Source organism: Burkholderia sp. 4NA327C6 (assembly GCF_005502655.1).
In the GTDB taxonomy this organism is placed as follows: domain Bacteria; phylum Pseudomonadota; class Gammaproteobacteria; order Burkholderiales; family Burkholderiaceae; genus Burkholderia; species Burkholderia contaminans.
Window position 1 is genome coordinate 113,377 of the sequence record NZ_SCNZ01000013.1, and the last position, 55,987, is coordinate 169,363.

The 55,987-nt window shown below is 66.1% G+C and carries 54 protein-coding genes and 1 tRNA gene (2 of these 55 running past the window's edge); 24 read left to right on the plus strand and 31 right to left on the minus strand.

All coding sequences use genetic code 11. The features are described from left to right. The 10 genes from FFS49_RS15750 to FFS49_RS15795 form a co-directional block, all read left to right on the plus strand. A protein-coding gene (locus tag FFS49_RS15750) for a hypothetical protein (protein ID WP_039353186.1) crosses the window boundary here: on the plus strand, nucleotides 1-174 show its final stretch. It extends 471 nt beyond the left edge of the window; only the last 174 of its 645 coding nucleotides appear in the window; the start codon falls outside the window, past its left edge; the stop codon is at nucleotides 172-174. 7 nt (nucleotides 175-181) lie between these two features. Further along, the gene (locus FFS49_RS15755) at nucleotides 182-733 is read left to right on the plus strand and encodes a TlpA disulfide reductase family protein (RefSeq protein ID WP_039353036.1); all 552 of its coding nucleotides are present in this window, start codon (nucleotides 182-184) and stop codon (nucleotides 731-733) included. 194 nt (nucleotides 734-927) lie between these two features. Next, the gene (aroQ, locus tag FFS49_RS15760; protein ID WP_039353039.1) at nucleotides 928-1,380 is read left to right on the plus strand and encodes a type II 3-dehydroquinate dehydratase; all 453 of its coding nucleotides are present in this window, start codon (nucleotides 928-930) and stop codon (nucleotides 1,378-1,380) included. 66 nt (nucleotides 1,381-1,446) lie between these two features. Further along, complete coding sequence (accB, locus tag FFS49_RS15765; RefSeq protein WP_105815950.1) at nucleotides 1,447-1,920, plus strand: acetyl-CoA carboxylase biotin carboxyl carrier protein; 474 nt, start codon at nucleotides 1,447-1,449, stop codon at nucleotides 1,918-1,920. 84 nt (nucleotides 1,921-2,004) lie between these two features. After that, nucleotides 2,005-3,372 carry an acetyl-CoA carboxylase biotin carboxylase subunit gene (gene accC / locus FFS49_RS15770; protein ID WP_021161890.1) on the plus strand — a complete coding sequence of 456 codons (1,368 nt, stop codon included), beginning with the start codon at nucleotides 2,005-2,007 and terminating at the stop codon, nucleotides 3,370-3,372. 2 nt (nucleotides 3,373-3,374) lie between these two features. Further along, nucleotides 3,375-4,277 (plus strand): 50S ribosomal protein L11 methyltransferase, encoded by a 903-nt coding sequence (gene prmA, locus FFS49_RS15775; protein WP_039353046.1) that lies wholly within the window; start codon nucleotides 3,375-3,377, stop codon nucleotides 4,275-4,277. A gap of 45 nt (nucleotides 4,278-4,322) precedes the next feature. Next, the gene (locus FFS49_RS15780) at nucleotides 4,323-5,669 is read left to right on the plus strand and encodes a zinc-ribbon and DUF3426 domain-containing protein (RefSeq protein WP_105815949.1); all 1,347 of its coding nucleotides are present in this window, start codon (nucleotides 4,323-4,325) and stop codon (nucleotides 5,667-5,669) included. Between the two features lie 73 nt (nucleotides 5,670-5,742). Continuing rightward, a complete protein-coding gene (gene tpx / locus FFS49_RS15785) occupies nucleotides 5,743-6,246 on the plus strand; it encodes a thiol peroxidase (RefSeq protein WP_011350875.1) in 504 nt (167 codons plus the stop codon). Nucleotides 6,247-6,331: 85 nt separating this feature from the next. Continuing rightward, on the plus strand, nucleotides 6,332-7,270 hold the full coding sequence (locus tag FFS49_RS15790; protein WP_071333900.1) for a carbohydrate kinase family protein: 939 nt from the start codon (nucleotides 6,332-6,334) through the stop codon (nucleotides 7,268-7,270). Between the two features lie 19 nt (nucleotides 7,271-7,289). Then, nucleotides 7,290-7,763 (plus strand): glycine zipper 2TM domain-containing protein, encoded by a 474-nt coding sequence (locus FFS49_RS15795; RefSeq protein WP_021161893.1) that lies wholly within the window; start codon nucleotides 7,290-7,292, stop codon nucleotides 7,761-7,763. 244 nt (nucleotides 7,764-8,007) lie between these two features. Here FFS49_RS15795 and FFS49_RS15800 read toward each other — a convergent pair whose 3' ends face one another. From FFS49_RS15800 to ccsA, 7 genes are all read right to left on the minus strand, one after another. Next, nucleotides 8,008-8,709, minus strand: coding sequence for a histone H1-like DNA-binding protein (locus FFS49_RS15800; protein ID WP_089439185.1), 702 nt, complete (start codon nucleotides 8,707-8,709; stop codon nucleotides 8,008-8,010). A 28-nt stretch (nucleotides 8,710-8,737) separates the two neighbouring features. Then, complete coding sequence (locus FFS49_RS15805; protein WP_076841698.1) at nucleotides 8,738-9,064, minus strand: hypothetical protein; 327 nt, start codon at nucleotides 9,062-9,064, stop codon at nucleotides 8,738-8,740. Between the two features lie 82 nt (nucleotides 9,065-9,146). Further along, the gene (locus FFS49_RS15810; protein ID WP_039353057.1) at nucleotides 9,147-10,358 is read right to left on the minus strand and encodes a ribonucleotide-diphosphate reductase subunit beta; all 1,212 of its coding nucleotides are present in this window, start codon (nucleotides 10,356-10,358) and stop codon (nucleotides 9,147-9,149) included. 365 nt (nucleotides 10,359-10,723) lie between these two features. After that, entirely contained in the window at nucleotides 10,724-13,717 is a 2,994-nt protein-coding gene (locus FFS49_RS15820; protein ID WP_039353060.1) for a ribonucleoside-diphosphate reductase subunit alpha, read from the minus strand. A gap of 451 nt (nucleotides 13,718-14,168) precedes the next feature. Next, nucleotides 14,169-14,759 (minus strand): 1,6-anhydro-N-acetylmuramyl-L-alanine amidase AmpD, encoded by a 591-nt coding sequence (gene ampD / locus FFS49_RS15825; RefSeq protein ID WP_137909742.1) that lies wholly within the window; start codon nucleotides 14,757-14,759, stop codon nucleotides 14,169-14,171. Further along, nucleotides 14,756-15,073, minus strand: coding sequence for a PP0621 family protein (locus tag FFS49_RS15830; RefSeq protein ID WP_039353065.1), 318 nt, complete (start codon nucleotides 15,071-15,073; stop codon nucleotides 14,756-14,758). Before FFS49_RS15830 ends, ampD begins: the two co-directional genes overlap by 4 nt. Before the next feature lie 13 nt (nucleotides 15,074-15,086). After that, complete coding sequence (gene ccsA / locus FFS49_RS15835; protein WP_011350867.1) at nucleotides 15,087-15,980, minus strand: cytochrome c biogenesis protein CcsA; 894 nt, start codon at nucleotides 15,978-15,980, stop codon at nucleotides 15,087-15,089. Between the two features lie 89 nt (nucleotides 15,981-16,069). On the opposite strand from ccsA, the gene ffh reads away from it, so the two are divergent. Then, the gene (gene ffh / locus FFS49_RS15840; RefSeq protein ID WP_021159890.1) at nucleotides 16,070-17,437 is read left to right on the plus strand and encodes a signal recognition particle protein; all 1,368 of its coding nucleotides are present in this window, start codon (nucleotides 16,070-16,072) and stop codon (nucleotides 17,435-17,437) included. Nucleotides 17,438-17,531: 94 nt separating this feature from the next. Beyond that, nucleotides 17,532-18,083, plus strand: a complete 552-nt coding sequence (locus tag FFS49_RS15845; RefSeq protein WP_039353080.1) for a hypoxanthine-guanine phosphoribosyltransferase — start codon at nucleotides 17,532-17,534, stop codon at nucleotides 18,081-18,083. Nucleotides 18,084-18,176: 93 nt separating this feature from the next. On the opposite strand, the gene FFS49_RS15850 is transcribed toward FFS49_RS15845, so the two are convergent. Continuing rightward, on the minus strand, nucleotides 18,177-18,779 hold the full coding sequence (locus FFS49_RS15850; RefSeq protein WP_011350864.1) for a MarC family protein: 603 nt from the start codon (nucleotides 18,777-18,779) through the stop codon (nucleotides 18,177-18,179). A 21-nt stretch (nucleotides 18,780-18,800) separates the two neighbouring features. Then, on the minus strand, nucleotides 18,801-20,537 hold the full coding sequence (locus tag FFS49_RS15855; RefSeq protein ID WP_039353083.1) for a proline--tRNA ligase: 1,737 nt from the start codon (nucleotides 20,535-20,537) through the stop codon (nucleotides 18,801-18,803). A gap of 218 nt (nucleotides 20,538-20,755) precedes the next feature. Between FFS49_RS15855 and FFS49_RS15865 the strand changes: the two genes are divergently transcribed. Both FFS49_RS15865 and FFS49_RS15870 read left to right on the plus strand, forming a co-directional pair. Then, nucleotides 20,756-21,403, plus strand: a complete 648-nt coding sequence (locus FFS49_RS15865; RefSeq protein WP_039353086.1) for an RNA pyrophosphohydrolase — start codon at nucleotides 20,756-20,758, stop codon at nucleotides 21,401-21,403. Between the two features lie 13 nt (nucleotides 21,404-21,416). Beyond that, nucleotides 21,417-22,025 (plus strand): CNP1-like family protein, encoded by a 609-nt coding sequence (locus FFS49_RS15870; protein ID WP_039353089.1) that lies wholly within the window; start codon nucleotides 21,417-21,419, stop codon nucleotides 22,023-22,025. Nucleotides 22,026-22,120: 95 nt separating this feature from the next. On the opposite strand, the gene proB is transcribed toward FFS49_RS15870, so the two are convergent. From proB to rplU, 4 genes are all read right to left on the minus strand, one after another. Further along, entirely contained in the window at nucleotides 22,121-23,239 is a 1,119-nt protein-coding gene (gene proB, locus FFS49_RS15875) for a glutamate 5-kinase (protein WP_039353092.1), read from the minus strand. A 90-nt stretch (nucleotides 23,240-23,329) separates the two neighbouring features. Next, entirely contained in the window at nucleotides 23,330-24,442 is a 1,113-nt protein-coding gene (obgE, locus tag FFS49_RS15880) for a GTPase ObgE (RefSeq protein WP_039353096.1), read from the minus strand. A gap of 188 nt (nucleotides 24,443-24,630) precedes the next feature. Beyond that, nucleotides 24,631-24,894, minus strand: a complete 264-nt coding sequence (rpmA, locus tag FFS49_RS15885; RefSeq protein WP_006476999.1) for a 50S ribosomal protein L27 — start codon at nucleotides 24,892-24,894, stop codon at nucleotides 24,631-24,633. Between the two features lie 24 nt (nucleotides 24,895-24,918). Then, complete coding sequence (gene rplU, locus FFS49_RS15890) at nucleotides 24,919-25,230, minus strand: 50S ribosomal protein L21 (RefSeq protein WP_006025184.1); 312 nt, start codon at nucleotides 25,228-25,230, stop codon at nucleotides 24,919-24,921. Nucleotides 25,231-25,440: 210 nt separating this feature from the next. On the opposite strand from rplU, the gene FFS49_RS15895 reads away from it, so the two are divergent. The 9 genes from FFS49_RS15895 to FFS49_RS15935 all read left to right on the plus strand — a co-directional run bounded on the left by FFS49_RS15895 (nucleotide 25,441) and on the right by FFS49_RS15935 (nucleotide 33,319). Further along, nucleotides 25,441-26,436 carry a polyprenyl synthetase family protein gene (locus tag FFS49_RS15895; protein ID WP_011544516.1) on the plus strand — a complete coding sequence of 332 codons (996 nt, stop codon included), beginning with the start codon at nucleotides 25,441-25,443 and terminating at the stop codon, nucleotides 26,434-26,436. Between the two features lie 149 nt (nucleotides 26,437-26,585). Beyond that, nucleotides 26,586-26,662, plus strand: a tRNA-Pro gene (locus FFS49_RS15900). A gap of 141 nt (nucleotides 26,663-26,803) precedes the next feature. Continuing rightward, nucleotides 26,804-28,096: an HlyC/CorC family transporter gene (locus FFS49_RS15905; RefSeq protein ID WP_171026768.1), complete on the plus strand. Its 1,293-nt coding sequence runs from the start codon at nucleotides 26,804-26,806 to the stop codon at nucleotides 28,094-28,096. A gap of 83 nt (nucleotides 28,097-28,179) precedes the next feature. Beyond that, a complete protein-coding gene (locus FFS49_RS15910; protein ID WP_105818771.1) occupies nucleotides 28,180-29,454 on the plus strand; it encodes an ATPase, T2SS/T4P/T4SS family in 1,275 nt (424 codons plus the stop codon). Beyond that, a complete protein-coding gene (locus FFS49_RS15915; protein WP_105818772.1) occupies nucleotides 29,451-30,662 on the plus strand; it encodes a type II secretion system F family protein in 1,212 nt (403 codons plus the stop codon). The genes FFS49_RS15910 and FFS49_RS15915 overlap by 4 nt, the downstream gene beginning before the upstream one ends. Before the next feature lie 44 nt (nucleotides 30,663-30,706). After that, nucleotides 30,707-31,618 carry an A24 family peptidase gene (locus FFS49_RS15920; RefSeq protein WP_039353111.1) on the plus strand — a complete coding sequence of 304 codons (912 nt, stop codon included), beginning with the start codon at nucleotides 30,707-30,709 and terminating at the stop codon, nucleotides 31,616-31,618. A 1-nt stretch (nucleotide 31,619) separates the two neighbouring features. Next, nucleotides 31,620-32,228: a dephospho-CoA kinase gene (gene coaE / locus FFS49_RS15925; RefSeq protein WP_039353116.1), complete on the plus strand. Its 609-nt coding sequence runs from the start codon at nucleotides 31,620-31,622 to the stop codon at nucleotides 32,226-32,228. A 109-nt stretch (nucleotides 32,229-32,337) separates the two neighbouring features. Then, nucleotides 32,338-33,093: a cell division protein ZapD gene (gene zapD / locus FFS49_RS15930; protein ID WP_039353119.1), complete on the plus strand. Its 756-nt coding sequence runs from the start codon at nucleotides 32,338-32,340 to the stop codon at nucleotides 33,091-33,093. A 25-nt stretch (nucleotides 33,094-33,118) separates the two neighbouring features. After that, nucleotides 33,119-33,319 (plus strand): DNA gyrase inhibitor YacG, encoded by a 201-nt coding sequence (locus tag FFS49_RS15935; protein WP_039353122.1) that lies wholly within the window; start codon nucleotides 33,119-33,121, stop codon nucleotides 33,317-33,319. A 60-nt stretch (nucleotides 33,320-33,379) separates the two neighbouring features. On the opposite strand, the gene FFS49_RS15940 is transcribed toward FFS49_RS15935, so the two are convergent. From FFS49_RS15940 to secA, 4 genes are all read right to left on the minus strand, one after another. After that, nucleotides 33,380-33,823, minus strand: a complete 444-nt coding sequence (locus tag FFS49_RS15940; protein ID WP_105818773.1) for an NUDIX domain-containing protein — start codon at nucleotides 33,821-33,823, stop codon at nucleotides 33,380-33,382. Beyond that, nucleotides 33,820-34,689 (minus strand): ATP-binding protein, encoded by an 870-nt coding sequence (locus FFS49_RS15945; protein WP_039353128.1) that lies wholly within the window; start codon nucleotides 34,687-34,689, stop codon nucleotides 33,820-33,822. Before FFS49_RS15945 ends, FFS49_RS15940 begins: the two co-directional genes overlap by 4 nt. Nucleotides 34,690-34,708: 19 nt before the next feature. Then, nucleotides 34,709-35,950 carry a bifunctional glutamate N-acetyltransferase/amino-acid acetyltransferase ArgJ gene (gene argJ / locus FFS49_RS15950; RefSeq protein ID WP_039353131.1) on the minus strand — a complete coding sequence of 414 codons (1,242 nt, stop codon included), beginning with the start codon at nucleotides 35,948-35,950 and terminating at the stop codon, nucleotides 34,709-34,711. 144 nt (nucleotides 35,951-36,094) lie between these two features. Further along, nucleotides 36,095-38,893, minus strand: a complete 2,799-nt coding sequence (gene secA / locus FFS49_RS15955; RefSeq protein WP_105818774.1) for a preprotein translocase subunit SecA — start codon at nucleotides 38,891-38,893, stop codon at nucleotides 36,095-36,097. A gap of 256 nt (nucleotides 38,894-39,149) precedes the next feature. Here secA and FFS49_RS15960 point away from each other — a divergent pair, with 256 nt between their 5' ends. Then, nucleotides 39,150-39,626 carry a DUF721 domain-containing protein gene (locus FFS49_RS15960; RefSeq protein WP_039353137.1) on the plus strand — a complete coding sequence of 159 codons (477 nt, stop codon included), beginning with the start codon at nucleotides 39,150-39,152 and terminating at the stop codon, nucleotides 39,624-39,626. 91 nt (nucleotides 39,627-39,717) lie between these two features. On the opposite strand, the gene lpxC is transcribed toward FFS49_RS15960, so the two are convergent. The 14 genes from lpxC to FFS49_RS16035 all read right to left on the minus strand — a co-directional run. Next, a complete protein-coding gene (gene lpxC, locus FFS49_RS15965) occupies nucleotides 39,718-40,635 on the minus strand; it encodes a UDP-3-O-acyl-N-acetylglucosamine deacetylase (RefSeq protein WP_011350845.1) in 918 nt (305 codons plus the stop codon). Nucleotides 40,636-40,875: 240 nt separating this feature from the next. Then, nucleotides 40,876-41,382 (minus strand): peroxiredoxin, encoded by a 507-nt coding sequence (locus FFS49_RS15970; protein WP_039353143.1) that lies wholly within the window; start codon nucleotides 41,380-41,382, stop codon nucleotides 40,876-40,878. 188 nt (nucleotides 41,383-41,570) lie between these two features. Then, on the minus strand, nucleotides 41,571-42,767 hold the full coding sequence (ftsZ, locus tag FFS49_RS15975; RefSeq protein WP_011350843.1) for a cell division protein FtsZ: 1,197 nt from the start codon (nucleotides 42,765-42,767) through the stop codon (nucleotides 41,571-41,573). 193 nt (nucleotides 42,768-42,960) lie between these two features. Beyond that, on the minus strand, nucleotides 42,961-44,193 hold the full coding sequence (gene ftsA / locus FFS49_RS15985; protein WP_006487138.1) for a cell division protein FtsA: 1,233 nt from the start codon (nucleotides 44,191-44,193) through the stop codon (nucleotides 42,961-42,963). A gap of 26 nt (nucleotides 44,194-44,219) precedes the next feature. Then, nucleotides 44,220-44,972, minus strand: coding sequence for a cell division protein FtsQ/DivIB (locus tag FFS49_RS15990; protein ID WP_011350842.1), 753 nt, complete (start codon nucleotides 44,970-44,972; stop codon nucleotides 44,220-44,222). A 19-nt stretch (nucleotides 44,973-44,991) separates the two neighbouring features. Beyond that, entirely contained in the window at nucleotides 44,992-45,933 is a 942-nt protein-coding gene (locus FFS49_RS15995) for a D-alanine--D-alanine ligase (RefSeq protein WP_039353151.1), read from the minus strand. 1 nt (nucleotide 45,934) lies between these two features. After that, complete coding sequence (murC, locus tag FFS49_RS16000) at nucleotides 45,935-47,332, minus strand: UDP-N-acetylmuramate--L-alanine ligase (RefSeq protein ID WP_105818776.1); 1,398 nt, start codon at nucleotides 47,330-47,332, stop codon at nucleotides 45,935-45,937. Beyond that, a complete protein-coding gene (gene murG, locus FFS49_RS16005; RefSeq protein ID WP_039353154.1) occupies nucleotides 47,329-48,432 on the minus strand; it encodes an undecaprenyldiphospho-muramoylpentapeptide beta-N-acetylglucosaminyltransferase in 1,104 nt (367 codons plus the stop codon). The genes murC and murG overlap by 4 nt, the downstream gene beginning before the upstream one ends. A gap of 121 nt (nucleotides 48,433-48,553) precedes the next feature. Next, nucleotides 48,554-49,837, minus strand: coding sequence for a putative lipid II flippase FtsW (gene ftsW / locus FFS49_RS16010; RefSeq protein ID WP_039353156.1), 1,284 nt, complete (start codon nucleotides 49,835-49,837; stop codon nucleotides 48,554-48,556). Then, entirely contained in the window at nucleotides 49,834-51,348 is a 1,515-nt protein-coding gene (gene murD, locus FFS49_RS16015) for a UDP-N-acetylmuramoyl-L-alanine--D-glutamate ligase (RefSeq protein ID WP_039353188.1), read from the minus strand. Before murD ends, ftsW begins: the two co-directional genes overlap by 4 nt. A gap of 28 nt (nucleotides 51,349-51,376) precedes the next feature. Continuing rightward, entirely contained in the window at nucleotides 51,377-52,546 is a 1,170-nt protein-coding gene (gene mraY / locus FFS49_RS16020; protein WP_006477019.1) for a phospho-N-acetylmuramoyl-pentapeptide-transferase, read from the minus strand. A 16-nt stretch (nucleotides 52,547-52,562) separates the two neighbouring features. After that, nucleotides 52,563-53,969: a UDP-N-acetylmuramoyl-tripeptide--D-alanyl-D-alanine ligase gene (murF, locus tag FFS49_RS16025; RefSeq protein ID WP_105818777.1), complete on the minus strand. Its 1,407-nt coding sequence runs from the start codon at nucleotides 53,967-53,969 to the stop codon at nucleotides 52,563-52,565. Then, the gene (locus tag FFS49_RS16030; RefSeq protein ID WP_105818778.1) at nucleotides 53,966-55,504 is read right to left on the minus strand and encodes a UDP-N-acetylmuramoyl-L-alanyl-D-glutamate--2,6-diaminopimelate ligase; all 1,539 of its coding nucleotides are present in this window, start codon (nucleotides 55,502-55,504) and stop codon (nucleotides 53,966-53,968) included. The genes murF and FFS49_RS16030 overlap by 4 nt, the downstream gene beginning before the upstream one ends. Further along, nucleotides 55,501-55,987, minus strand: partial view of a penicillin-binding protein 2 gene (locus FFS49_RS16035; protein WP_105818779.1) — the end only. It continues 1,361 nt past the right edge of the window; the window shows 487 of its 1,848 coding nt (coding positions 1,362-1,848); its start codon lies off the right edge, out of view; it ends in the stop codon at nucleotides 55,501-55,503. The genes FFS49_RS16030 and FFS49_RS16035 overlap by 4 nt, the downstream gene beginning before the upstream one ends.

A 55,987-nucleotide genomic window follows, 5' to 3' on the forward strand; every position in this document is an offset into this window, starting at 1 on the left:
CTGTGGCGCCCGCGGCGCGACGTCGATGCAATCGGCATCCACCTCGCGCTCTATGCGAGCGACGACCTGCGTGGCGCGGTCAAGGCCGACGCGCGCGGCCGGGTCGCCCGTGCGGATGCCGCCGCGCTGCGCGCGCTCGTCGAAGCAGGCAAGACCCCTTCCGAACCGGAATGATTCAACGATGATGATGAAACGCATGTTGGCGCTCGCGGTGGTCGCGGCCGCCGCCGTTGCCGGCGGGCTCGCCGCCGGCCATTGGTTCCGCGGCACCGCGGATGACGGTGTCGCCGTCGCCGCACCCGCCGCGCACGGCACCCCGGTCGAACAGTTGTGGGCCGCATCGCTGACGGGCACCGACGGCAAGCCGGCCACGCTGTCCGCCTTCAAGGGCCAGAAGGTCGTCGTCAATTTCTGGGCGTCGTGGTGCGGCCCGTGCGTCGAGGAGATGCCGGAGCTCGTCGCGCTGTCGCACCAGTACAAACAGAAGGGCATCCGTTTCATCGGGATCGGCGTCGATTCCGAGCAGAATGTGAAGAACTTTCTGCAGAAGGTGAAGGTCGATTACCCGGTATTCGTCAGCGGATATGCCGGCGCCGATCTGGCCCGTAATTTCGGAAATACTGCCGGCGCGTTGCCGTTTACGGTCGTCATCGACGAAACCGGCAAGATTCGCGAGACAAAATTGGGACAAATCCAGCCGGCCGAGCTGAAAAAGACGCTCGACGCGCTGTAACCTGCCCGAACGGCGGCCCGCACGTTGGCGGCGACTTGCCCGTCGATCGCCGCAATTTCGCGTGAATTCGCCGATACTTTGAATGCGCGCCGGTAATTCTTGCAGGTCGCGCGCGCTCGGCCGCTCGGCAAAACTAGACAAATTTCTCTAAATAGCGCTAAAGTTCGCGCAATTCCGCAGAAATAGAAGCGACCATGACACGATTGCTGGTGTTGCACGGCCCCAACCTGAACCTTCTCGGCACCCGGGAACCGGAGGTGTACGGCCGCGTCACGCTCGCACAGATCGATCAGGCGCTTGCCGCGCGCGCCCGGGAAGCCGGCGCCGAACTGTCGTCGTTCCAGAGCAACCATGAGGGCGCGCTGGTCGACCGCATCCAGGCCGCGCGGGAGGAACAGACCGATTTCATCCTGATCAATCCGGCCGCGTACACGCACACGAGCGTCGCGATCCGGGACGCGATCGCCGGCGTTGGCATCCCGTTCGTCGAGGTTCACTTGTCGAACGTGCATCGCCGCGAAGCGTTCAGGCACCACTCCTACTTTTCCGACCAGGCCGAAGGCGTGATCTGCGGGCTCGGCTGGAAAGGTTATCTGTACGCGCTCGAGCACGCGCTGGACAAGCTGCAAGGCACGTCGCGCGGCTGATTTCGCGATCTAGATTCAGCGCCGGCCCCTAACCGGCGCTTTCACGTATTGAAAGGGGAATTCCCGATGGATCTTCGTAAGCTGAAAACTCTGATCGACCTCGTTTCCGAATCCGGCATCTCCGAGCTGGAAGTGACGGAAGGCGAAGGCAAGGTGCGCATCGTCAAGAACGCACCGCCGGTCTACGTGCAGCCGACGGCTGGGTATGCCCCGCAAGTCAGCGCGCCCGCTCCGTCGGCCGCGCTGCCGACCGAAGGCGCTGTCGCGCCGGCCGCAGGCGCCGCAGCCGCTCCGGCTGTCCCGCAGGGCCACGTCGTGACGTCGCCGATGGTCGGCACGTTCTATCGTGCTCCGTCGCCGGGCGCGGACCCGTTCGTCCAGGTCGGCGACACGGTCAAGGAAGGCCAGACGATCTGCATCATCGAAGCGATGAAGCTGCTCAACGAGATCGAGTCGGACAAGGCCGGCGTGATCAAGGAAATCCTCGTCGAGAACGGCCAGGCCGTCGAATACGGCCAGCCGCTTTTCGTGATCGGCTAAGTCCGCCGCGCGGCCTGCGGGCCGCGCGCCGCCGATGCCCGCCAGGCGCCGTTCGCGCGCCCCTCGAAGAGACGAATACTCGCTATGTTTGAAAAAATCCTCATTGCCAACCGCGGTGAAATCGCGCTGCGCATCCAGCGTGCGTGCCGTGAGCTCGGCGTCAAGACGGTGGTCGTCTACTCGGAAGCCGACAAGGAAGCCAAGTACGTGCGCCTCGCGGACGAAGCCGTCTGTATCGGCCCGGCCCCGTCGAACCTGAGCTACCTGAACATGCCGGCGCTGATCAGTGCCGCGGAAGTCACCGATGCCGAGGCGATCCACCCCGGCTACGGCTTCCTGTCGGAGAACGCCGATTTCGCGGAACGTGTCGAGCAGTCGGGCTTCACGTTCATCGGGCCGCGCCCGGAAACGATCCGCATGATGGGTGACAAGGTCACCGCGAAGCAGACGATGATCAAGACCGGCGTGCCGTGCGTGCCGGGCTCGGAAGGCGCGCTGCCGGACGATCCGAAGGAGATCGTCAAGATTGCGCGCGCGATCGGCTATCCGGTCATCATCAAGGCGGCAGGCGGCGGTGGCGGGCGCGGGATGCGCGTCGTGCACACCGAGGCCGCGCTCGTCAACGCGGTCAACATGACCCGCGAGGAAGCCGGCCGTGCGTTCGGCAACCCGCAGGTGTACATGGAGAAGTTCCTCGAGAACCCGCGCCACATCGAAATCCAGGTGCTGTCCGACGCGTACAAGAACGCGATCTGGCTCGGCGAACGCGATTGCTCGATGCAGCGCCGCCACCAGAAGGTGATCGAGGAAGCGCCGGCACCCGGCATTCCGCGCCGCCTGATCGACCGCATCGGCGACCGCTGCGCGGACGCCTGCAAGAAGATGGGCTACCTCGGGGCGGGCACGTTCGAATTCCTGTACGAAAACGGCGAGTTCTACTTCATCGAGATGAACACGCGCGTGCAGGTCGAGCACCCGGTATCGGAGCTGATCACGGGGGTCGACATCGTGCAGGAACAGATCCGCATCGCGGCCGGCGAGAAGCTCACGCTGCGCCAGCGCGACATCCAGTTCCGCGGACATGCGATCGAATGCCGGATCAACGCGGAGGATCCGTTCAAGTTCACGCCGTCGCCGGGCCGGATCACGTCGTGGCATACGCCGGGCGGCCCCGGCGTGCGCGTCGATTCGCATGCCTACAATGGCTATTTCGTGCCGCCGAACTATGATTCGATGATCGGCAAGCTGATCACCTACGGCGCGACCCGCGAGCAGGCGATCAGCCGGATGCGCATCGCGCTGTCGGAAATGGTCGTCGAAGGCATCCAGACCAACATCCCGCTGCACCGCGAGCTGATGATCGATTCGAAGTTCGTCGAAGGCGGCACCAGCATCCACTACCTCGAAAACCGGCTCGCCCAGAAGCAGCAGGTCGCACCGGAAGAAGCGTAAGCATGAGCTATCGCGAACTCGTCGTCGAACTGGCCCGTGAGCATGCGGAGGCGCTGTCCGACGCGCTGCTCGAACTCGGCGCGCTGTCGGTGTCGGTCGAAGATGCCGACGCCGACACGCCCGACGAACAGCCGCTCTTCGGCGAGCCGGGCCTCGTGCCCGACCGCACCGCGTGGCAGCACTCGCGCGTGGTCGCGCTGCTCGCGGCCGACCATGAGCCGGCCGTGCTGCTCGCGGCCGCCGCGAACGAGATCGGCGTCGCCGAGACGCCGGCGTTCACCGTCCGCGAAGTCGAGGAACAGGACTGGGTGCGACTCACGCAATCGCAGTTCGAGCCGATCCCGATCGGCGAGCGGATCTGGGTCGTGCCGTCGTGGCACGATGCACCCGATCCCGACGCGCTCATCCTCGAACTCGATCCGGGCCTCGCATTCGGCACCGGCAGCCACCCGACCACGCGCCTGTGCATGGAATGGCTCGAGCAGTCGGTAAAGCCGGGCCAGTCGGTGCTCGACTACGGCTGTGGCTCCGGCATTCTCGCGATCCTCGCGAAGAAATGCGGGGCGAACCCCGTCATCGGCATCGACATCGATCCGCAAGCGGTCGAATCGGCGCGGCAGAACAGCGAACGCAACCATGCGGAAGTCACGTATGGGCTGCCCGACGCATGCCCGGACGGCGAATTCGACATCGTCGTCGCGAACATCCTGTCGAATCCGCTGAAGCTGATGGCGTCGATGCTCGCGTCGAAGGTCAAGCCGGGCGGGCGCATCGCGCTGTCGGGCGTGCTCGCGCGCCAGGCGGACGAAGTGGCGGCCGTCTACGCACGCTACGTCGACATCTCGGTCTGGCGTGAGCACGAAGGTTGGGTATGCCTCGCCGGAACCCGACGCGAAAGCCATTAGAATAGCGCTGTCCTTCACTCTGGCCAGCAGGCCGCCCGGCTCGACATGCTTCTTGCGACGCGCTGCCCTCATTGCGAAACCGTCTTCCGGCTGCAGCAGGAACAGCTCTCGCTGCATCAAGGGCTCGTGCGCTGCGGGCATTGCCACGAAGTCTTCAACGCATCCGAGTCGCTCGTTCCCGAGCACGCGCAGCAGCCCGAGCTGGCCCTGACCGAACCGGCTGCCGCGCCGGATGGCGGTGATGCGCCTCTTCCGGCCCCGCCTCGGCTGTTCGCTGCCGAAGCGCCGGCCGGGTCACCGTCCGACACCGATTACAAGCCGGAAGGCTGGGACATGTGGGCGCCATGGCTCGATGCCGGCGTCGACCCGTCGCTGCAGCACAGCGTGCGGACCGTGCGCACCGAGCCGCTGATCCCGCTCGCCCTTCCGTCGACCGAAGCCGGCGTCGTTCACCTGTCGGGTACTCCCGCACCGTTCGCGCCCTCCCCCGCCGAGCTGGACGCCTCCGCTGCCGTCGAACAACCGGCCGAATCGCTGCATACGCAAACGCAGGCGCCGCAGGATACCGAACCATCGGCCGCGCCCGTCGAACGCGACCCGCGTGAGCCCCGCTTCGTCGCCCATCTTCCGTCGGACGCAGAAACCGCTCGCGACGCCGCCGAACCCGTCGGCACCGCACACTTCGCCGTGCCGGACGACGAACGCGCGCCGCGCGAACCGCGCTTTGCGTTCGCGCCTGCGCCAGCCGTCACCGAGGCCGGATCCGAGCCCAACACCGCTGACACCGCCCGGCACGACGAGACGCCCGCCGCAACGCCCCACGCGCCGGCCGCCCCCTTCCCCGCCGCGCTGACCGACGACGATCGTCCGCATTTCGCCGTCACGCGCGAGACGCGCGCGCCGCAGCGACGCGGCATGCTCGGCGGCTTTTTCGGCGGCCTCGTCGCGGCCGTGCTCGCCGTGCTGCTCGTCGGGCAACTCGCATGGTGGCAACGCGAAACGCTGATGATCTACTGGCCCGTCACGCAGGGGTGGCTCCGGCAGGCCTGCGCGCCGCTCGGCTGCAAGGTCGCGCCGCCGCGCGCGATCGACGGCCTGAGGCTCGACGCGACCGACCTGCGCCAGCTCGACGGGCCACGCGAGCTCGAGCTGAAGGTGCCGCTGACGAACCGCTACCGTGTCGCGCTCGCGTACCCGTCGCTCGAGTTGACGCTGCTCGACGACACCAACCACGTGACCGTGCGCCGCGTACTCGCGCCGCGCGACTACGTGCGCCCGGGCACGCCGATCGACGCCGGGCTGCCGCCCGGCACGACGCAGACGATGGTCGTCCGTGTCGACACGAACGGCACGCCCGCCTCGAATTTCCGCGTCCAGATTTTCTATCCGTGACGCGCCGCGGCGCGCGTCTGCGCGCCCGTCTCAACCCGCGCGCCCGAGCGGCGCGCTATTTCGGAGCACGAACATGAGCAAAGTTACGCTGGGTGGCAACCCGATCGATCTCGCCGGCACGTTCCCGGCCGTCGGCGCACAAGGCGCCGATTTCAAGCTGGTCGGCAAGGACCTCGCCGACCTGTCGCTCGCCAGCTTCGCCGGCAAGCGCAAGGTGCTGAACATCGTCCCGAGCCTCGACACGCCGACCTGCGCGACGTCGACCCGCAAGTTCAACGAAGCCGCTTCGTCGCTCGACAACACGGTCGTCGTCGTCGTGTCCGCCGACCTGCCGTTCGCTGCTACGCGCTTCTGCACGACCGAAGGCCTCGAGAACGTCGTGACGGCTTCGACGTTCCGCACCGGCCGCGCGTTCGCGAACGCGTACGGCGTCGACGTGACGAGCGGCCCGCTGAACGGCCTGACCGCACGTGCGGTCGTCGTGCTCGACGCGCAGGACAAGGTGATCCACGCGGAACTCGTCGGCGAAATCAAGGACGAGCCGAACTACGATGCAGCGCTTGCCGCACTGAAGTAAGCTTTCTTTCGCTTTCCCCTGCCGCGCCGCGCCTTTCGCGCGGCGTTGTCGCGCAGGGTCCCTCATTTCTACAGGAACGCACACCTTGGCTACGTTGATTTGCGGCTCGATCGCCTACGATTCCATCATGACTTTCGAGGGGCGGTTCCGCGAGCACATCCTGCCCGACCAGGTGCACCTCATCAACCTGAGCTTCCTGGTGCCGACGATGCGCCGCGAATTCGGCGGCTGCGCGGGCAACATCGCGTACGCGCTGCACCTGCTCGGCGGCGATGCGCGCATCATGGGGACGATAGGCGCGCTCGACGCGCAGCCGTATCTCGACCGGCTCGAGCAGCTCGGCCTGCGCCGCGATCACGTTCGCGTGCTGCCCGAGACTTATACGGCGCAGGCGATGATCACGACCGATCTCGACAACAACCAGATCACGGCGTTCCACCCGGGCGCGATGATGCAGTCGCACCTGAACCACGCGGGCGACGCGCCGGGCATCAAGCTCGCGATCGTCGGCCCCGACGGCTTCGACGGGATGGTGCAGCACGTGGAAGAACTCGCCAGGGCCGGGGTGCCGTTCGTGTTCGATCCGGGCCAGGGCCTGCCGCTGTTCGACGGTGCGACGCTGCGCCGCAGCATTGAACTTGCGACCTTCGTAGCGGTCAACGACTACGAGGCCAAGCTGGTGAGCGACAAGACGGGATGGTCCGAAGATGAAATCGCCAGCCGGGTCGACGCCCTCGTCATTACGCGCGGCGAGCACGGCGCGACCATCCGCCACAAGCAGGGCACGGAGCAGATTCCTGTCGTGCCGGCCGAGCGGATCTCCGATCCGACCGGCTGCGGCGATGCCTTCCGGGGTGGCTTGCTGTACGGCATCGAGCATGGCCTCGACTGGGCAACCACGGGCCGCCTCGCGAGCCTGATGGGCTCGATCAAGATCGCCCACCAGGGGCCCCAGACTTACGCACTGACGCGCGCCGAAATCGACGCGCGCTTCGAGACTGCATTCGGTTACAGTCTCAAATGAATTTTGTGGGAGAGCAAAGATGTTGACGAAAAAGACCCTCACGCTCGCGGCCATGCTGACGGCCTCGCTGACGCTCACCGGCTGCTTCACCGCACCCGGTTCGGCGGATGTCTATAGCGTCGGCCAGGCGCAGCGCGAACAGACGGTTCGCATGGGAACGGTCGAAAGCGTCCGCGCGGTACGCATCCAGTCCGACGGCGGCGGCAGCGCGATCGGCACGCTCGGCGGCGGCGCACTCGGCGCAGTGGCAGGCAGCGCAATCGGCGGCGGCAAGGGGTCGATCCTGACCGCGATCGCCGGCGGCCTCGTCGGCGCGGTCGCGGGCAACGCGGTCGGCGAAAACCTCAGCACGGCGAACGGTGTCGAAATCACCGTGCGCCTCGACAACGGCGATCTGCGCTCGATCACGCAGGCGGCAAGCGGCGAAGCGTTCCGCGCCGGCGAACGCGTGCGACTGCTGTCGAGCGGCGGCGTCACGCGCGTCACGCACTAACAGGTACCTCAGCACGCGGCGCAAGCCGCGGTCGAACGCATGTGCGAAGCTGCACATGCGTTTTTTTTTCGTCCGTAATCGCCGCAGCCTCCATACGGGCGCCAGGTATGCCGGCACCCGGCACATCGGCGAGGACGGACGAAAAAAAATCCCGCCACCTGAGCCAGATGGCGGGACTGATTGAGTAGCGCTACTCAACCCACGGACACCACGTGAGTGTCCGGGTGGTGCAGGTCAGCCTCGATTACGGACGGCTGCCGGTCGGGAACGGCCATGCTGCTGCCGGGTTGAGCGCGGTCTTCACGCCCGATGCCGGCGCAACCGATGCGGTCGACGCGGTCGTTGCCGGCGCAGCCTTCTTCACGACGGCCTTCTTCGGAGCAGCAGCCTTCTTCGGAGCGGCGGCCTTCTTCGCCGGAGCCGGAGCGGCAGCCGGAGCAGCAGCGGCAGCCTTCTTCGCGGGAGCAGCGGCCTTCTTCGCAGGGGCAGCCTTCTTCGCAGCAGGCGCAGCCTTCTTCGCGGCAGCCTTCTTCGCAGGCGCAGCCTTCTTCGCAGCAGCCTTCTTAGCCGGCGCGGCCTTCTTCGCAGCAGCCTTCTTAGCCGGTGCGGCCTTCTTCGCAGCAACCTTCTTCACTGCGACTTTCTTGGCTGCAACCTTCTTCGCTGCGGCCTTCTTGGCCGGCGCTGCCTTCTTCGCGGCAACCTTCTTCACTGCGACCTTCTTGGCAGCAACCTTCTTCGTTGCGACCTTCTTCGCAGCAACCTTCTTCACTGCTGCCTTCTTGGCCGGCGCTGCCTTCTTCGCGGCAACCTTCTTCACCGCGACCTTCTTCGCAGCAACCTTCTTCACTGCAGCGGCCTTCTTCGCCGGAGCAGCAGCCTTCTTCGCAGCGACCTTCTTCACTGCGGCCTTCTTTGCAGCCGGTTTCTTCTTGGCAAGTGCCATGTTGTTCTCCTTCAGGTTCAGATGAGAGTCAGTTCAAACTACACCCTTCGTCAAAACCCGCTTCCCGCGGACGCTGTTCAGGACGTGCGCTTCGAAGCGGGCTATTCATCGGCGTACGCGGATACCACGCGCTTACGCTAATGAATACGGTATGGCGCGCGTGGCCACCCGGCCTCGCGCGCCAAATCAAGTCGGTAGCCGGCGCACCTCGCGCCGCTACCCCTAATCGCTTGATCAAGCGGACCGCCACACGGCCGTCCGCTTTTTCCGGAGGGAAGTTTGCCCATCCCACTGAAGGGTTCGCAAAGTGCCTGTCGTGTCGTCGTGCCGTTAAGGCACCGGGCATGCTTTGCATCAGGCGTTCTTGCTCCTAAACCTTGAGCCGGGGCCGAGAGGCCGCCGGCTGTTCCATCATGTGACGGGTTCGCTGCTGCGGGTTATTCCCAGGACAGCGCACCACCCGTCTGATACTCGATCACACGCGTCTCGAAGAAGTTGCGTTCCTTCTTCAGGTCGATCATCTCGCTCATCCACGGGAACGGGTTTTCCTCGTTCGGGTACAGCGGATCGAGGCCGATCTGCTGGCAACGACGGTTGCTGATGAAGCGCAGATAGCTCTTGAACATCGACGCGTTCAGACCCAGCACGCCGCGCGGCATCGTGTCCTCGGCGTAGCGGTATTCGAGTTCGACAGCCTGCTTGAACAGCTCGCGGATCTCGGCGCGGAATTCGGCGGTCCAGAGATGCGGATTCTCGAGCTTGATCTGGTTGATCAGGTCGATGCCGAAGTTGCAGTGCATCGACTCGTCGCGCAGGATGTACTGATATTGCTCTGCAGCACCCGTCATCTTGTTCTGGCGGCCGAGTGCGAGGATCTGCGTAAACCCGACGTAGAAGAACAGGCCTTCCATGATGCAGGCGAACACGATCAGCGACTTCAGCAGCTTCTGATCCGCTTCGAGCGTGCCGGTCTTGAAGGCCGGATCCGTCAGCGTGTGGATGAACGGAATCAGGAATTCGTCCTTCGCGCGGATCGACGTGACCTCGTGGTACGCGTTGAAGATCTCGCCTTCGTCGAGACCGAGCGATTCGACAATGTATTGGTACGCGTGCGTGTGGATCGCCTCTTCGAACGCCTGGCGCAGCAGGAACTGCCGGCACTCGGGCGCCGTGATGTGGCGGTACGTGCCGAGCACGATGTTGTTCGCCGCGAGCGAATCGGCCGTCACGAAGAAGCCGAGGTTGCGCTTCACGATGCGGCGCTCGTCCTCGGTCAGACCGTTCGGGTCCTTCCACAGGGCGATGTCGCGGGACATGTTGATTTCCTGCGGCATCCAGTGGTTCGCGCAACCGGCCAGATACTTTTCCCACGCCCACTTGTACTTGAACGGCACCAGCTGATTGACGTCAGTCTGGCCGTTGATGATGCGCTTGTCGGCGACATTGACCCGCGCTTCCGAACCGCCGGCGGGAACAGCCGATGCTTGCGGGGGCACCGCAAGATCGCCTTCGAAAATGTCGCGGACCTGATGGGCGGCAGGCGTTGCAGCCTGCAGTCCGACAGCCGTTCCTGCGGAGGTGCGCATCGCGTTTTGCTGCGCTCCGCTCGCGGGAGTTACGGCAGTCTTCTCTTCATCCCAGTTGAGCATAAATTCTCACCATCAATTTAGAACGGTTTGTACCATCTTTTCCTGAGCGATAAAAGGGTTCGCTCACGAAAAATCCTTTTTTCGATTCGCGTTGCGACCTCGATACAACACTTTGAGCAACGCATCGTCGTTCATGCAGCGCGCGACGTGTGTCGCGCGTGTATCGCGAGGTGCGCTCGACGCATCGAACGCTGATCGAAACGCGACGTCGTCGGGGATGTTTCGACCGCTTGTCACTGCCTGCAACGCAGGTGCCGCGTTACAGATTCCTTATCATTTTTTTAGTTGAGAGCGGCGCACACTTCAACCTCGATCGGTCGTCGTGTGCGCCGCGCTGACCTGCTTCTCAGGTCAGGCGCACCGCGTTACTGGCACGCTTCGCATTCGTCGAAGCCAGGATCGCCCGGACGCATCGTGCACACCGGACCATCTGCCTCGACCGGTGCGAGTGCCGGTGCCGCGTTGACCGCGCCCGACGACGCATCGCCGCCTGCCGCACCGAAGCCGCCAGCCGCGCCTTGCGCGCCGCCGCTGCTCGAACCGCCGCTCGTCGGCACGGCGTTCAGCGCGCCGTGTGCGACCGTCGACTTCTCGACGTGCGTCGCCGCCATCGTGCGGAGGTAGTAGGTCGTCTTCAGGCCACGCAGCCATGCGAGCTTGTAGACCTCGTCGAGCTTCTTGCCCGACGCGCCGCCCATGTAGATGTTCAGCGACTGCGCCTGGTCGATCCACTTCTGGCGACGCGATGCCGCTTCGACCAGCCACGTCGGGTCGACTTCGAACGCGGTCGCGTAGATCGCGCGGAGGTCGGCCGGGATGCGGTCGATGCGCGACAGCATGCCGTCGAAGTACTTCAGGTCGGCGACCATCACTTCGTCCCACAGGCCGCGTTCCTTCAGGTCGCGCACCAGGTACTCGTTCACCACCGTGAATTCGCCCGACAGGTTCGACTTCACGTACAGGTTCTGGAAGGTCGGCTCGATACAGGCCGACACGCCGATGATGTTCGAGATCGTCGCCGTCGGCGCGATCGCGACGCAGTTCGAGTTGCGCATGCCGTGCGAGGCGATCCGCGAACGCAGCGACGTCCAGTCGAGCGATTCGGAGGTGTCGACCTCGACGTAGCCGCCGCGTGCTTCCGTCAGCAGCTTCAGCGTGTCCTGCGGGAGGATGCCGCGATCCCACAGCGAGCCGCGGTAGCTCGAGTAGCGGCCGCGCTCTTCGGCCAGCTCGGTCGACGCGTAGTACGCGTAGTAGCAGACCGCTTCCATCGAACGATCGGCGAACTCGACCGCCGCTTCCGACGCGTACGGCGTGCGCAGCAGGTGCAGGCAGTCCTGGAAGCCCATGATGCCCAGGCCGACCGGACGGTGCTTCAGGTTCGAGTTACGCGCCTTCGGCACCGCGTAGTAGTTGATGTCGATCACGTTGTCGAGCATGCGCATCGCGACGCTGATCGTGCGCTTCAGCTTGTCGTGGTCGAGCGCGTAGCTGCCGTCGGCCTGCTTCACCAGGTGGGCGACGAGGTTCACCGAGCCGAGGTTGCACACCGCGATTTCGGTGTCGCTCGTGTTCAGCGTGATTTCCGTGCACAGGTTCGACGAGTGGACGACGCCGACGTGCTGCTGCGGCGAGCGCACGTTGCACGGATCCTTGAACGTGATCCACGGGTGGCCCGTCTCGAACAGCATGCCGAGCATCTTGCGCCAGAGTTGCTGCGCCGGGATCTTCTTGAACAGCTTGATCTCGCCGCGCGCGACCTTGTCTTCGTAAGCCGTGTAAGCCGCCTCGAATTCCGCGCCGAACTTGTCGTGCAGGTCCGGGCAGGTCGACGGCGAGAACAGCGTCCAGTCGGCGCCTTCCATCACGCGCTTCATGAACAGGTCGGGAATCCAGTTCGCCGTGTTCATGTCGTGCGTACGGCGGCGATCGTCGCCCGTGTTCTTGCGCAGCTCCAGGAACTCCTCGATGTCGAGGTGCCACGATTCGAGGTACGCGCAGACCGCGCCCTTGCGCTTGCCGCCCTGGTTGACCGCGACGGCCGTGTCGTTGACGACCTTCAGGAACGGGACCACGCCTTGCGACTTGCCGTTCGTGCCCTTGATATGCGAGCCGAGTGCACGCACGCGCGTCCAGTCGTTGCCCAGGCCGCCGGCGAACTTCGACAGCAGCGCGTTTTCCTTCAGCGCTTCATAGATGCCGTCGAGATCGTCCGCGACGGTCGTCAGGTAGCACGACGACAGCTGCGAGCGGTGCGTGCCCGAGTTGAACAGCGTCGGCGTCGAGCTCATGAAGTCGAAGCTGGACAGCACGTTGTAGAACTCGATCGCACGCGTTTCGCGGTCGATCTCGTTCAGCGACAGGCCCATCGCGACGCGCATGAAGAATGCCTGCGGCATTTCGATGCGGGTGCCCTCGACGTGCAGGAAGTAGCGGTCGTACAGCGTCTGCAGGCCGAGGTAGCCGAACTGCAGGTCGCGGTTCGCGTCGAGCGCTTCGCCGAGGCGCTTCAGGTCGAACTGCAGCAGCTTGTCGTCGAGCAGGCCGGCGTCGACGCCGCGCTTCAGGAACTGCGGGAAGTATTCCGCGTAACGGGTCGACATCTCGGCCTGGACCACTTCCTCGCCGAGAATCTCGCGACGGATCGTGTGCAGCAGGATGCGCGACGTGACCTGGCTGTATGCCGGATCCTTTTCGATCATCGTGCGCGCAGCCAGGATCGCCGAGTCGTAGACCTGGCTCATCGGCACGCCGTCGTACAGGTTCTTCACCGTTTCGGCGACGATCGGGTCAGGGTTAACCGCAGCGCCGAGGCCGTCGCATGCCGACACGATCAGCGCGCGCAGCGCGTTCAGGTCGAGCGGACGCGTGACACCGTTGTCGACGACGTTGATGCCGGTGCTCGCCTCGCCGCCGGCTGCCGCTGCTTCCTCGCCCGCATGCTGGCGCTCGAGGTGACGCTTCTCGCGATACAGCACGTACGCACGCGCGACGTTGTGCTCGCCGCCGCGCATCAGCGCGAGTTCGACCTGATCCTGGATGTCTTCGATATGGAACGTACCGCCGTTCGGGCGGCTGCGCACGAGCGCGCGCACAACGTTGTGCGTCAGTTGCTCGACCTGCTCGCGGACGCGCGCCGATGCCGCGCCCTGCCCGCCATTGACGGCCAGGAAAGCCTTGGTCACCGCAATCGCGATCTTCGAAGGTTCGAACGAGACGACGCTGCCGTTGCGGCGGATCACCTTGTAGTCGGCGAACGTGGCCTGCGGCGCGAGCGCCTTCGCGCCCTGTTCGGTCCCGCCGAGCGGACGGCTCGAGGCGCTCTCGTACTGGGACGTCGCGTTGTCGGTGGTTTGCATGTGCAAAGCTCCTGGTGTTGGATGGTGCGGAGAGAACCGCGGATTAAAACGAACGCTGCGCAACGCGGTGCGCGAGCGGTAAGAGGCGAGCGATGCGCCGGGGAAGCCGGTTCGGTCGATGCGCGACAACCGATCCGGTCGTGTGCTTCGTCATGTGTACCCTGCCCCGTCGATGTTCGCTGCGCTGATTGCGACGCCCGGACCGCCCGGCCTGACGCGCCGCCCTGAGAACCCTGTCCGCCGGCGTTGCCCGCCGGCCGGTGCCGCTCGGGTTTCCCCTGCGACACACACTATATCTAGTGCGGAACTGCTCAACTGGCACCAAGTATAGTGGACATTCGGAGGACGTCCAAACGGATAATTTGCGATGGAGGTCTTGACATCGCTCACGCGCAGACACGGCAAGGCATTGGTCGGAGAAAAAACTTTCTCCGGTCAAAAAACCCCGCGATCAGTGCTGACGGAAAGGAAAGTATTCGGCGGAAAAACCGGCATCGCTCGCGAAGCGTTGCCAATCGAAATGCGGGCCCGGGTCGGTCTTGCGGCCCGGCGCGACGTCCGAGTGCCCCGCGAATGCGTCGACCGGGTAGCGAGCGGCGAGCGCGCGGGAGAGCGCCGCGAGCGTCGCATACTGCGCGTCGTCGAACGGCACGTCGTCCGCGCCTTCGAGCTCGATGCCGATCGAGAAATCATTGCAGCGCGCCCGGCCGAAGAACTCGGACGAGCCCGCATGCCACGCGCGCTCGTCGCACGACACGAACTGCACGAGTTCGCCGTTGCGGCGGATCAGGAAGTGCGCGGACACGCGCACGTCGCGCAGGTGGCTCTGGTAAAAGGGGTGCGCATCGCAGTCGAGACGATTCAGGAACAGCGCCTCGATCGCGTCACCGCCGAATTCGCCGGGCGGCAGGCTGATGTTGTGGACGACCACGAGCGTCGGCACCGCACCTGCGGGCCGCACCTCGAAGTTCGGCGACGGCGCATGGCGCGCTTCGCGCACCCAGCCGTCCGAGTCAACTGACAGCAACCGCGCGTCGCTCATCGTGCGTCTTGACCGCTCGTACGCGCGGCGTGGCGCTGCGCGTGCTCGGCACTGCAGAAGTATTCGCCGCCCGCGGCGACGGCGTCGCCCTTCGGCGCATGCACGCCGCATTCGGCACAGCGCACCATCGGCTCGGGCAACGCCCGCGCGTCGCCGTTCGGGCGCCCCGAACCCGCGCCGCCGGCGCCGGGCGTACCGTCGTAACCGGCGCCGCGGCCGGTGCGCGCCTGCGCGTGCTCCTGGGCCTGGCGCAGCTTGCGCGCGATCCACGAACCCGCGAAGAAGAGAAGAATCAGGAGAAGAATCTGTCGCATCGGAAACCTGCGTTCAAACCACGGAACGGTGCAGCAGCACCTCGAAAACGAACCGGCTGCCGACATACGCGAGCAGCAGCGCGGCGAACGACACGAGCACCCAGCGCGCGGCACCACGGCCACGCCAGCCCGACGTCTTGCGGGCGACCAGCAGGCCGCCGAACATCAGCCACGACAGGATCGCGAATACCGTCTTGTGGTCGAGCCGCAGCGCGCGCGCGTCGACCTGCTCGCTGAACAGGATGCCCGAGGCGAGCGTCAGCGTGAGCAGCACGAAGCCGGCGCCGATCAGGCGGAACAGCAGCTTCTCGAGCGTGAGCAGTGGCGGCAGCGTCTCGAGCCAGCTCGCGATCCAGCCCGTCGAGCCGTCGCGCCCGCCGCTCCTCAGCGACTGCAGGCGCCGCTCGACCATCAGCATCAGGATCGCGTGCAGCGCCGCGATCGCGAACAGGCCGTATGCGATGTTTGCGATCAGGAAATGCAGCTTGAACAGCGGCGCTGCGGCATAAGGAAGCACCCGCACGCCGCCGAACACGAGCGGCAGCAGCGACGCGCCGCACGCGAGCGGCAATACCAGCAGGCGCAGGCTGTCGAGCGGGAAGAAGAAGCTCTCGATCCAGTAGATGCCGGCGCCGAGCCAGAACATCGCGGACAGCGCAAACGCGAAGCCGAACACCATCGCATCGTTCGGAAAGATCGTCGTGTGGAGCAGCACGCCATGCGCGACCAGCGCGGCGAACAGCAGCGCGCGGCCGGCCCCGCTCATCCCGGACGCGGCCGACGCGGGAACCGGCACGGCCGGCACGCTCGCGACGAGCGGCGTCGCGCCCTGGCGGTGCGTGCGCCAGCCTGCGACGGCGAGGCCGCCGTACAGGAATGCGGTGAGGGCATACAGTACAATATCCATGTTCGAAGTTTACACTAGGCCCCCTTCCCGCGACGGCTCCCTTTGTTCGGTTCCGCCGCGCCTTCGGGCCCCACTGTCCATCGCTCCCCATGCTCGACAATCTCACTCAACGGATGGCGCGCGTCGTCAAGACGCTGCGCGGCGAGGCCCGGCTTACCGAGGCGAACACGCAGGAGATGCTCCGAGAGGTGCGTCTCGCCCTGCTGGAGGCCGACGTTTCGCTGCCGGTCGTCCGCGAATTCATCGCCAAGGTCAAGGAAAAGGCGCTCGGCGAAGAAGTGATCAGCAGCCTGTCGCCGGGTCAGGCGCTGGTCGGCGTGGTCCAGAAGGAACTGACCGCCGTGATCGGCGGCGACTACGAAGGCAAGGCCGCCGAGCTGAACCTCGCGGTCACGCCGCCCGCCGTGATCCTGATGGCCGGCCTGCAGGGCGCGGGCAAGACCACGACCGCCGGCAAGCTCGCGAAGCTGCTGCGCGAGAAGTACAAGAAAAAGGTGCTGACCGTGTCGTGCGACGTGTATCGCCCGGCCGCGATCATGCAGCTGAAAACGGTGAGCGAACAGGTCGGCGCCGACTTCTTCCCGTCCACGCCGGATCAGAAACCCGTCGACATCGCGGTCGCGGCCGTCGACTGGGCGAAGCGCCACTACCATGACGTGCTGATCGTCGATACGGCCGGCCGCCTCGGCATCGACGAGGCGATGATGCAGGAAATCGCCGCGCTGCACGGCACGCTGAAGCCGGCCGAAACGCTGTTCGTCGTCGACGCGATGCTCGGCCAGGACGCGGTCAACACCGCGAAGGCGTTCAACGACACGCTGCCGCTCACCGGCGTCGTGCTGACCAAGCTCGACGGCGATTCGCGCGGCGGCGCCGCGCTGTCGGTGCGTCACGTCACGGGCAAGCCGATCAAGTTCGTCGGCGTGGCCGAGAAGCTCGACGGCCTCGAGGTGTTCCACCCCGACCGGATGGCGAACCGGATCCTCGGCATGGGCGACATCCTCGCGCTCGTCGAGGAGGCGCAGCGCGGTGTCGACGTGCAGGCCGCGCAGAAGCTCGCCGACAAGGTCAAGAAAGGCGGCGACTTCGACCTGAACGATTTCCGCGCGCAGATCTCGCAGATGAAGAACATGGGCGGCCTGTCGTCGCTGATGGACAAACTCCCTGCGCAGTTCCAGCAGGCGGCGGCCGGCGCCGACATGGGCCAGGCCGAGAAGTCGATCCGCCGGATGGAAGGCATCATCAGCTCGATGACGCCGGCCGAGCGCGCGAAACCCGAGATCATCAAGGCGACGCGCAAGCGCCGCATTGCAGCCGGCGCGGGCGTGCCGGTGCAGGAAGTCAACCGGATGCTGAACCAGTACGATCAGATGCGTACGATGATGAAGAAGCTGAAGGGCGGCAACATGCAGAAGATGATGCGCGGCCTGAAGGGCATGATGCCCGGCATGCGCTGATTCCGCCCATCGGCCGGCGCGCGGGTTTTTGCTGTAGCGCGCGCCCGCCGTTCTGCTTCATTCTTATTTGTATACCGACTGCCCGCCAGAACACATGAACCGCGAAGAAGCCCTCCACATTTTCAACCACTCCGAAGAGATCGTCTCGGCGGACGCCGTCAACGCGTCGATCTCCAAGATGGCCGACGCGATCCGCGCCGAGATCGGCGACGCGTTCCCGCTCGTTCTCTCGGTGATGGGCGGCGCCGCGGTGTTTACCGGGATGCTGCTGCCGCATCTCGATTTCCCGCTGGAATTCGATTACATCCACCTGACCCGCTACCGCAACACGACGCAGGGCAGCCCGGAAATGCACTGGCGCGTCGCGCCGCGCGAATCGGTGAAGGACCGGATCGTGCTCGTGCTCGACGACATCCTCGACGAAGGCGAGACGATGGCCGCGATCCGCGACCGCATCCTCGACATGGGCGCCAAGCGCTTCATGTCGGCCGTGCTGTGCGAGAAGACGCTCGCGAAGGCCAAGCCGCTGCACCCCGACTTCTGCGGCTTCTCGGTGCCGGACCGCTACGTGTTCGGCTGCGGGATGGACGCGAAAGGCTACTGGCGCAACCTGCCGACGATCCGCGCGCTGACCGCGAACGTCTGAGCGCCCCGCTCCGCACTATATAAATAGACAGCGGCGCTCCGGTTTCCCGGAGCGCCGCTTTTTTTGGCAGCTTGCGTGTGCGCCGCCTGCGCCCTACAGCTGGTGCACGAACGCGCGGACGCCGCCCAGCATCATCTCGACCGAAATCGCGACGAGCACGAGGCCCATCAGCCGCTCGAATGCCGCGACGGTCCGCTCGCCGATCCATTGCTGGATCCGCTCGGCCAGCACCAGCGTCACCGCGCAGACGATCATCGTGACCGTCAGCGCGCCGACCCACTCGAGCATCTTGCCAGGCCCCTGCGACGTCAGCAGCATCACCGTCGCGAGCGCGGACGGCCCGGCGAGCGCCGGAATCGCGAGCGGCACGATGAACGGCTCGCCGCCTGCGCGCGGATCGTTGCCGAGCGCGCCGTCCGGATGCGGGAAGATCATCCGCAGCGCGATCAGGAACAGCACGATGCCGCCGCCGAGCCGCAGCGACAGGTCGGTGAGGCTCATCATCCGCAGGAAGCGGTCGCCGACCAGCATGAAGAACAGCAGGATCACGAACGCGATCCCCACTTCGCGCAGGATCAGCTTCACGCGCCGCTCGCGCGGCACATCCCGCATCGCCGAAATGAACAGCGGGATGTTGCCGAGCGGATCGGTGATCAGCACCAGGAGCACGGTGGCCGACAGGAAGGTGTATTCCACCGCGTTCCCCGGTCGGTGCGCTTAGCGCGCGAGCGCGGCGCGGATCTTCTCCGCGACCGTCGCCGCAGCCGCATCCGCCGGCAGCAGCGTCGCTTCGGCGTCGCGGCGGCCCTGATACTCGATCTTGCCTTCCTTCAGGCCGCGCTCGCCGATCACGAGGCGATGCGGCACGCCGATCAGTTCCCAGTCGGCGAACATCACGCCCGGGCGCTCGCCGCGATCGTCGAGGATCACGTCGATGCCGGCTGCGACGAGTTCCGCGTACAGCTTGTCGGCGGTCTCGCGCACCATGTCGCTGCGGTCATAGCCCATCGGGCACAGCACGACTTCGAACGGCGCGATCGACTCGGGCCAGATGATGCCGCGGTCGTCGAAGTTCTGTTCGATCGCCGCGCCGAGAATGCGCGTGACGCCGACGCCGTAGCAGCCCATCAGCATCGGCTGCGGCTTGCCCGACTCGTCGAGGAACGTCGCACCCATCGCTTCCGAATACTTGGTGCCGAGCTGGAACACGTGGCCGACCTCGATACCGCGGCAGATGTCGATCACGCCCTTGCCGTCCGGCGACGGGTCGCCCTTCTTCACGTTGCGCACGTCGGCGACGTCCGGCTCCGGCAGGTCGCGGCCCCAGTTCACGCCCGCGATGTGATAGTCGACCTCGTTCGCACCGACGACGAAGTCGCTCATGTTCGCGACCGTGCGGTCCGCGATCACCTTCACCGGCTTCTTCGTGCCGACCGGGCCGAGATAGCCCGGCGGCGTGCCGAACCACTCGACGATTTCCTGCTCGGTCGCGAAGCGGTGGTTCTTCAGGCCCGGCAGCTTCGACACCTTGATCTCGTTCAGGTCGTGATCGCCGCGCAGCATCACGAGCCAGATGGTCGGCTCGGCGCCTTCGTTGTCGGTCGCGAGCACGATCGACTTGATCGTGCGCTCGAGCGGGATGGCCAGCAGCTCGGCGACGGCTTCGCACTTCGCCTTGCCGGGCGTCGCGACCTTCGCCATCGCTTCGGCCGGCGCCGCGCGCTTAGGCGTCAGCGGCAGCGCTTCGGCCGCCTCGATGTTCGCCGCGAATTCGGACGTCGGGCAGTATGCGATCGCGTCTTCACCGGTGTCCGCGATCACGTGGAATTCGTGCGAGAAGTTGCCGCCGATCGAGCCGCTGTCGGCCGCGACCGCACGGAACTCGAGGCCGAGGCGCGTGAAGATGCGCACGTACGCGTCGTACATCTTGCGATACGACTCGTTCAGGCCGGCCGCATCCTTGTCGAACGAGTATGCGTCCTTCATGATGAATTCGCGGCCGCGCATCACGCCGAAGCGCGGACGGATCTCGTCGCGGAACTTCGTCTGGATCTGGTAGAAGTTCACCGGCATCTGCCGGTAGCTCTTGATCTGGTTGCGCGCGATGTCGGTAATGACTTCCTCGTGCGTCGGCCCGATCACGAAGTCGTTGTCCTTGCGGTCCTTGAAGCGCAGCAGCTCGGGGCCGTACTGCTCCCAGCGGCCCGATTCCTGCCACAGTTCGGCGGGTTGCACGGCCGGCATCAGCAGCTCGATGGCGCCCGCCCGGTTCATTTCCTCGCGCACGATCGCCTCGACCTTGCGAATCGAACGCAGGCCGACCGGCAGGTAGTTATAGATGCCGCCGGCGACGCGACGGATCATGCCGGCGCGCACCATCAGCTTGTGGCTGACGATCTCTGCGTCGGCCGGTGCTTCTTTCAGGGTGCCGATAAAGAAACGGGAAGCTTTCATGCGGACGGTTCCAAAAACGGCGCCCCCAGGCGGGGCGCCCGAAAAAGTTTCAAGGTGAAAAAGCTGCGCGCGACGGACAACGATGGCGCAGATGACGTAGCAGACTAATCAGGGACAATTCAGCCGGTGTGCCCCGCGCGGATTCGCTCCGTCACGGTGCGCAGCGCCCGTTATCTGTTTATAATCAAAGCAATTTTAAAGGATTCGAAGGTGGTTGTATGCTGGATCGTGAAGGCTTTCGCCCGAACGTCGGCATCATCCTCTTGAACGCGCGCAACGAGGTGTTTTGGGGCAAGCGGCTCCGCGAGCATTCCTGGCAGTTTCCTCAAGGTGGGATCAAGTACGGCGAGACCCCCATGCAGGCGATGTACCGGGAACTGCACGAGGAAACAGGCCTGCATCCGGAACACGTCAAGATAATCGGCCGCACACGCGACTGGTTGCGTTATGAGGTGCCTGACAAGTTCATTAAACGCGAAGTACGCGGTCATTACCGCGGCCAGAAGCAGATCTGGTTCCTGCTGCGGATGGTTGGACGCGATTGCGACATTTGCTTGCGCGCGACCGACCACCCGGAGTTCGATGCGTGGCGCTGGAACGAGTACTGGGTGCCGCTCGATGCGGTGATCGAGTTCAAGCGGGATGTCTATCAGTTGGCGCTGACGGAACTGTCGCGCTTCCTGCGCCGCCCGGCGCAGCGAGCCGAGAAGCCGCGTGGGCCGCGTCTGTCGCGCTATCCGCGCGTCATTGGCGTAGAGGCCCAGCAGACGCTGACGATTGTCGACACATCGGTAGTCTGTTCGGAGATCGAAGTGGAAGCGGGCACGCTCGACGAGATGCCGCCCCACGTGATCGTCGGCAAATGACGAATCGAACTGCATGACCGGGCGCGACCTTGGTGTCGCGCCCTTTTTTTACGAGGAATGCATATTGAAAGCGATTGCTCTCGCGCTCGCATCGATTGCCGCGGTCGCCACGCTGGCAGGTTGCGCCAATTCGAAGACACCCACCAACAAGGATGACAGCGAGTTCGTGTATCTGCTGGACCGCCAGGGCACGTGGAAGGAAAACACGGTCGACTCGCTGCCGCCGCTGCCGCAGACGGGCGACCTCCTGCCGTTCAACGTATCGCAGAACACGCCGCTCAAGTTCTTCGTCGACGCGAAGTCGCTCGCGGTCGGCACCGATGGCGTCGTGCGCTACGCGGTCGTCATCACGAGCCCGGCCGGCGCGCGCAACGTGAACTACGAAGGCATCCGCTGCGACACCTACGAATGGCGCCAGTATGCCGGCCTGAATTCGGAACACGACGGCTGGGACCGCACCGTCGAGAACGACTGGCGGCGCATCGAGAACGGCGAGCTGAATGCCTACCATTCGGCGCTCTATCAGGACTACTTCTGCGCGAACAAGATGCCGCAGGGCTCGACCGCGCAGATCCTGGAGAACATCCGGTTTCACCGCACCGCGATGAGCCAGTTGCGCTGACGGGGCGCGGCACCCGCCGCGCCCCGTTCGTCGCATGAAAAAGCCCGCATCACGCGCGGGCTTTTTCGTTTGACGGCCGGAACCGGCTCGAATGGTCACACCAGCACCAGGTTGTCGCGATGGATCAATTCCGGCTCCAGCATGTAACCGAGCACGGATTCGATCTCACCACTCGGCTTGCGGTGAATCAGCTTCGTCTCCGCACTGCTGTAGTTCGTGAGCCCGCGCGCCACTTCGCGCCCGTCGGGGCCGACACATGCGATGACTTCGCCGCGCGCGAACGCGCCCTGCACGTCGATCACGCCGATCGGCAGCAGGCTCTTGCCGCCGGCCGTCAGCTTCTCGACCGCGCCCGCATCGATCACGACATGGCCGCGCACCTGAAGATGGTCGGCCATCCACTGCTTGCGCGCCGCCATCCGCGCGGTACGTGCGATCAGTTGCGTGCCGATCGCCTCACCGGCCGCCAGACGCACGAGCACGTCGGCCTCCCGGCCGCTCGCGATCACGGTGTTCGCGCCGCTGTGCGCGGCGCGCTTCGCCGCGAGGATCTTCGTCAACATCCCGCCACGGCCGAGGCTCGAGCCCGCGCCGCCGGCCATCGCCTCGAGTTCCGGCGCGCCTGCATTGGCTTCCGCAACGAGCGTCGCGTTCGGGTCCTTGCGCGGATCGGCCGTGAACAGCCCCGACTGGTCGGTCAGGATGATCAGGGCATCGCCTTCGATCAGGTTTGCAACGAGCGCGCCGAGCGTGTCGTTGTCGCCGAACTTGATTTCGTCGGTGACGACCGTGTCGTTCTCGTTGATGATCGGCACGACGCCAAGTCGCAACAGCGTCAGCATCGTCGAACGCGCATTCAGGTAACGCTCGCGGTCCGCCAGGTCGGCATGCGTCAGCAGGATCTGCGCGGTGCGGATGTCGTGCTCGGTGAAGCGGCTTTCATAGACCTGCGCGAGCCCCATCTGGCCGACTGCGGCTGCAGCCTGCAACTCGTCGATTTCCCGCGGTCGCTTGCTCCAGCCGAGCCGCTGCATCCCTTCGGCAATCGCGCCCGAACTGACGAGCACGACTTCCTTGCCCTGGGCGCGCAGTGCGGCGATCTGAGCCGCCCAACGGCCGATTGCCGCATGATCGAGCCCCTTGCCGTCGTTGGTCACGAGGCTGGAGCCCACCTTCACCACCAATCGCTTCGAATCCGCGATGATCGAACGCATCCTGCACTGTCTCCTGTATCTGCTGCCTTTCCGACCGGGCGCGATTGAACGCCGGCGCCGGGCGGCATGCCCGGCGCGTTCCGGAATCGCTCAGGCGTCGTCGCCCGGCGCTGCGTCGCCCTTGGCAGGCGGCGCATCGCGGAACCGCACGTCTGCCGCGAGATCTTCCGCCTCCGCGGCGCGATGCGCGTCCGAATGCTCGGAGAGGTAGTCGTAGATCGCGTAGCACAGCGCTTCACAACCCTGGCCCGTCAGTGCCGAGATCTCGAACACGGGGCCGTCCCACTCGAAGCGCTCGAGGAAATCCTCGACCCGTGCCTTGCGTTCGTCCTCCGGCACCATGTCGAGCTTGTTGAGCACGAGCCAGCGCGGCTTCTCGTAGAGCGCCTCGTCGTACTTGCGCAGCTCGCCGACGATCGCCGTCGCTTCCGCCACCGGATCGACGCTTTCGTCGAACGGCGCGAGATCGACCAGATGCAGCAGCACGCCGGTGCGCTGCAGGTGACGCAGGAACTGATGGCCGAGGCCCGCGCCTTCGGCGGCGCCCTCGATCAGCCCCGGGATGTCGGCGATCACGAAGCTCTTGCTCGGACCGACGCGCACCACGCCGAGATTCGGCGCAAGCGTCGTGAACGGGTAGTCGGCAATCTTCGGCCGCGCGTTCGACACCGACGAGATGAACGTCGACTTGCCTGCGTTCGGCATGCCGAGCAGGCCGACGTCGGCGAGCACCTTCAGCTCGAGCTTCAGCATGCGGCGCTCGCCGGGCTTGCCGTCCGTCTTCTGGCGCGGCGCACGGTTCGTGCTCGACTTGAAATGCAGGTTGCCGAGCCCGCCGGCGCCGCCCTGGGCAAGCATCACCTGCTGGTCGTGCTCGGTCAGGTCGGCGATCAGCTCGCCGGTATCCATGTCGCTGATGATCGTGCCGACCGGCATGCGCAGCGTGACGTCGTCACCGCCCTTGCCGTAGCAATCCGATCCGCGCCCGTTTTCGCCGTTGCGCGCCAGGTGCTTCTTCGCGTAACGGTAGTCGATCAGCGTGTTGATGTTGCGGTCGGCAATCGCGTATACGCTACCGCCCCGGCCGCCGTCGCCGCCGTCCGGCCCGCCGAACGGGACGAATTTCTCGCGGCGCATCGACGCACTGCCATCGCCTCCGTCGCCGGCGATGACTTCGATTCGTGCTTCGTCAATGAACTTCATTCGTCACTCCGCCCAGTATTTCCGCTATTGTGCCGCGCGCCGGCGCGCTTGAACAATCTGCCGTTCGGCCGATCGTACGCCGGTTGCGCGATGGCCGCCCGAACGCACACGCGCCCGGCGGCCAAATAAAAAAAGGCCCCGCGAAGACTGCGGGGCCTTTCGGCTACGAAGCCCGTGGGTGCCTGAACTTAGGCAGCCGCCGGGACAACGATGACCAGATGCTTCTTGTCCGCGCCCTTCGTCGCGAACTTGACGTGACCGTCGACCAGCGCGAACAAGGTGTGATCCTTGCCCATGCCGACGTTCTCGCCTGCGTGCATGCGCGTACCGCGCTGACGCACGATGATGCCGCCGGCATTGATTGCCTGGCCGCCGTACACTTTCACGCCGAGACGTTTCGACTCGGAGTCGCGGCCGTTCCGGGAAGAGCCGCCTGCCTTTTTGTGTGCCATCTGATTGCTCCTTTACCGAGGCGCTTACGCGTTGATCGCGTCGATGCGCAGCTCAGTGTAGTTCTGGCGGTGGCCGCCGTGCTTTTGGTAGTGCTTCCGGCGACGCATCTTGAAGATGGTGACCTTGGCATGACGACCGTGCGACACAACGGTGGCCTTGACGGAAGCCCCACTGACCAGCGGCGTACCGAACTTAATCGATTCGCCTTCGCCCACTGCGAGAACCTGGTCGAGCGTGATTTCAGCGTCAATGTCAGCCGGTATCTGTTCTACTTTGAGTTTTTCGCCAACGGCAACCTTGTACTGCTTGCCGCCGGTTTTTATGACCGCGTACATTGAGAACCTCACTCTGGATCCAATTTTCCCGCACACCACGCGCGGAAAACACGTGATTATACATGGGCTTAGCACCCAAGTCAAAGCCGATCGACGATTGCCGCGCGCGGGCCTCTGCCGGACGGCCAAAATCGCGCCGCTGGTACGTCTGACAGACCGGCATATCGCGGATTCGACTTATAATCCGCCGCATCACCCAATTCCATCATCATGTCGTCGTCCACCGCCTCCCCCACCCTCAGCGCCGCCCACCTGCTCGCTCCGATCACCAGCGACATGGAGCAGGTGAATCGCGTTATCCGGCAAAGCCTCGCGTCCGATGTGCTGCTGATCAACCAGATCGCCGAGTACATCATCGGCGCGGGCGGCAAGCGGCTGCGTCCGGCATTGCTGCTGCTCGTCGCCGGCGCGCTCGGCGAGACGTCGCACCAGCGGCACGTGCTGGCCGCCGTCGTCGAGTTCATCCACACGGCCACGCTGCTGCATGACGACGTCGTCGACGAATCCGAGCTGCGCCGCGGCCGCCAGACCGCCAATGCGCTGTTCGGCAACGCGGCGAGCGTGCTGGTAGGCGACTACCTCTACTCGCGCTCGTTCGAGATGATGGTCGGCGTCGGCAAGATGCGCGTGATGGAGATCCTGTCCGAAGCGACGACGATCATTTCGGAAGGCGAGGTGCTGCAGCTCCTCAACATGCACGACGCGGACGTCGACGAAACGCGCTACATGCAGGTGATCCGCTACAAGACGGCCAAGCTGTTCGAGGCGTCGGCACGCCTGGGCGCGGTGCTCGCGGGCGCCGATGCGCCGACCGAGGCCGCCGCCGCCGAATACGGCCGCCGGATCGGCACCGCGTTCCAGATCATGGACGACTGGCTCGACTATGCGGGCACGGCCGAGGCAATGGGCAAGAATGCCGGCGACGACCTGCGCGAAGGCAAGCCGACGCTGCCGCTCATCTATCTGATCGAACGCGGCACGCCCGAACAGTCGGCGCTCGCACGCGAGGCGATCGAACAGGGCGGCACCGATCGCTTCGACACGATTTTCGAAGCGATCACGCGTTCGGGTGCGCTCGATCACACGCTCGAATGCGCACGCCAGGAAGCGCAGGCGGCAGCCGCTGCGATTGCCGCGTTCCCCGATTCGATCTACAAGGAAAGCCTGCTCGGGTTGTGCTCATACTCGACGTCGCGGCAGTCGTAAACACGCCGCGAACGCGAAGCGATACCTTGTCTCGAAAATTTTCTTCATCAAAGTATTCCCTTTTAGAAAAAACATCGTTATAGTTACGTTCTTGCTTGTGACGACGCAGCGATTCTTAACGAAGACGGCGAAGTCCGAAGAGCAAAAATCGGGGTGTAGCTTAGCCTGGTAGAGCGCTACGTTCGGGACGTAGAGGCCGGAGGTTCGAATCCTCTCACCCCGACCAGATTTGAAAAAACCGTGCACTTCGTGCACGGTTTTTTTTTTGCCCGGCCGCCGCGGGCCCCTTGTGTCTCGCACGACACATCGCGGTCGCCGGCCTCTGCTATATTCCTTCCATCCCAGTCCTTCACTGCCCTTCCAACGCGTGGACCAAATTCCCTTATGGGCGCAAATCGGCGCCGTCTTCCTGCTTCTCCTCTGTTCCAGCTTCTTTTCGATTTCCGAGACCGCGATGATGGCGCTCAACCGCCATCGGCTGAAGCATCTCGCCAGCCAGGGCGCACTCGGCGCGAAGACCACGCAAGGGCTGCTCACGCGCACTGACCTGCTGCTCAGCGTGATCCTGATCGGCAACAACCTGTTCAACACGATCATCCCGGTCCTGACCACGTCGCTCGCGCTGCATACGTTCGGCCGCAACAACGTCGCGCTGTCGATCGCGACCGGCATCGTCGCTTTCCTGATCATCGTGTTCGCCGAAATCGCGCCGAAAATCGTCGGCGCGACGTTCCCCGAACGCATCGCGCTGCCCGCAAGCCTCGTGATCGCGCCGCTGATGCGCGTGTTCAAGCCCGTCGTCTGGTTCGTCAACGCACTCGCGAACGGCGTGCTGTGGGTGCTGCGCATCAACACGAAGAAGGGTCGCGACCAGCGAATGTCGGCTGACGAGCTGCGCGCCATCGTGCTCGAGTCGAGCAGTTTCATGCCGACCAAGCACCGCAGCATCCTGCTCAACCTGTTCGACCTGGAGAACATCACGGTCGACGACGTGATGGTGCCGCGCCGACAGATCGAGTCGCTCAACTTCTACGCGCCGCTCGACGACGTCCTGCACCAGCTCGAGACCTGCTATCACAACCGGCTCGTCGTCTACGAAGGCGACATCGACAAGGTGCTCGGCGTGCTGCACGTCCGCAAGACGCTGACCGCGCTGCACAACCAGGAGTTCGACCGCGAGACGCTGCGCACGCTGCTCGCCGAACCGTACTACGTGCCGTCCGGCACGCCGGTGGTGCAGCAGCTCCAGTTTTTCCAGGAAACGCGGCAGCGGACCGCGCTCGTCGTCAACGAGTACGGCGAGCTCGAAGGGCTCGTCACGCCCGAAGACATCATCGAGGAGCTGATCGGCGAATTCACGACGTCGATGCCGCGCAGCGAACGCGCGGGCGGCTGGGACGAGAACGGCGAATGCATCGTCTCGGCAAGCATGCCGCTGCGCGAACTGAATCGCTGGCTGCACCTGAAGCTGCCTACCGACGGGCCGAAGACGCTGAACGGCCTGGTGCTCGAAATCCTCGAGGAAATTCCGGAAGACGACGTGTGCCTGAAAATCGGCGACGTGATGCTCGAGGTGATGCGCAGCGACGATCAGGCCGTGCGCACCGTCAAGCTCTTCAAGCCGCGCGGCTCGCGCACCGCGCGCGCCACCAGGCGCTAGCCGAACGGCCGACTGCCGGCGCCGCCCGCGACGCGCGACCATCTGCTGGTCACGGTCAACAGGCGGCCAGCGTGCCGGCTCACATGCATTTCCCTCCTCCCGGGGCGCCGCTGCGCATGCAGCCGCCCGCCCACTCCGATGCGTCGCCCGCCGCCGCACCACGCGCGCTCGACGCGGCTCAGCTCGACGATGCGCCGGCCGTGCGGCTGCTGACGGATACGCTTCACGCGGCTCGCGTACGCGACGCATCCGACATCCACGTCGAACCATTCGAAGCCGGCTGGCGCATCCGCCTGCGCATCGACGGCGTGCTGCACGAACATGCGCGGCCGCCCCTTCATCTGCGCGACGCGCTCGTCACACGGATCAAGGTGCTTGCGCGCATGGACATCGCCGAGCGGCGGCTCCCGCAGGACGGCAGGCTTCGCATCGTGATCGACGGCGGTACGCGCGGCGACTACCGCGTCAGCTCGCTACCGACGTTGTTCGGTGAAAAGCTGGTGCTGCGGCGGCTGGAAACCATGCCACCGGACCTCACGCTCGCCCGCCTCGGCTTCGACGCGCAGCAGGCAGCCGCGATGGAGGCCGCGATACGCGCGCCGCATGGCCTCGTACTCGTCACGGGTCCGACCGGCAGCGGCAAGACGCTGTCGCTCTACTGCGCGCTGCAAATGCTCGATCGCGACGCGCACAACGTCTGCACGGTCGAGGATCCCGCCGAAATCCAGCTCGACGGCATCAGCCAGGTCGGTGTCGCCGAAAAGTCCGGGCTCACGTTCGCGACCGCACTGCGTGCGCTCCTGCGGCAGGATCCGGACATCATCATGGTCGGCGAGATTCGCGATGCGGAGACGGCCGACGTCGCGATCAAGGCCGCGCAGACCGGCCACCTCGTGCTGTCGACGCTGCACACGAACGACGCACCGGCCGCCGTCGCGCGGCTGCTCGACATCGGTGTCGCGCCGTACAACCTCGCGGCCGCACTGCACCTCGTCACCGCGCAACGCCTCGTCCGGCGGCTGTGCACCGCCTGCCGCGTGCATTCGGACGCTCCTGTGCCCGTCCTGCGCGAGGCCGGCTGCGACCCGGCTGCCCTCGCAACCGGATGGCGGCCGTTCGTCGCGCGAGGTTGTCCGGCCTGTCACGGCATCGGCTATCGCGGCCGTATCGGCCTGCACCAGACGATGCCGGTATCGTCCGGGCTGGCGGAACGCATCGTCGCACGGGCGAGTGTTGGCGAACTCGCGCAATGCGTGGCGGCCGAGGGCGTGCGCAATCTGCGCGACGCGGCGCTCGCACGCGTCCGTGACGGCACGACGAGCATCGCGGAAGCCCTCGCCGCGACACCTGCCGCATGAGCATGCGCACGCCGCCGCGCGAAACCCGCTTCGCGTGGCGCGGCCGCCGTCGCGACAGCACGTTGCGCCGCGGAACCGTTATCGCATTCGACGCCGCGAGCGCACGTGCCGCGCTCGCACGCGACGGCATCGCCGTACTGTCGCTCGACGTCCGCGGGCCGGCCCGGCCGCCAACGGCCAGCGCGCGAGACGTCACGCGCTTCACGCGCCAGCTCGCGAGCCTGCTGCAGGCCGGGTTGCCGCTCGCGCCGTCGCTCGAGATGCTCGCGCGCACGCGGCCACACGATGGCCTGCCGCGCATCGCAGCGGGTCTCGCCCGCGAAATCGTCGGCGGCCGGCGCTTCGCCGATGCGCTCGCACGCTATCCATCCCAGTTCGGCACGCTGTATCGCCAGCTGATCGAGGTCGGCGAAGCGTCAGGCTCGCTCGGCATCGTGCTGACGCGGGTCGCGGAACACCGCGAGCGCACCGACGCGCAGTGGCGCAAGCTGCGGGCCGCACTCGCGTACCCGGCAGCCGTCATCCTGTTCGGGCTCGCGATCTCGGCCGCGTTGATGGTGTGGGTGGTACCGACGTTCCGGCAGATCTTCGACGGATTCGGCGCCGCACTACCTGCGCCAACCCGCGCGCTGCTCGCACTGTCCTCCGCGCTGTCGGCGTGGGGCGGCGGGCTCGCTGCCGGTACGGCGGCAGTCGGGCTGGCAGCGCATCACGCGCTGCGGCGGTCGGCACCGCTGCGCCATGCTGTCGCGCGGCGCCTGTTACATGCGCCGCTCGCGGGTCACGCGCTCAGCCGGTACGCGGCCGCACGCTGGTGCCGCTCGCTTGCGACGCTGCTCGGCGCCGGCGTGCCGCTCGCCGACGCCTTTGCCACGCTCGAGCGCACCGCCGGCCATCCGGTGTTCGAGCATGCCACTGCGCACATCGCGGCCCGCGTGCTGCGCGGCGCACGCCTCGCGGACGCGATGCAGTCGGCCGGCTGCTTTCCGGACGACGTCGTGCAGCCGATCGCCGTCGCCGAGGAAACCGGTACGCTCGACACGATGCTTGCCGACATCGCCGCGCTGTGCGAACGCCAGCTCGACGCGCGTCTCGATGCCCTCGCCGCGCTCGGCGAACCGTTGATCGTGATCGTACTGGGCGCACTCGTCGGCGGCCTCGTGATCGCGATGTACTTGCCCATCCTTCAGCTCGGCAACGTGGTGTAGCATCGCAACCGATTCTGTCGCCTTTTAGTCCGAACCTTGAGCTCATGACGCCAGCGCCCCTGTACTCCGTTACCGATTCGCCCGAGAGCGCGCTGCTCGCGCTGGCAATGCTGCCGCCCGCGCTGCAGTATGCGTTCGCGGTCGTCGTCGGCCTTTGCATCGGCAGCTTCCTGAACGTGGTCGTCCACCGGCTGCCCGTGATGATGCAGCGTGCGTGGCAGGCCGAGATCGATGAAGCGACCGGCAACACGAGCGCCCCGCCCGACGACGGCTACCCGCCGCGCTACGATTTGTGGCGCCCGCGCAGCGCCTGCCCGCATTGCGGCCACGTGCTGAGCGCATGGGAAAACATCCCGCTCGTCAGCTTTCTGATGCTGCGCGGGCGCTGCCGGCGCTGCGGCCACGCGATCGGCATCGTATATCCGCTCGTCGAGCTCGCGTGCGCGCTGCTCGCCGCCGGCTCACTCGCGGCATTCGGCCCGACCGTCGCCGCGCTTGCCGCGTTCGCCCTGTGCGCCGCGCTGCTCGCGATGAGCGCGATCGACATCCGGACGGGCTACCTGCCCGATTCGATGACGCTGCCGCTCCTCTGGGCCGGGCTCGTGCTGAACCTCGGCGGCACGTTCACGTCGCTGCGCTCGGCAGTGATCGGGGCCGTGGCCGGCTACCTGTTCCTGTGGTCAATCTACTGGCTGTTCAAATGGCTGCGCGGCATCGAGGGCATCGGTTTCGGCGATCTGAAGCTGCTCGCCGCGCTCGGCGCATGGATGGGCTGGGCCGCATTGCCGCAGGTCGTGTTGTTCGCCGCGGTGACGGGCGCGATCGTCGGGCTCATTGCAACCTGGCGCGGCCGCATGCGCTTCGAGGAGCCGATTCCGTTCGGCCCGTTCCTCGCGGCAGGCGGCGTCGCGACGCTGTTTTTCGGCACCCCGTTCTATTCGGCGCTCGGAGGCTGACATGTTCGCAATTGGACTCACCGGCGGCATCGGCAGCGGCAAGACGACCGTCGCCGACCTGTTCGGCGCCCGCGGCGCGTCCCTGGTCGATACCGATCTGATCGCCCATCGCATCACCGCACCACGCGGTCTCGCGATGCCCGCGATCGAACAGGCATTCGGTCGCAGCTTCGTTGCCGCCGACGGCTCGCTCGACCGTGCGAAGATGCGCGCACTGATCTTCAGCGACGACGCCGCGCTCCGGCGCCTCGAGGCGATCACGCATCCGCTGATCCGCGCGGAGACCGATCGCGAAGCACGCGAAGCGCAAGGTCCGTACGTGATATTCGTCGTGCCGCTGCTCGTCGAGTCAGGCAACTGGAAGGCGCGCTGCGATCGCGTGCTCGTCGTCGATTGCCCGGTCGAAACACAGATCGCACGCGTGATGCGGCGCAACGGCTTCACGCGCGAGCAGGTCGAAGCGATCATCGCGAAACAGGCAACACGCGAGGCCCGCCTCGCGGCGGCCGACGACGTGATCGTCAACGACGCGACGACACCCGACGCGCTCGCCGCACAGGTCGATGCACTGCACCAACGCTATCTCGGGTTTGCGGCCGCCGCGCGCTGAACCTCGCGCCCGATCGTGATGGTGTACGAAATTGGCGCGTTGCTAGGGTAGAGAGTGAGCATTAGAATGTCCTGCATTGTTTCAATCCCTACCCAAGAGGCGAGCGCGCTTGATTCTTTACGAGTATCCGTTCAACGAGCGAATTCGCACGCTGTTGCGCCTCGAAGATCTCTTCGAGCGCTTCGCGTTCTTTTTGGCTCAGGAGGACCCGCGTGAACACCACGTCGCGCTGACGACGCTGTTCGAAATCGCCGAGGTAACGGGCCGCGCGGACCTGAAATCGGATCTGATGAAGGAGCTCGAACGTCAGCGCCAGACGCTCGCCCCCTTTCGCGGCAATCCGGGCATCGAGCAGAACGCGCTCGAAGCCGTGCTCGGCGAAATCGAGCAGACACTCGCCAATCTCGCGCAGATGCAGGGCAAGACCGGGCAGCACCTCGTCGACAACGAGTGGCTCGCCAGCATCCGCAGCCGTGCGGTGATTCCCGGCGGCACGTGCAAGTTCGACCTGCCGTCGTACTACGCATGGCAGCAGTGGCCCGCCGAGCAGCGGCGCCAGGACATCGCGAAGTGGATCCTGCCGATGCTGCCGCTGCGCGACGCGGTGACGATCGTGCTGCGGCTCGCGCGCGAATCGGGCCAGGCTTCGAAGGTCATGGCGATGCAGGGCAGCTACCAGCAGATGCTGTCCGGCCGCACCTACCAGTTGATGCAGGTGCGCGTGCCGCCGGAGTTGCGCGTCATTCCGGAAGCGAGCGCGAACAAATACATGCTGTGGGTACGGTTCACCATGCAGGACGGCGATGTGCGGCCGCGCGCGGTGGACATCGACGTGCCGTTCCATCTGACACTGTGCAATCTGTAACGGCCGCGGGCCGGATCGCTTTCGTATGACTACCGTTGTGAAATGCCCGTCGTGCGGCGCCGAAGTGCGCTGGACGCCCGAAAATCAGTTCCGCCCGTTCTGCTCGGCCCGCTGCAAGCAGCTCGACCTCGGCGCATGGGCCGCGGAAAAGTACCGGATCGGTGGATCTTCCGACGAGGGCCCCTCGTCAGAAGAAGACGGCACGGACAGCCGCCGCGACAGCTGAGCGGCGCGCAGCACCGCCCGCTAGTGATATGGCCCGCCTTTCCGGCAGGCCATCATGGCGTCAGTTCGACGCGGCTTCCTTCTCGAGCAGTTCCAGCACCGGCAGCGCGGCCGGCAACAGCGGCGCGACGGCAACCGGCAGTTGCTGCCACACGAACGCCTGCCCTTCCTTGCTGTGCGGCTCGCCCGTCCAGCCCGTCACCTTGCAGAAATACAGCCGCACGTATGCATGCGGATAATCGTGCTCGAGCGTGTGCCAGCGGTGGCTGGCGGTGACTTCGATGCCGAGCTCCTCGTGCAGTTCGCGCGCAAGCGCGTCCTCGACGCTTTCGCCGGCCTCCAGCTTGCCGCCCGGAAACTCCCAGTAGCCTTCGTACGGCTTGCCTTGCAGGCGCTGCGCGAGCAGGTAGCGTCCGTCCGGCTGCACCATCACGCCGACCGCGACTTCCGTCACCTTGCGGCCATCGGGCGCGCGCACCGCGCCTTGTGCGAGATCCGCGCTCATGCCTGCTCCTTGCGGCCCGACCAGTCACGCGCAAACTGCCATGCGACGCGCCCCGAGCGCGAACCGCGCTCGAGCGCCCACACGAGCGCGTCGCCGCGTGCGGATTCGATCTCCGTATCCGGACAGCCGAAATGACGCAGCCAGTGCCCGACGATGTCGAGGTAGTCGTCCTGCTTGAACGGATAGAAGCTGACCCACAGGCCGAAGCGCTCCGACAGCGAGATCTTTTCCTCGACGACTTCGCCGGGGTGAATCTCGCCATCCGGAAGATGCTTGTACGACTCGTTGTCGCTCATGTACTCGGGCAGCAGATGGCGGCGGTTCGACGTCGCGTAGATCAGCACGTTGTCCGACTGCGCGGCGATCGAGCCGTCGAGCGCGACCTTCAGCGCCTTGTAGCCCGACTCGCCTTCCTCGAACGACAGGTCGTCGCAGAACACGATGAAGCGCTCGGGACGCTGCGAGATCAGGTCGACGATGTCGCCGAGATCGTGCAGGTCGTCCTTGTCCACTTCGATCAGGCGCAGGCCGTCGTTCGCATACGCGTTCAGGCACGCCTTGATCAGCGACGATTTGCCGGTACCGCGCGCGCCGGTCAGCAGCACGTTGTTGGCCGGCTTCTGCTGCACGAACTGCCGCGTGTTCTGTTCGATCAGCCCTTTCTGGCGATCGATGTTGTGCAGATCGTCGAGCGTGATCGACGACACGGCGGGCACCGGCTGCAGATAGCCGCGCCCCTGGCGCTTGCGCCAGCGGAACGCGTGAGCGGCATTCCAGTCGACCGCTGCCGGCGCGGGCGGCAGCATCCCCTCGAGACGGCCGAGCAGCGCCTCGGCGCGCGTCAGAAACTGTTCAAGCTTGTCCATGTCGTTCGAACGCTCCCGGTCAGGAGCGGTAATCCGCATTGATGCTCACATAGTCGTGCGACAGGTCGCACGTCCAGATGGTGGCCTGCGCGTCGCCGCGGCCGAGCAGCACGCGGATCGTGATTTCGCTCTGCTTCATCACGCGCTGGCCGTCTTCTTCCTGGTAAGCCGGGTTGCGGCCGCCCGCCTTCGCGACGAGCACGTCGTCGAGATAAAGGTCGATCTTGTCGACGTCGAGATCCGCGACGCCTGCATAGCCGATCGCCGCGAGAATCCGGCCGAGGTTGGGGTCGGATGCGTAGAAGGCCGTCTTCACGAGCGGCGAATGGCCGATCGCGTAAGCGATCTGGCGGCATTCCGCGACACTCTTGCCGCCTTCGACCTGCACGGTCATGAATTTCGTCGCGCCTTCGCCGTCGCGCACGATCAGTTGCGACAGCACCTGTGCGACTTCCGTCACCGCATCGCGCAGCGCCGCATAGGCCGGCGAATCGGTCGACGTGATCGCCGGCAGCGTGCTCTTGCCCGACGCGATCAGGATGAACGAGTCGTTCGTCGACGTATCGCCGTCGATCGTGATGCAGTTGAACGAGCGGTCGGCTACTTCCTTCACGAGCGTGTCGAGCACCGGCTGCGCGACGTTCGCGTCGAACGCGAGGAAGCCGAGCATCGTCGCCATGTTCGGCTTGATCATGCCCGCGCCCTTGCTGATGCCCGTCAGCGTGACCGTATGGCCGTCGATCGTCACCTGGCGCGACGTAGCCTTCGGCAGCGTGTCCGTCGTCATGATCGCCTGCGCGGCGTCGAACCAGTTCGCAGCCGTGCGATTCGCGAGCGCGGCCGGCAGGCCGGCCTTCAGGCGATCGATCGGCAGCGGCTCGAGGATCACGCCGGTCGAGAACGGCAGCACCTGCGCCGGCTCGATGCCCGCGAGGCGCGCGAGTTCCGTGCAGGTTTCGCGTGCGTTCACGAGGCCCGGCTCGCCGGTGCCCGCGTTCGCATTGCCCGTATTCACGACGAGCGCGCGAATGCCCGCGCCGCCTGCGCGCACCTTCGCCAGGTGCTCGCGGCAGACGGTGACCGGCGCTGCGCAGAAACGGTTTTCGGTGAACACGCCCGCGACCGTCGCGCCTTCGTCGACGGAGATGACCAGCACGTCCTTGCGATTCGGCTTGCGGATGTTCGCTTCCGCCCAGCCGAGCGTGACGCCGGCGACAGGATGCAGTTGGGCGGGATCGATCGACGGAAAATTGACAGCCATGGGGCACACCTGCCGGATGGAAAATGCCGGCATGCGCCGGCATCGATTGGAAGAACCAGCGGCCGCACGCGCAGGCCGCCGCAACTCACATCACTCACGCGAAGCTGCGAACGAAGCGGCACGCATGATGCGCGCCGCCGTCGATCATGACAGCTTCCCGTGACATTGCTTGTACTTCTTGCCGCTGCCGCACGGGCACGGGTCGTTGCGGCCGACCTTCGGCATTTCGCCGCCGGGGCCGCTGTGCGTCATCGCGCTGCCGACCATGTCGGCGGTTGCCATGGCCGCCGCGGCAGCCGCGACGTTGGCCACCGGCGCACCGGCTTCCGCGTAATCGGCGTGCTGGTACTCGACGTTCTCGAGGTGACCGCCACGCTCCTCGATCTGCTCGGCGGCCTGCTCGAGCTGTTCCGGCGACTGGATCTGCACGTTCATCACGACGCGCGTGACTTCCTGCTTGATCGCCTCGAGCATCGCGGCGAACAGTTCGAACGCTTCGCGCTTGTATTCCTGCTTCGGATTCTTCTGCGCATAACCGCGCAGGTGGATGCCCTGGCGCAGGTGGTCGAGCGCCGCGAGGTGCTCGCGCCACAGGCGGTCGACCGTCTGCAGCATCACCGAGCGCTCGAACGCGCTGAACGATTCGCGGCCGACCAGCGCGACCTTCGCCTCGTACTGCTCGTCGGCGGCCGTCGTCACCGCGTCGAGGATCTCCTCGGCCGTGATCGACGAGGACTCGTTCACCATTTCCTGGATCGCGAGGTCGAGCTGCCAGTCGTTGCGCAGCGCTTCTTCCAGCTCGGGCACGTCCCACTGCTCTTCGATGCTGCCTTCCGGCACGAACTGGCGGACAACTTCGGTGATCACGCCGTGACGCATCGCGGTGATCGTCTCGGTGATGTCGTGCGCTTCGAGCAGCTCGTTACGCTGCTGGTAGATCACCTTGCGCTGGTCGTTCGACACGTCGTCGTATTCGAGCAGCTGCTTGCGGATGTCGAAGTTGCGCGCCTCGACCTTGCGCTGCGCGGACTCGATCGAGCGCGTGACGATGCCGGCCTCGATCGCCTCGCCTTCCGGCATCTTCAGGCGATCCATGATCGAGCGCACGCGGTCGCCCGCGAAAATACGCAGCAGCGGATCGTCGAGCGACAGGTAGAAGCGCGACGAGCCCGGATCGCCCTGGCGGCCCGCACGGCCGCGCAGCTGGTTGTCGATCCGGCGCGATTCGTGGCGCTCGGTGCCGATGATGTGCAGGCCGCCCGCGGCCTTCACTTCCTCGTGCAGCGTTTCCCACTCGTCGTGCAGCTTCTGGATGCGGCGCGCCTTTTCGTCGGCCGGGATCGCATCGTCGGCCTCGATGAACGCGGCCTGCTTCTCCGCATTGCCGCCGAGCACGATGTCGGTCCCGCGGCCGGCCATGTTGGTCGCGATCGTGATGCGCTTCGGCCGGCCGGCTTCCGCGACGATCGCCGCTTCACGCTCGTGCTGCTTTGCGTTCAGCACTTCGTGCGGGAGCCCGGCCTGCTTCAGCAGGTGCGACAGCAGTTCGGAGTTCTCGATCGACGTCGTGCCGACCAGCACCGGCTGGCCGCGCTCGTAGCAGTCGCGGATGTCGCGGATCACCGCGTCGTAGCGCTCCTTGGCCGTCTTGTAGATCTGGTCCTGCTTGTCGATCCGCTTCGGCGGGCGGTTGGTCGGGATCACGACCGTCTCGAGGCCGTAGATCTCGTTGAATTCGTACGCTTCGGTGTCGGCGGTACCGGTCATGCCGGCCAGCTTCGCGTACATCCGGAAGTAGTTCTGGAACGTGATCGACGCGAGCGTCTGGTTCTCGCTCTGGATCTTCACGTGCTCCTTCGCCTCGACCGCCTGGTGCAGGCCGTCGGACCAGCGGCGGCCGGCCATCAGGCGGCCCGTGAATTCGTCGACGATGACCACTTCGCCGTTCTGCACGACGTAGTGCTGATCCTTGTGGAACAGCGTGTGCGCGCGCAGCGCCGCATACACGTGGTGCATCAGCGTGATGTTCTGCGGCGCATACAGGCTCTCGCCCTCGCCGATCAGGCCCCATTCGGCGAGCAGGCGCTCGGCTTTCTCGTGGCCCGATTCCGTCAGGAACACCTGGCGCGCCTTCTCGTCGAGCGTGTAGTCGCCCGGCTTCTCGACGCCCGTGCCGTCGGCCTTCTCTTCGCCGATCTGGCGCTCGAGCAGCGGCGGCAATGCGTTCATCCGCACGTACAGCTCGGTGTGATCCTCGGCCTGGCCCGAAATGATCAGCGGCGTACGCGCCTCGTCGATCAGGATCGAGTCCACTTCGTCGACGACCGCGAAATTCAGCGCCCGCTGCACGCGCGCGTCGGTCTCGTAGACCATGTTGTCGCGCAGGTAGTCGAAGCCGAATTCGTTGTTCGTGCCGTACGTGATGTCCGCCGCGTAAGCCTGCTGCTTCTGGTCGTGCTCCATGCCGGACAGATTGATGCCGACCGACAGACCGAGGAAGTTGTAGAGGCGCGCCATCCATTCGGCGTCACGCTGCGCGAGGTAATCGTTGACGGTCACCACGTGCACGCCGCGGCCTGCCAGCGCGTTCAGGTACACGGGCAGCGTCGCGACGAGCGTCTTGCCCTCGCCGGTGCGCATTTCCGCGATCTTGCCGTAGTGGAGCACCATGCCGCCGATCATCTGCACGTCGAAGTGCCGCATCTTCAGCACGCGACGGCTGGCTTCGCGACAGACCGCGAAGGCCTCGGGCAGCAGCTTGTCGAGCGACTCGCCGGCCGCGACCCGCTGGCGAAACTCATCCGTCTTGCCGCGCAACTGGTCGTCCGTCAGCTTCTCGATCTGCGTTTCGAGCGCATTGATCGTCGCGACGGTCTTTTGGTATTGCTTGACGAGCCGCTGGTTGCGGCTGCCAAAAATTTTCTGGAGAAAACCGGTTGTCATCGGATCGGATCCTGCGTCGCAGCACCGGCGCCCGGCGCGTGTTGCGCGCCCCGACGCCCGAGCCCCGGCGGCTTAGCGAATTAGTGGAATCAAACGAGGAATTTTAGCACGCGGGGAAGCATGCGCCCGTGTCTCGGGCGGACGGGCACCGCGCGCAGACGGCCGGGCCAACGGGGCGAAAGCCGCCTGTGCACGGGCCCGCGCGGGTACAATCGGCGTCAACGTCCGCGCGCGTGCGCGCCCGAAGAATGTCTCGATGAACCGATTTTCCAAGCGTTTCGGCCCGCTCGCCCCATATCGCCCGCAACCCGTGTCCGAAGTGCTCGGCCGCACCGACGCGTTCGCGGCGCTGCGCGCCGGCGTCGAACAGATCGCGTCGCTGCAGCGCGACCTTGCCGCGCTCCTGCCCGACTATCTTGCGAATCATGTCGAACCGGGCTTCATCAAGGACGGCACCCTGACCCTCTTTGCTGCGCACAACGCGTTGGCCGCTCGGCTGCGACAGGTCGAACCGAGGTTGCTCGGCGATCTGCAAAAACGGGGCTGGCCGGTCTCGACGCTGCGTGTACGCGTGCGCCCGAAGGATGCGCCGGAGCCGCCCCACGTGAAGCAGGCGCGGATGACGTCGGTCGGCGCAGCCGCGTTGCGCGACCTGGCCGATCATCTCGAACCGTCACCGCTGCAGGACGCGCTCGCGCGGATGGCGGCCCGGCATGGCGCGAAGCCGCGCTGACGGCGCGCGTCGCCGGCAGCGCCAGGTGGGCCGGCCAACAAAAAAGCAGCCCGAAGGCTGCTTTTTTTTTATTGCTTGCGCGGTACGCAGGTCAGGCGAAGGCCGTCTGCATGTCGAACGCGAAGCCCTTCGGGGCGGCTTGCGGATCGTCGAACGTGACGATCTCGTACGCATCTTCGTTGGCGAGCAATTCGCGCAGCAGCGCGTTGTTCAGCCCGTGGCCCGACTTGTACGCCGTGTACGACGCCAGCAGCGGATGGCCGATCACGTAAAGGTCGCCGATCGCGTCGAGCATCTTGTGCTTCACGAACTCGTCGTCGTAGCGGAGCCCGTCGTTGTTCAGGATGCGGTACTCGTCGAGCACGATCGCGTTTTCCATGCTGCCGCCGCGGGCGAGACCCATCTCGCGCAGCATCTCGGCTTCATGTGCGAAGCCGAACGTGCGTGCACGCGCAATCTCGCGCACATACGAGGTATTCGCGAAATCGACCTCGAGCTCCTGGCCGGTCTTGTCGACGGCCGGGTGACGGAAGTCGATCGAGAATTTCAGCTTGAAACCGAAGTACGGATCGAGACGCGCGAACTTGTCGCCATCACGAATTTCGACCGTTTTCTTCACCTTGACGAAGCGCTTCGGCGCGTTCTGCTCCTCGATCCCGGCAGACTGGATCAGGAACACGAAGGTCGCCGCGCTGCCGTCCATGATCGGGATTTCCTCGGCCGTCACGTCGACATAGAGGTTGTCGATACCGAGGCCGGCACATGCCGACATCAGGTGCTCGACGGTCGACACGCGCACGCCATCCTTCTGCAGCACCGACGCGAGCCGCGTATCGCCGATCGACGTCGCCGCGGCGGGGATGTCGACGGGCGTGGGAAGGTCGACGCGCGAGAAGACGATGCCCGTGCCCGGTGCGGCAGGACGGAGCGTCAGCTCGATCTTGCGGCCCGAGTGGACACCGATACCCACGGTCTTCACGATGGACTTGATGGTGCGCTGCTTCAGCATGATGTTCTTCGTCGTGATTGAAGATATCAATCAGGAGTTATATTCGATAGGGGGGATTATAGCGTAATTCCCTATTCAGCGTAGTTTGAAACTGCGTATCAATCTGTTTCGACTGTTTACCCGCGCCGATACGGGACGGGCCGATGCCCGGAACGGAGGCGTTTCCGGTCATCAGCCCGTGTTACAACTGCCCTGAGGCCGGTGAGCAGCGTTGCCGGAAGGCAACGGCGCACCGCACGATCAGGACGTCAACGTCGCGAGAACACTCGCCGCATCGCTCACTTCGAATTTGCCCGGCGCCTCGACGGCCAGCGTCTTGACCACACCGCCGTCAATCACCATCGCGTAGCGCAGGGAACGAATTCCCATGCCACGCGCGGACAAATCCTGCGTCAGCCCCAGCGCATGAGTGAAAGCCGCGCTGCCGTCCGCCATCATGCGCACCTTGCCCGCGGTGTGCAGATCACGTCCCCATGCGCCCATCACGAATGCGTCGTTGACGGACACGCACCAGATCTCGTCGATGCCCGCCGCGCGCAATTGCCCGGCGTGTTCGACGTAGCCCGGCACATGCTGCGCCGAGCAGGTCGGCGTGAAAGCGCCCGGCAATCCGAAGATCACCACCCGCTTTCCCGCAACCTGGTCGCGCACGCTGAAGGCATTCGGCCCCAGCGTGCACCCTTCGCGCGCGTCGTCGATGTACTCGAACAGTTGCGCGTCGGGCAGCGCGTCGCCCACTTGAATCATGGCTGGTCCCTCATAGCGATACGGTTTTTCAGCGTGTCGCGGACAGCACGGTCCATCCCGCCCCGCTTGTGCGGAGAGGGCACGTTTCCCGGCCCGGCGTCGCAGCCGACGCGGCCTGTCGTGGTCCGTAGCATCCGTCACGCCGGCGATACCGCGGCAGATTCGCCGCGGCTTCGCCTGTGTTTGCGTCAGTCAGCCTGCTTGCGCAGGAAAGCCGGGATGTCGTACGTGTCGACACCCTTCTCCTGCAGCGCCTGCACGTGCGATGCCGCGGTTTCGCGCGAATTGCGCCACACCGCCGGCGTATCGAGCGCGCCGTAGTCTGCCGTGCTGACGTGATGCGTCGGAGCGTAGCCGTGCGAAACCGCGCTGACCGGCTGGTTGTCCGTACCCGTGCGCAGCAGCGTCATCGGTGCCGACTGCTGCTTCTTCGCCGCACGGCCCAGACCCGTCGCCACGACCGTCACGCGCAGTGCATCGCCCATCGCGTCGTCGTACACCGCACCGAAGATCACCGTCGCATCTTCCGCCGCGTAGCTCTTGATCGTGTTCATCACTTCGCGCGTTTCCGACAGGCGCAGCGAACGGCTCGACGTGATGTTGACCAGCACGCCGCGCGCGCCCGACAGATCGACGCCCTCGAGCAACGGGCTCGCCACGGCCTGTTCCGCCGCGAGGCGCGCGCGATCGACGCCGGCGACCGTCGCCGTGCCCATCATCGCCTTGCCCTGCTCGCCCATCACCGTCTTCACGTCTTCGAAGTCGACGTTCACGAGGCCATCGACATTGATGATTTCGGCGATGCCCGCGACCGCGTTGTTCAACACGTCGTCCGCGCACTGGAAGCACTTGTCCATCTCGGCGTCGTCGCCCATCACGTCGAACAGCTTGTCGTTCAGCACGACGATCAGCGAGTCGACGTGATCCTCCAGTTGCTGCGATCCTGCTTCAGCGACGCGCATGCGCTTGCCGCCTTCGAATTCGAACGGCTTGCTGACGACACCCACCGTCAGGATGCCCATCTCCTTCGCGATCTGCGCGACCACCGGTGCCGCGCCCGTGCCCGTGCCACCACCCATGCCGGCCGTGATGAACACCATGTGCGCGCCGCGCAGTGCGTCGGCGATGCGCTCACGCGCTTCTTCCGCTGCCGCACGGCCCATTTCCGGCTTCGCACCAGCGCCCAGGCCCGTGTTGCCGAGCTGGATCACCGACGATGCGCGCGAACGCGACAGCGCCTGTGCATCCGTGTTCATCACGATGAAGTCGACGCCCTGCACGCCGCGGTTGATCATGTGCTGGACGGCATTGCCGCCAGCGCCGCCAACGCCGACCACCTTGATGATGGTGCCGTTGGTCTCGGTTTCCAGCATTTCGAATTCCATTGTTGCCTCCGTCAAGAGAATGACTGCTACTCGGCCGTTATTCGGCAGGAGATCGGGCAACCCCCTGTCGCGCGCCAGCCGCCGGCACCAGCGCGAATTTCGATTCGGTTCGTCCCCAAGAAAACACCGGGCCGCCCCAGGTTTCCTTGGCCCCCTCGGGGGGCAGGCTCGGCGTGCCGAGCCGTGGGGGTACTCAAAAATTGCTCAGGAACCATTCCTTCATCCGCGAGAACACCTGTCCCGCGTTGCCGGACTGCACGGCGACCTTGCGGCCGCGCATGCGCTGGGCGCTGCCTTCGACGAGCAGCCCCATCGCCGTCGAGTAGCGCGGATTGCGCACGACGTCGGAAAGGCCGCCTGCATATTCCGGCGCGCCGATGCGCACCGGTTTCAGGAAAATGTCTTCGCCGAGCTCGACCATGCCGGGCATCATCGAAGCGCCGCCGGTAATGACCACGCCGGAGCTCAGGAGTTCTTCGTATCCCGACTCGCGCACGACCTGCTGCACGAGCGAGAACAGCTCCTCGACGCGCGGCTCGATCACGGCTGCCAGCGCCTGGCGCGACAGCGTGCGCGGGCCGCGTTCGCCGAGGCCCGGCACTTCCACCATTTCGTCCGGATCGGCGAGCGCCTGCTTCGCGATCCCGTAGCCGACCTTGATGTCTTCCGCATCCGGCGTCGGCGTGCGCAGCGCCATCGCGATGTCGCTCGTGATCTGGTCGCCGGCGATCGGAATCACCGCAGTGTGGCGGATCGCGCCTTCGGCGAAGATCGCGATATCCGTCGTGCCGCCGCCGATGTCGACCAGCACCACGCCGAGATCCTTCTCGTCTTCCGTCAGCACGGCCAGCGACGACGCGAGCGGCTGCAGGATCAGGTCGTTCACTTCGAGCCCGCAGCGGCGCACGCACTTGACGATGTTCTGCGCGGCGCTCACCGCGCCCGTCACGATGTGCACCTTCACTTCCAGCCGGATGCCGCTCATCCCGATCGGCTCGCGTACGTCTTCCTGGCCGTCGATGATGAATTCCTGCGTGAGGATGTGCAGCACCTGCTGGTCGGTCGGGATGTTGATCGCCTTCGCGGTCTCGATCACGCGCGCGACGTCCGTCTGCGTGACTTCCTTGTCCTTGATCGCGACCATCCCGCTCGAGTTGAAGCTGCGGATGTGGCTGCCCGCGATCCCCGTGAACACGTTGGTGATCTTGCAGTCGGCCATCAGCTCGGCTTCCTCGAGCGCGCGCTGGATCGACTGCACGGTGGCCTCGATGTTGACCACCACGCCTTTCTTCAGACCCTTCGACTCGCTCTGGCCGAGACCGATCACCTCATAGTGGCCTTCGCCCTTCAGCTCGGCGACGATGGCCACCACCTTCGACGTGCCGATGTCGAGGGAAACCAGCAGATCCTTGTAGTCTTTGCTCATAAAGTGCTCTTGCGTGTGATCTCTCGTTACTTCTTGCGCTTGTCGGTATCGGTCAGGAACCGCATGCCTGCCGCGCGAATCGCGAATCCGTTCGGATAGCGCAGGTCCGCGTACTCGATGTCGTTGCCCCAGCGCTCCGTGACGGCCGGCCATGCGGCGACCAGGCGCTGGCTCCGGTCATGCAGCGACTCGCTGTTGCGTTCCTTGCCCAGCTCCACCTGCATGCCGTTCGACAGCTTCACCGTCCACGCGTACCGCGCCGACAGCGTCACTTCTTCCGGCGCCGCCTTCAGCGGCGCAAACCATTTCCCGAAGTCGCGATACCGCGTGACGACTTCCTTCGCACTGCCCTCCGGGCCGTCGAACGCCGGCAGTTCCTGCTCCAGCTCGCCCTGGTTCGCGGTGAACAGCTCGCCATCGACGCTCACGAGCTGGTCGCTGCCCCAGGTCCCGAGCGGTTTGTACTCCTCGAGCGTGACAGCCAGCGCATTCGGCCACACCCGGCGCACGCTCGCATGGCGCACCCAGGGCATCTGCTCGAACGCGGCGCGCGCGGCGTCGAGGTCGACCGTGAAGAAATTGCCCTTCAGCCGGCCGACCACGCCCGCGCGCACCGTCGGGGAATTGATGTGCTCGGTGTCGCCGTCGATCCGGATTTCCCGCAGCGCAAACGTCGGGCGCTGGATCAGCCAGTAGCAACCGGCCGCCGCCAACACGAGCAGCAACAGCGCGTACAGCGCGCTGGCGGCAAGGTTGAGTTGGCGAACGTTGTTCCACATACGTCGTTCCGTTCCTGCGTCAGTCGTTGAGCGTGAGCGACAGCACCTTCACGACCAGCTCCGAATAGCTGATGCCGACCGCGCGCGCGGCCTTCGGCGGCAGCGAGTGGTCGGTCATCCCGGGGGCCGTGTTCACTTCCAGGAAATACGCATTGCCGGCCGCATCCAGCATGAAATCCGCGCGGCCCCAGTCGGTGCAGCCGAGCACGTCGAACGCCCGGCGCGCGACGCGCTTGAGCTCCGCCTCCTTGTCGGCGGGCAGCCCGCACGGAATCAGGTATTGCGTGTCGTCGGCGACGTACTTCGCGTGATAGTCGTAGAACTCGCCGGCCGGCACGATCTTGATCACCGGCAGGTCGAGATCGCCGGCGATGCAGGCGGTGTACTCGCCGCCGCCCTCGATGCTCTTCTCGACGATCACGATCGGGTCATGCTTTGCGGCTTCCGCGAGCGCAGCGGGCAACGCGTCGGCCGTCTTCACCTTCAGCACCGCCACGCTCGAGCCTTCGCTCGCCGGCTTCACGAACAGCGGCAGGCCGAGCTTCGCGACGATGTCCGTCGCGCGCGCCGCGAGATCATCGCCGCGCAGCACCGTCTCGAACGGCGGCGTCGGCACGCCCGTCTGCTGCCACACGAGCTTCGTGCGGAACTTGTCGAGGCCGAGCGCCGATCCGAGCACGCCGCTGCCCGTGTAGCGAATGCCGTAGAAATCGAGCGCGCCCTGGATCTGGCCGTTCTCGCCGTAGCCGCCATGTAGTGCGTTGAACGCGCGCACGAACCCTTCGTCCTTCAGCGCCGACAGCGGGCGCTCGGCCGGATCGAACGGGTGCGCGTCGATGCCCGCGTCGCGCAGGCCCTGCAGCACGAGCTTGCCCGACGTGAGCGACACCTCGCGCTCCGAGGACTCACCGCCGAACAACACCGCCACCTTGCCGAAACGTTTCGGATCAATCCCGCTCATGTCATGCCTTCTGTTGAGTGTGCTGCGCAACCTTCGCCGGCACGCCGCCGATCGAACCCGCGCCCATCGTGATCACCACGTCGCCGTTCTGCGCGACCTTCGCCAATGCGTCCGGCACGTCGTCGACCGTCGCGACGAACACCGGGTCAACCTTCCCCACCGCGCGCAGCGCACGCGACAGCGCGTCGCCGCTGGCGGTCGAGATCGCCGCCTCGCCCGCCGCGTAGACTTCCGTCAGCACCAGCGCGTCGACCGTCGACAGCACGTTGACGAAATCGTCGAAGCAGTCGCGGGTGCGCGTGTAGCGGTGCGGCTGGAACGCCAGCACGAGGCGGCGGCCCGGGAACGCGCCGCGCGCGGCCGCGATCGTCGCGGCCATCTCGACCGGGTGATGGCCATAGTCGTCGATCAGCGTGTAGTGGCCGCCGTCCGCGGTCGGCACTTCGCCGTAGCGCTGGAAGCGCCGGCCGACACCGTTGAATTCCGCCAGCGCCAGCTGGATCGCGTCGTCCGACACGCCGAGATCGGTCGCGATCGCGATCGCCGCGAGCGCGTTCTGCACGTTGTGCAGGCCCGGCATGTTCAGCACGACCGCCAGCGGCGCGCGCCCTTCGCGGATCACCGTGAAATGCATGCGGCCGTCGCGCGCATCGATGTCTTCGGCGCGCACCTGCGCGTCCGGCGACAGCCCGTAGCGCACGACCGGCTTCGAGATGAACGGGATGATCTGCCGCACGTTCGGATCGTCGACGCACACGACCGCGCTGCCGTAGAACGGCAGGCGCTGCGTGAATTCGATGAACGCCTGCTTGAGCCGCGCGAAATCGTGGCCGTAGGTGTCCATGTGGTCGGCGTCGATGTTCGTGATGACTTCGATCACCGGATACAGGTTCAGGAACGACGCGTCGGACTCGTCGGCCTCGGCGACGATGAAGTCGCCCGTGCCGAGCCGCGCGTTCGCGCCGGCGCTGATCAGCCGCCCGCCGATCACGAAGGTCGGATCGAGCCCGCCCGCCGCGAGTACGCTCGCGACGAGGCTCGTCGTCGTGGTCTTGCCGTGCGTGCCGGCGATCGCGATGCCCTGCTTCAGGCGCATCAGCTCCGCCAGCATCACCGCCCGCTGCACGATCGGCACGCGCTGCGCGCGCGCGGCCAGCACTTCCGGGTTGTCCGAACGCACGGCCGTCGACACGACGACCGCGTTCGCGCCCTCGATGTTCGCCGCGTCGTGGCCGATCGCGATCCGGGCGCCGAGCGCCTGCAGACGATCCGTCACCGCGTTGCGCGACAGGTCCGAGCCGCTGACCTCGTAGCCGAGGTTGACGAGCACTTCGGCGATGCCGCTCATGCCCGCGCCGCCGATCCCGACGAAATGAATGTGTTTGACGATGTGTTTCATTGCAGTTCTTCCAGGTTCGCGCCGGCCGCCTTCGCGCACACGCGCGCGACTTCGTCGGTGGCCTCGGGCTTCGCCAGCGAGCGCGAACGTTCCGCCATGTCCGCGAGCGATGCCCGCGACTGGCCGCGCAGCCAGTCGGCGAGCAGTTCCGCTGACAGGTCGCGTTGTTGCACCAGCACGGCCGCGCCCGCATCGGCGAGGAACGCGGCGTTGCTCGTCTGATGATCGTCGACCGCGTACGGGAACGGCACGAACAGCGCCGCCACGCCCACCGCCGCGATCTCCGACACCGTCATCGCGCCCGACCGGCAGATCACGAGATCCGCCGCCGCATACGCGGCCGCCATGTCGTCGATGAACGGCACGAGCCGCACGTCTTCGCCGGCCGCGAAACCGGCCGCTTCGTAATTCGCCTTCAATGCTTCGATGTGCTTCGCGCCGGCCTGGTGCACGATGCGCGGGCGTTCGCCCGGCGCCAGCATCGCCAGCGCGCGCGGCACCACTTCGTTCAGCGCGGCCGCACCGAGGCTGCCGCCGACGACCAGCACGTTCAGCGGGCCGCTGCGCGACGCATAGCGTGCTTTGGGCGCTTCCGTGCCGGCAAGTTCCGCGCGAATCGGGTTACCCGTCCATTCCGCGTGCGGCAGCGCACCGGGGAACGCGACGAGCACGCGTTTCGCGAATTTCGCGAGCACCTTGTTCGTCAGGCCCGCGATCGAATTCTGTTCATGCAGCACGAGCGGACGGCCCGACAGTGCGGTCATCACGCCCGCCGGGAACGTGATGTAGCCGCCCATCCCGAGGACGACGTCGGGCCGCACGCGGCGCAGCGCGGCCAGACTCTGCCCGCATGCGCGCAGCAGGTTGAACGGTAGCGTCAGCTTGGTCTTCAGGCCCTTGCCGCGCAGCCCGCCGAACCGCACGTATTCCATCGGAATGCCGTGCTTCGGCACGAGCGTCGCTTCCATCCCGGCCGGATTGCCGAGCCACACGACGCGCCAGCCCGCCGCTTCCATCCGGTGAGCGACCGCAAGCCCCGGGAACACGTGGCCCCCGGTGCCGCCTGCCATCACCATCAGCGTGCGTTGCGACGCGGTCATACCTTCCCTCCCCGCATCAGCAAGAGTGAACGAATATTTTGGCTACGCCCGCTTCGCTTGACTTCGCGCGCTTCGCGCACGAAGTTAGCCTTCACCGAAATCGCGTACTGACGCGGAGAGGTCATACCTTCCCTCCCCGCATCAGTACGCGATTTTCATAGTCGACCCGCAGCAGCACCGCGAGCGCGACGCAGTTCAGCAGAATGCCCGAGCCGCCATAGCTCACGAGCGGCAGCGTCAGGCCCTTGGTCGGCAGCAGCCCGAGGTTCACGCCCATGTTGATGAAGGTCTGCGCGCCGAACCAGATGCCGATGCCCTTCGCCATCAGGCCCGCGAACGTGCGATCGAGTGCCAGCGCCTGACGCCCGATCTCGAACGCGCGGCGCACGATCCAGTAGAACAGCAGGATCACGACCAGCACGCCGACGAAACCGAGCTCCTCGCCGATCACCGCGAGGATGAAGTCGGTATGCGCCTCCGGCAGGTAGTTCAGCTTCTCGACGCTGCCGCCGAGGCCGACGCCGAACCACTCGCCGCGGCCGAATGCGATCAGCGAGTGCGTGAGCTGATACGCCTTGCCCTGCGCGTAACGCTCGTCCCACGGATCGAGGTACGCGAAGATCCGCTCGCGACGCCACGGCGACAGCCACACCAGCATCGTGAAGGTGCCGATTGCGGTCGCGACGAGGCCGCCGAACAGCTTGCCGTTCACGCCGCCGAGGAACAGCACGCCCATCGCGATCGCCGCGACCACCATGAACGCGCCCATGTCCGGCTCGAGCAGCAGCAGCGCCCCGACCAGACCGACCGCGAACGCCATCGGCAGGAAGCCCTTGGCGAAGCTCTGCATGTATTCCTGCTTGCGCACCGTGTAGTTCGCCGCGTAGATCGTCACCGCGAGCTTCATGATTTCCGACGGCTGCATGTTCGTGATGCCGAGCGGAATCCAGCGGCGCGCACCGTTCACGCCCTTGCCGACGTGCGGAATCAGCACGATCACGAGGCCGACGAGCGCGATCAGGAAGAGTTGCGGCGCGTATTTGTCCCACGTCGACACCGGCACGCGGAACGCAATCACCGCCGCGATGAACGCGACGGCGAGCGAGATGCAGTGGCGCATCAGGAACGCGTAATCGTGATACGACGCGTATTTCGGCGAATCGGGCATCGCGATCGACGCCGAATACACCATCACCACGCCGAGCCCGAGCAGCGCGATTGCGACCCACAACAGCGAGTAGTCGAAGTCGAGCATCCGCGAACGGCTCGGGCGCACGCCGTTGACGACGCTCGAGAGGCCGCCCGTCGCGCCGCGCGTGGCGGACGCGACGCGGCCGCCCGCAGCGTTGCCGCCGGTGTCGCGACGATCGTTGAAACGGGAGACGAGGCGATCGGACCAGCTCATGGCGTCGCTCCTTTGTCGATGGCGATTTCGTCGACCGCCGCGCGGAACACATCCGCGCGATGGGCGTAGTTCCTGAACATGTCGAGACTCGCGCATGCGGGCGACAGCAGCACCGCATCGCCCGGCTCGGCCAGCTCGGCCGCCGCGTGCACCGCGCCTTCGAGCGTCGCGTGGTCGGCGAGCGGCACGCCCGTTTCGGCGAGCGTGTCGCGGATCGCCGGCGCATCGCGGCCGATCAGCATCACCGCACGGCACCAGCGCGCGACCGGCGCGACCAGCGGAGCGAAATCCTGCCCCTTGCCGTCGCCGCCGGCGATCAGCACGATCTTCTGCGCAAGCCCGTCGAGCGCGGCAACCGTCGCGCCGACGTTCGTGCCCTTGCTGTCGTCGACGTAGTCGACGTCGTCGATCGTCGCGATCACTTCGACACGATGCGCCTCGCCGCGATACTCGCGCAGCGCGTGCAGCAGCGGCGCGGCCGGCAGGTCGATCGCGCGTGCGAGCGCGAACGCGGCCAGCGCGTTCGCGGCGTTGTGCAGCCCGCGGATACGCAGCGCATCGGCCGGCATCAGGCGCTTCTGCGCGATGTCGGGCGTATGCGCGGCATCGCGCTTGCGCCGACGGGTCGTCGTCGCGGTTTCATCCGGTGCGTCGCGATCGACCGCTTCGACGAGCCATGCGATGCCGTTGTCGCGCGACAGGCCGTAGTCGCCGTCCTGCACCGGTTCGTTCAGGCCGAACGTGACCGTGCGCGGCGCATCGGCCGCGCCGGCTGCCGGCGCGAACTTCATCACGGCCGCATCGTCGCGGTTCAGCACGCGCGTGGTCGTTGCGCCGAAGATCCGGCCCTTTGCCTGCGCGTACGCGTCGAAGCTGCCGTGCCAGTCGAGGTGGTCCTGCGTGATGTTGAGGATCGCGGCCGCATCGGGCGCGAACGTGCGCGCGGTCTCGAGCTGGAAGCTCGACAGTTCGAGCACCCACACGTCGGGCAGCGCGGTTTCGTCGATCGCACCGGCGAGCCGGTCGAGCATCGCGGGGCTGATGTTGCCCGCGACAGCGACCTTCTTGCCGGAGCGCTGGCACAGCAGGCCGGTGAGGCTCGTCGTCGTGGTCTTGCCGTTGGTGCCCGTGATTGCGAGCACCTTCGGCTGGTAGCCGCTCGTGCCGAGCGCACGCAGCGCCTGCGCGAAGAATTCCAGCTCGCCCCACACCGCGATGCCGCGCTCGTTCGCGGCCGCGACCAGCGCCGCGAGCGCCGGTTCGAGCGGCGACAGCCCGGGGCTCAGACCGACGAGCTCGACGCCGCCGTCGAGCAGCGCAGGCGTGAATGCCCCGCCGACGAATTCCGCATCGATGCCTTCGGCCTGCAGCGCGGCAAGGTTCGGCGGCGCCTCGCGGGTATCGGCAATACGCAGCCGGCACCCGTGCCTCGCGCACCATCGCGCGATCGCGAGACCCGATTCCCCGAGCCCCAGTACGAGCACCATCGGCCGTTGCCGATCTCCAAACATCTCGCCAGACATCCTTGTTACCTTTCCTTTACCGCAGCTTGAGGGTGGTCAGACCGAACAGGCACAGCATCAGCGTGATGATCCAGAAACGCACGACCACCTGCGTTTCCTTCCAGCCGGACAATTCGAAATGGTGATGCAGCGGCGCCATCTTCAGCAGGCGCCGCCCTTCGCCGTAGCGCTTCTTCGTGTACTTGAACCACGAAACCTGCAGCATCACCGACAGCGTTTCCGCGACGAAGATGCCGCCCATGATGAACAGCACGATTTCCTGGCGCACGATCACCGCGACCGTGCCGAGCGCGCCGCCGAGCGCCAGCGCGCCGACGTCACCCATGAACACCTGCGCGGGGTGCGTGTTGTACCAGAGGAACGCGAGCCCTGCCCCACCCATCGCGGAACAGAAGATCAGCAGTTCGCCCGCGCCCGGAATGTGCGGGAACAGCAGGTATTTTGAATAGACCGCGCTGCCCATCACGTACGCGAACACACCCAGCGACGCACCGACCAGCACGACCGGCATGATCACGAGGCCGTCGAGGCCGTCGGTCAGGTTCACCGCGTTGCTCGCGCCGACGATCACGAAGTACGTCAGCACGATGAAGCCCCACACGCCGAGCGGGTAGCTGATCGACTTCAGGAACGGCAGCATCAGGTCGGCGCGTGCCGGCAGCCCCATCGACAGGCCGCTCCTCACCCACGCCATGAACAGGTCGAACACGCGCACGTTGTTCGCTTCCGACACGCTGAAGGCGAGGTAGACGGCCGCGAACAGCCCGATCACCGATTGCCAGAAATACTTCTCGCGCGACGACATCCCGCGTGGATCCTTGTGGACGACCTTGCGGTAATCGTCGACCCAGCCGATCACGCCGAAACCGAACGTGACGAGCATCACGATCCAGATGAAACGGTTCGTCAGGTCGCCCCACAGCAACGTCGCGACCGCGATGCCGATCAGGATCAGCACGCCGCCCATCGTCGGCGTACCGGACTTGACCAGGTGCGTCTGCGGACCGTCCTTGCGCACGGCCTGACCGACCTTCATTTGCGTCAGCTTGCGGATCACCCACGGTCCGCACACGAGCCCGATCCCGAGCGCGGTGATGGTGGCCATCACCGCACGGAACGTGAGGTACGTGAACAAGCGCAAAAAGCTTGCGTCTCCTTGCAGCCATTGCGCCAGCGCCAGCAGCATGCTTCCTTCCTTCTACTCAGTGTGCAGCGGGCGCAGTGCCCGCCGCGGGTTGGTTCGTCAGCGCGTCGACCACGCGCTCCATCTTCATGTACCGCGAGCCCTTCACGAGCAGCGTCGCCTGCGCGCCGTAGCCCGCTGCGAGCAGTGCCTCGACCAGCGCGCCGACGTCGTCGAAATGACGGGCCGTGTCGCCGTATGCCGTGCAGGCATCGCGCGACGCGTCGCCGAGCGCGAACAGCACGTCGATCCCGCGCTCGCGCGCGTAGGCACCGACCTCGCGATGGAAAGCCGGCCCTTCGTCGCCGACCTCGCCCATGTCGCCGATCACCAGCACGCGCGGCGCCGGTTGCGCGGCGAGCACGTCGATCGCGGCACGCATCGAATCGGGATTCGCGTTGTACGTATCGTCGACGACCGTCGCCCCCGCGAGGCTGCCTGCGATCGCCTGCTTCACCTGCAGCCGGCCTTTGACCGGTTCGAACGATTCGAGGCCCTGCTTGATCGCCGACAGTGCAACGCCGGCGCCCAGCGCCGCTGCCGTGGCGGCGAGCGCGTTGCGCGCGTTGTGCTCGCCGAGCGCGCGCAGCCGCACCGTGACGGCGCCCGCGGGCGTGTCGATCGCGAGTTCGCCTCCATGGAGGCGGCCCGTGACCTGCGCGTCGGTCTGCCGTTCGGCATCGTGCAGCGCGAAATCGAGAATCCGGTTGCCGGTCGCCGCGACGCGCCAGATGCCCGCGTAGGCATCGTCGGCCGGGAACACCGCGACGCCGTCCGGTGGCAACGCGTGAATCACGGCCGCGTGTTCGAGCGCGACGGCTTCGACCGTCGCCATGAACTCCTGGTGCTCGCGCTGCGCGTTGTTGACGAGCGCGACCGTCGGCGCCGTGAGGCGCGCGAGGACTTCGGTCTCGCCCGGGTGGTTCATCCCGATCTCGATCACCGCGAGACGATGCGCGGCCGACAGGCGCAGCAGCGTCAGCGGCAGGCCGACATCGTTGTTCAGGTTGCCGGCCGTCGCGAGCCGCGCGTCGGCGCCGACCGCCGCCGCGAAGATCGACGCGATCATTTCCTTGACGGTCGTCTTGCCGTTGCTGCCCGTCACCGCGACGAGCGGCAGCGCGAATCGTGTGCGCCAGCCATGCGCAAGCGCGCCGAGCGCGGCACGCGTTTCACCACCTTCGATCGCCGGCATCGCGACGCCCGCCGGCACGTGCGCGACCAGCGCCGCCGCAGCGCCGCGCGCGGCGACATCGCCGAGGAAGTCGTGCGCATCGAAGCGCTCGCCTTTCAATGCGACGAACAGGTCGCCGGGGCCTGCCGTGCGGCTGTCCGTCGATACGCGGTCGAACGTGACGCCCGCGTCGCCGTGAACGGTCGCGCCGGGGATCAGGCGGGCGGCTTCGCCGAGACTGAGCATCGTCATTCCGCGCCTCCCTTGCCGTGCGTCGCGCGCGCTGCCAGCGCGAGCCGCGCGTGATCCTGGTCGGAGAACGTACGCTTCTTGCCCATGATTTCCTGCGTGGCCTCGTGGCCCTTGCCGGCCAGCACGACGACATCCTCGCGTGCCGCGCCGCGCACGGCCTGCAGGATCGCGCTCGCGCGATCCTCGATACGGCGTGCGTGATCGGGCGCGGTCATGCCCGCGACGATCTGGTCGATGATGCGCTGCGGATCCTCGCTGCGCGGGTTGTCGCTCGTGACGACGGTTTCGTCGGCAAGCCGCTCCGCGATCGCGCCCATCAGCGGGCGCTTCGTCGCATCGCGATCGCCTCCGCAGCCGAACATGCAGACGAGCCGCCCGCCGCGCGCCGTAGCGATCGGGCGCAGCGCGTCGAGCGTCTTTTCGAGCGCGTCGGGCGTGTGTGCGTAGTCGATCACGACCAGCGGTTCGTCGTTCTGCAGACGGCCGCCCAGCCGCTGCATCCGGCCGTTGACGGACTCGAGCCGTGCGATTTCGGCGAGCGCCGCGTCGAACGGCACGTCGGCCGCGAGCAGCGAACCGAGCACCGCGAGCAGGTTGCTGACGTTGAACGTGCCGAGCGTGCCGACCTCGACGTCCGCGTCGCCCCACGACGAACGCAAGCGGAACGCCGTGCCGGTCGTGGTGGCACGCACGTCGAGCGCGACCAGTTCGCGATCGGCGTCCGGTGCCGGTGCGTCGCCGATCCCGTACGCGATCGTGCGCACGCGGCCGGCCAGTTTCTCGAGCAAGCGCTGTCCGACTGCGTCGTCGCGGTTGACGACCGCCGCGCGCAGGCCGCGCCACGCGAACAGCTTCGCCTTCGCGGCCTCGTATGCATCGAACGTGCCGTGATAGTCGAGGTGATCCTGCGTGAGGTTCGTAAACACCGCGATGTCGAAGGCCGTACCGTTCACGCGCCCCTGGTGCAGTGCGTGCGACGACACCTCCATCGCCACGGCCTTCGCGCCCGCGTCGCGCAATTGCGCGAGGCTGCGCTGCAGTTGCGGTGCGTCGGGGGTCGTGAAACCCGTCGGCACGAGCTGGCCGGGCATCCCGCTGCCAAGCGTGCCGATCACCGCGCACGGCTGGTGCAGCGCCGTCAGCGCGGTGGCGATCCACTGCGTGCACGAGGTCTTGCCGTTCGTGCCGGTCACTCCTACCGTGAGCAGGCTGTCGCTCGGATCGCCGTACCAGCCGCTGGCGATCTCGCCGGCGAGCTGGTCGAGCGCCGGCACGGCCAGTGAGACGGGCACCGCCGGCGCAGCGTCCAGCCCTTCCGGCTGATACAGCACGGCGGCCGCACCGCGCGCGACGGCTTCGGCAATGAATGCGCGGTTGTCGGCCCCGTCGACCGCATACGCAAAAAACACGTCGCCCGCCTCGAGGCTGCGCGTGTCGGCATGCAGTTGCGCTGCGGGGGCCACATGCTGACGCAGCCACGCAAGCGCGGCTGCGATCTGCTGATGCGCCGGATGGGAACTGCGAGCGGCGCTCATCGAACAACTCCTGGTGAATTACGCGTCGTGCTGGACACGATCATATGCTTCGCACCGCCACCCGCGGGCAGCTTTTGCGGCCCCGTCGCGGAAGGTGCTGCCTGCGAATCGTCAGACACGACGAGCTGCTTGATCGGCATGTTCGGCGGCACGTTCAGCGCACGCATCGTGTCGCCGGCGATCGCCGAGAATACGGGGCCGGACACCTGGCCGCCGAAGTGGCTGCCGGCGGTCGGCTCGTCGACCGACACGGCGACAACGATGCGCGGATTCGGCATCGGCGCCATCCCGACGAACGACGCGCGGTACTTGCGCGTGTAGCCGTGACCTTCATGCTTGTACGCGGTACCGCTCTTGCCGCCGACGCGATAGCCCGGCACGGCCGCGTCGGGCGACGTGCCGCCCGGCGCCACCACCGTCTCGAGCATCGCGCGCACTTCGCGCGCGGTGGTCGGGTTGAACACCTGCGTGCCCGCGACCGGC

What these genes read in the sequence shown, in the direction of transcription:
- FFS49_RS15755 (WP_039353036.1), top strand. Translation starts at nt 182, where the DNA reads ATGATGATGAAACGCATGTTGGCGCTCGCGGTGGTCGCGGCCGCCGCC.
- aroQ (WP_039353039.1), top strand. Translation starts at nt 928, where the DNA reads ATGACACGATTGCTGGTGTTGCACGGCCCCAACCTGAACCTTCTCGGC.
- accB (WP_105815950.1), top strand. Translation starts at nt 1,447, where the DNA reads ATGGATCTTCGTAAGCTGAAAACTCTGATCGACCTCGTTTCCGAATCC.
- accC (WP_021161890.1), top strand. Translation starts at nt 2,005, where the DNA reads ATGTTTGAAAAAATCCTCATTGCCAACCGCGGTGAAATCGCGCTGCGC.
- prmA (WP_039353046.1), top strand. Translation starts at nt 3,375, where the DNA reads ATGAGCTATCGCGAACTCGTCGTCGAACTGGCCCGTGAGCATGCGGAG.
- FFS49_RS15780 (WP_105815949.1), top strand. Translation starts at nt 4,323, where the DNA reads ATGCTTCTTGCGACGCGCTGCCCTCATTGCGAAACCGTCTTCCGGCTG.
- tpx (WP_011350875.1), top strand. Translation starts at nt 5,743, where the DNA reads ATGAGCAAAGTTACGCTGGGTGGCAACCCGATCGATCTCGCCGGCACG.
- FFS49_RS15795 (WP_021161893.1), top strand. Translation starts at nt 7,290, where the DNA reads ATGTTGACGAAAAAGACCCTCACGCTCGCGGCCATGCTGACGGCCTCG.
- FFS49_RS15800 (WP_089439185.1), bottom strand. Translation starts at nt 8,709, where the DNA reads ATGGCACTTGCCAAGAAGAAACCGGCTGCAAAGAAGGCCGCAGTGAAG.
- FFS49_RS15805 (WP_076841698.1), bottom strand. Translation starts at nt 9,064, where the DNA reads ATGCAAAGCATGCCCGGTGCCTTAACGGCACGACGACACGACAGGCAC.
- FFS49_RS15810 (WP_039353057.1), bottom strand. Translation starts at nt 10,358, where the DNA reads ATGCTCAACTGGGATGAAGAGAAGACTGCCGTAACTCCCGCGAGCGGA.
- FFS49_RS15820 (WP_039353060.1), bottom strand. Translation starts at nt 13,717, where the DNA reads ATGCAAACCACCGACAACGCGACGTCCCAGTACGAGAGCGCCTCGAGC.
- ampD (WP_137909742.1), bottom strand. Translation starts at nt 14,759, where the DNA reads ATGAGCGACGCGCGGTTGCTGTCAGTTGACTCGGACGGCTGGGTGCGC.
- FFS49_RS15830 (WP_039353065.1), bottom strand. Translation starts at nt 15,073, where the DNA reads ATGCGACAGATTCTTCTCCTGATTCTTCTCTTCTTCGCGGGTTCGTGG.
- ccsA (WP_011350867.1), bottom strand. Translation starts at nt 15,980, where the DNA reads ATGGATATTGTACTGTATGCCCTCACCGCATTCCTGTACGGCGGCCTC.
- ffh (WP_021159890.1), top strand. Translation starts at nt 16,070, where the DNA reads ATGCTCGACAATCTCACTCAACGGATGGCGCGCGTCGTCAAGACGCTG.
- FFS49_RS15845 (WP_039353080.1), top strand. Translation starts at nt 17,532, where the DNA reads ATGAACCGCGAAGAAGCCCTCCACATTTTCAACCACTCCGAAGAGATC.
- FFS49_RS15855 (WP_039353083.1), bottom strand. Translation starts at nt 20,537, where the DNA reads ATGAAAGCTTCCCGTTTCTTTATCGGCACCCTGAAAGAAGCACCGGCC.
- FFS49_RS15865 (WP_039353086.1), top strand. Translation starts at nt 20,756, where the DNA reads ATGCTGGATCGTGAAGGCTTTCGCCCGAACGTCGGCATCATCCTCTTG.
- FFS49_RS15870 (WP_039353089.1), top strand. Translation starts at nt 21,417, where the DNA reads ATGACCGGGCGCGACCTTGGTGTCGCGCCCTTTTTTTACGAGGAATGC.
- proB (WP_039353092.1), bottom strand. Translation starts at nt 23,239, where the DNA reads ATGCGTTCGATCATCGCGGATTCGAAGCGATTGGTGGTGAAGGTGGGC.
- obgE (WP_039353096.1), bottom strand. Translation starts at nt 24,442, where the DNA reads ATGAAGTTCATTGACGAAGCACGAATCGAAGTCATCGCCGGCGACGGA.
- rpmA (WP_006476999.1), bottom strand. Translation starts at nt 24,894, where the DNA reads ATGGCACACAAAAAGGCAGGCGGCTCTTCCCGGAACGGCCGCGACTCC.
- rplU (WP_006025184.1), bottom strand. Translation starts at nt 25,230, where the DNA reads ATGTACGCGGTCATAAAAACCGGCGGCAAGCAGTACAAGGTTGCCGTT.
- FFS49_RS15895 (WP_011544516.1), top strand. Translation starts at nt 25,441, where the DNA reads ATGTCGTCGTCCACCGCCTCCCCCACCCTCAGCGCCGCCCACCTGCTC.
- FFS49_RS15910 (WP_105818771.1), top strand. Translation starts at nt 28,180, where the DNA reads ATGCATTTCCCTCCTCCCGGGGCGCCGCTGCGCATGCAGCCGCCCGCC.
- FFS49_RS15915 (WP_105818772.1), top strand. Translation starts at nt 29,451, where the DNA reads ATGAGCATGCGCACGCCGCCGCGCGAAACCCGCTTCGCGTGGCGCGGC.
- FFS49_RS15920 (WP_039353111.1), top strand. Translation starts at nt 30,707, where the DNA reads ATGACGCCAGCGCCCCTGTACTCCGTTACCGATTCGCCCGAGAGCGCG.
- coaE (WP_039353116.1), top strand. Translation starts at nt 31,620, where the DNA reads ATGTTCGCAATTGGACTCACCGGCGGCATCGGCAGCGGCAAGACGACC.
- FFS49_RS15935 (WP_039353122.1), top strand. Translation starts at nt 33,119, where the DNA reads ATGACTACCGTTGTGAAATGCCCGTCGTGCGGCGCCGAAGTGCGCTGG.
- FFS49_RS15940 (WP_105818773.1), bottom strand. Translation starts at nt 33,823, where the DNA reads ATGAGCGCGGATCTCGCACAAGGCGCGGTGCGCGCGCCCGATGGCCGC.
- FFS49_RS15945 (WP_039353128.1), bottom strand. Translation starts at nt 34,689, where the DNA reads ATGGACAAGCTTGAACAGTTTCTGACGCGCGCCGAGGCGCTGCTCGGC.
- argJ (WP_039353131.1), bottom strand. Translation starts at nt 35,950, where the DNA reads ATGGCTGTCAATTTTCCGTCGATCGATCCCGCCCAACTGCATCCTGTC.
- secA (WP_105818774.1), bottom strand. Translation starts at nt 38,893, where the DNA reads ATGACAACCGGTTTTCTCCAGAAAATTTTTGGCAGCCGCAACCAGCGG.
- FFS49_RS15960 (WP_039353137.1), top strand. Translation starts at nt 39,150, where the DNA reads ATGAACCGATTTTCCAAGCGTTTCGGCCCGCTCGCCCCATATCGCCCG.
- lpxC (WP_011350845.1), bottom strand. Translation starts at nt 40,635, where the DNA reads ATGCTGAAGCAGCGCACCATCAAGTCCATCGTGAAGACCGTGGGTATC.
- FFS49_RS15970 (WP_039353143.1), bottom strand. Translation starts at nt 41,382, where the DNA reads ATGATTCAAGTGGGCGACGCGCTGCCCGACGCGCAACTGTTCGAGTAC.
- ftsZ (WP_011350843.1), bottom strand. Translation starts at nt 42,767, where the DNA reads ATGGAATTCGAAATGCTGGAAACCGAGACCAACGGCACCATCATCAAG.
- ftsA (WP_006487138.1), bottom strand. Translation starts at nt 44,193, where the DNA reads ATGAGCAAAGACTACAAGGATCTGCTGGTTTCCCTCGACATCGGCACG.
- FFS49_RS15990 (WP_011350842.1), bottom strand. Translation starts at nt 44,972, where the DNA reads ATGTGGAACAACGTTCGCCAACTCAACCTTGCCGCCAGCGCGCTGTAC.
- FFS49_RS15995 (WP_039353151.1), bottom strand. Translation starts at nt 45,933, where the DNA reads ATGAGCGGGATTGATCCGAAACGTTTCGGCAAGGTGGCGGTGTTGTTC.
- murC (WP_105818776.1), bottom strand. Translation starts at nt 47,332, where the DNA reads ATGAAACACATCGTCAAACACATTCATTTCGTCGGGATCGGCGGCGCG.
- murG (WP_039353154.1), bottom strand. Translation starts at nt 48,432, where the DNA reads ATGACCGCGTCGCAACGCACGCTGATGGTGATGGCAGGCGGCACCGGG.
- ftsW (WP_039353156.1), bottom strand. Translation starts at nt 49,837, where the DNA reads ATGAGCTGGTCCGATCGCCTCGTCTCCCGTTTCAACGATCGTCGCGAC.
- murD (WP_039353188.1), bottom strand. Translation starts at nt 51,348, where the DNA reads ATGTTTGGAGATCGGCAACGGCCGATGGTGCTCGTACTGGGGCTCGGG.
- mraY (WP_006477019.1), bottom strand. Translation starts at nt 52,546, where the DNA reads ATGCTGCTGGCGCTGGCGCAATGGCTGCAAGGAGACGCAAGCTTTTTG.
- murF (WP_105818777.1), bottom strand. Translation starts at nt 53,969, where the DNA reads ATGACGATGCTCAGTCTCGGCGAAGCCGCCCGCCTGATCCCCGGCGCG.
- FFS49_RS16030 (WP_105818778.1), bottom strand. Translation starts at nt 55,504, where the DNA reads ATGAGCGCCGCTCGCAGTTCCCATCCGGCGCATCAGCAGATCGCAGCC.